General features: G+C 64.0%; 56 protein-coding genes, 1 tRNA gene, 2 pseudogenes and 1 other annotated feature (1 of these 60 only partly in view). Of the genes and pseudogenes, 46 read left to right on the top strand and 13 right to left on the bottom strand.

The genetic code is table 11. From position 1 onward, the window contains the following. The 5 genes in view from J2W49_RS23755 to J2W49_RS23735 are tightly spaced (at most 53 nt apart) and all read left to right on the top strand, a layout consistent with a single transcriptional unit that may run on beyond the window. A protein-coding gene (locus J2W49_RS23755; RefSeq protein ID WP_310321911.1) for an Ig-like domain-containing protein crosses the window boundary here: on the top strand, nt 1-3269 show its 3' portion. Its footprint begins 3877 nt before the window's first position; only the last 3269 of its 7146 coding nucleotides appear in the window; its start codon lies beyond the left edge, outside the window; its stop codon occupies nt 3267-3269. 53 nt (nt 3270-3322) lie between these two features. Further along, nucleotides 3323-4825: a TolC family protein gene (locus J2W49_RS23750; RefSeq protein WP_310321909.1), complete on the top strand. Its 1503-nt coding sequence runs from the start codon at nt 3323-3325 to the stop codon at nt 4823-4825. After that, nucleotides 4825-5598, top strand: a complete 774-nt coding sequence (locus J2W49_RS23745; RefSeq protein WP_310321907.1) for an efflux RND transporter periplasmic adaptor subunit — start codon at nt 4825-4827, stop codon at nt 5596-5598. The genes J2W49_RS23750 and J2W49_RS23745 overlap by 1 nt, the downstream gene beginning before the upstream one ends. A 23-nt stretch (nt 5599-5621) precedes the next feature. After that, the gene (locus J2W49_RS23740) at nt 5622-6968 is read left to right on the top strand and encodes an efflux RND transporter periplasmic adaptor subunit (RefSeq protein ID WP_310321906.1); all 1347 of its coding nucleotides are present in this window, start codon (nt 5622-5624) and stop codon (nt 6966-6968) included. Between the two features lie 3 nt (nt 6969-6971). Continuing rightward, nucleotides 6972-9095: a site-2 protease family protein gene (locus tag J2W49_RS23735; RefSeq protein ID WP_310321904.1), complete on the top strand. Its 2124-nt coding sequence runs from the start codon at nt 6972-6974 to the stop codon at nt 9093-9095. 65 nt (nt 9096-9160) lie between these two features. On the opposite strand, the gene J2W49_RS23730 is transcribed toward J2W49_RS23735, so the two are convergent. Further along, nucleotides 9161-9313, bottom strand: a complete 153-nt coding sequence (locus J2W49_RS23730; protein WP_310321903.1) for a hypothetical protein — start codon at nt 9311-9313, stop codon at nt 9161-9163. A 139-nt stretch (nt 9314-9452) separates the two neighbouring features. Next, nucleotides 9453-10397, bottom strand: coding sequence for a LysR family transcriptional regulator (locus J2W49_RS23725; protein WP_310321902.1), 945 nt, complete (start codon nt 10395-10397; stop codon nt 9453-9455). A 107-nt stretch (nt 10398-10504) separates the two neighbouring features. Here J2W49_RS23725 and J2W49_RS23720 point away from each other — a divergent pair, with 107 nt between their 5' ends. From J2W49_RS23720 to J2W49_RS23710, 3 genes are read left to right on the top strand one after another with little or no spacing between them, the layout of a single operon-like run. Then, nucleotides 10505-11818 (top strand): aromatic ring-hydroxylating dioxygenase subunit alpha, encoded by a 1314-nt coding sequence (locus J2W49_RS23720; protein WP_310321901.1) that lies wholly within the window; start codon nt 10505-10507, stop codon nt 11816-11818. After that, nucleotides 11815-12309 (top strand): aromatic-ring-hydroxylating dioxygenase subunit beta, encoded by a 495-nt coding sequence (locus J2W49_RS23715; RefSeq protein ID WP_310321900.1) that lies wholly within the window; start codon nt 11815-11817, stop codon nt 12307-12309. Before J2W49_RS23720 ends, J2W49_RS23715 begins: the two co-directional genes overlap by 4 nt. Nucleotides 12310-12323: 14 nt before the next feature. Continuing rightward, nucleotides 12324-12635 carry a non-heme iron oxygenase ferredoxin subunit gene (locus tag J2W49_RS23710; protein WP_405001077.1) on the top strand — a complete coding sequence of 104 codons (312 nt, stop codon included), beginning with the start codon at nt 12324-12326 and terminating at the stop codon, nt 12633-12635. Here the strand turns inward: J2W49_RS23710 and queA are convergent. Beyond that, complete coding sequence (queA, locus tag J2W49_RS23705) at nt 12621-13733, bottom strand: tRNA preQ1(34) S-adenosylmethionine ribosyltransferase-isomerase QueA (RefSeq protein WP_310321898.1); 1113 nt, start codon at nt 13731-13733, stop codon at nt 12621-12623. The two genes, J2W49_RS23710 and queA, sit on opposite strands and share 15 nt — an antisense overlap. A 76-nt stretch (nt 13734-13809) precedes the next feature. After that, on the bottom strand, nt 13810-14427 hold the full coding sequence (locus tag J2W49_RS23700) for a flavin reductase family protein (protein ID WP_310321897.1): 618 nt from the start codon (nt 14425-14427) through the stop codon (nt 13810-13812). Nucleotides 14428-14540: 113 nt separating this feature from the next. Here J2W49_RS23700 and J2W49_RS23695 point away from each other — a divergent pair, with 113 nt between their 5' ends. Next, nucleotides 14541-16886, top strand: a complete 2346-nt coding sequence (locus J2W49_RS23695; protein WP_310321896.1) for an ATP-dependent DNA helicase RecG — start codon at nt 14541-14543, stop codon at nt 16884-16886. Nucleotides 16887-16984: 98 nt separating this feature from the next. On the opposite strand, the gene J2W49_RS23690 is transcribed toward J2W49_RS23695, so the two are convergent. Then, on the bottom strand, nt 16985-17521 hold the full coding sequence (locus tag J2W49_RS23690) for a hypothetical protein (protein ID WP_310321895.1): 537 nt from the start codon (nt 17519-17521) through the stop codon (nt 16985-16987). Nucleotides 17522-17658: 137 nt separating this feature from the next. On the opposite strand from J2W49_RS23690, the gene J2W49_RS23685 reads away from it, so the two are divergent. The 3 genes from J2W49_RS23685 to J2W49_RS23675 all read left to right on the top strand — a co-directional run bounded on the left by J2W49_RS23685 (nt 17659) and on the right by J2W49_RS23675 (nt 20280). Next, complete coding sequence (locus J2W49_RS23685; RefSeq protein ID WP_310321894.1) at nt 17659-18618, top strand: hydrogen peroxide-inducible genes activator; 960 nt, start codon at nt 17659-17661, stop codon at nt 18616-18618. 32 nt (nt 18619-18650) lie between these two features. Next, the gene (locus J2W49_RS23680) at nt 18651-19154 is read left to right on the top strand and encodes a Dps family protein (protein WP_310321893.1); all 504 of its coding nucleotides are present in this window, start codon (nt 18651-18653) and stop codon (nt 19152-19154) included. A 181-nt stretch (nt 19155-19335) separates the two neighbouring features. Continuing rightward, entirely contained in the window at nt 19336-20280 is a 945-nt protein-coding gene (locus J2W49_RS23675) for a UbiA family prenyltransferase (protein ID WP_310321891.1), read from the top strand. A gap of 40 nt (nt 20281-20320) precedes the next feature. On the opposite strand, the gene J2W49_RS23670 is transcribed toward J2W49_RS23675, so the two are convergent. From J2W49_RS23670 to J2W49_RS23655, 4 genes are all read right to left on the bottom strand, one after another. Beyond that, on the bottom strand, nt 20321-20863 hold the full coding sequence (locus tag J2W49_RS23670; protein ID WP_310321889.1) for a L,D-transpeptidase: 543 nt from the start codon (nt 20861-20863) through the stop codon (nt 20321-20323). Nucleotides 20864-21570: 707 nt separating this feature from the next. After that, nucleotides 21571-22398, bottom strand: a complete 828-nt coding sequence (gene proC / locus J2W49_RS23665; RefSeq protein WP_310321888.1) for a pyrroline-5-carboxylate reductase — start codon at nt 22396-22398, stop codon at nt 21571-21573. Nucleotides 22399-22654: 256 nt separating this feature from the next. Beyond that, entirely contained in the window at nt 22655-24148 is a 1494-nt protein-coding gene (glpK, locus tag J2W49_RS23660) for a glycerol kinase GlpK (protein ID WP_310321886.1), read from the bottom strand. Nucleotides 24149-24169: 21 nt separating this feature from the next. Continuing rightward, complete coding sequence (locus J2W49_RS23655) at nt 24170-24952, bottom strand: DeoR/GlpR family DNA-binding transcription regulator (RefSeq protein WP_310321884.1); 783 nt, start codon at nt 24950-24952, stop codon at nt 24170-24172. A gap of 160 nt (nt 24953-25112) precedes the next feature. Here J2W49_RS23655 and J2W49_RS23650 point away from each other — a divergent pair, with 160 nt between their 5' ends. From J2W49_RS23650 to J2W49_RS23525, 26 genes are all read left to right on the top strand, one after another. Continuing rightward, the gene (locus tag J2W49_RS23650) at nt 25113-26189 is read left to right on the top strand and encodes an ABC transporter ATP-binding protein (RefSeq protein ID WP_310321882.1); all 1077 of its coding nucleotides are present in this window, start codon (nt 25113-25115) and stop codon (nt 26187-26189) included. Beyond that, complete coding sequence (locus J2W49_RS23645) at nt 26189-27265, top strand: ABC transporter ATP-binding protein (protein ID WP_310321881.1); 1077 nt, start codon at nt 26189-26191, stop codon at nt 27263-27265. Before J2W49_RS23650 ends, J2W49_RS23645 begins: the two co-directional genes overlap by 1 nt. Nucleotides 27266-27326: 61 nt before the next feature. Further along, nucleotides 27327-28220, top strand: coding sequence for a carbohydrate ABC transporter permease (locus J2W49_RS23640; RefSeq protein ID WP_310321880.1), 894 nt, complete (start codon nt 27327-27329; stop codon nt 28218-28220). A gap of 29 nt (nt 28221-28249) precedes the next feature. Next, nucleotides 28250-29062: a carbohydrate ABC transporter permease gene (locus tag J2W49_RS23635; protein WP_310321878.1), complete on the top strand. Its 813-nt coding sequence runs from the start codon at nt 28250-28252 to the stop codon at nt 29060-29062. 266 nt (nt 29063-29328) lie between these two features. Further along, a complete protein-coding gene (locus tag J2W49_RS23630; RefSeq protein ID WP_310321876.1) occupies nt 29329-29637 on the top strand; it encodes a DUF2160 domain-containing protein in 309 nt (102 codons plus the stop codon). Nucleotides 29638-29745: 108 nt separating this feature from the next. Next, the gene (locus J2W49_RS23625) at nt 29746-31479 is read left to right on the top strand and encodes an ABC transporter substrate-binding protein (RefSeq protein WP_310321874.1); all 1734 of its coding nucleotides are present in this window, start codon (nt 29746-29748) and stop codon (nt 31477-31479) included. A gap of 71 nt (nt 31480-31550) precedes the next feature. Beyond that, nucleotides 31551-33137 (top strand): glycerol-3-phosphate dehydrogenase/oxidase, encoded by a 1587-nt coding sequence (locus J2W49_RS23620; RefSeq protein ID WP_310321873.1) that lies wholly within the window; start codon nt 31551-31553, stop codon nt 33135-33137. Nucleotides 33138-33334: 197 nt separating this feature from the next. Next, complete coding sequence (gene rplN, locus J2W49_RS23615; RefSeq protein WP_310321872.1) at nt 33335-33703, top strand: 50S ribosomal protein L14; 369 nt, start codon at nt 33335-33337, stop codon at nt 33701-33703. A gap of 9 nt (nt 33704-33712) precedes the next feature. Then, nucleotides 33713-34033 (top strand): 50S ribosomal protein L24, encoded by a 321-nt coding sequence (gene rplX, locus J2W49_RS23610; RefSeq protein WP_310321871.1) that lies wholly within the window; start codon nt 33713-33715, stop codon nt 34031-34033. A 2-nt stretch (nt 34034-34035) separates the two neighbouring features. Further along, a complete protein-coding gene (gene rplE / locus J2W49_RS23605; RefSeq protein ID WP_310321870.1) occupies nt 34036-34575 on the top strand; it encodes a 50S ribosomal protein L5 in 540 nt (179 codons plus the stop codon). Nucleotides 34576-34583: 8 nt separating this feature from the next. Further along, nucleotides 34584-34889 (top strand): 30S ribosomal protein S14, encoded by a 306-nt coding sequence (gene rpsN / locus J2W49_RS23600; RefSeq protein ID WP_304914143.1) that lies wholly within the window; start codon nt 34584-34586, stop codon nt 34887-34889. 18 nt (nt 34890-34907) lie between these two features. Further along, nucleotides 34908-35303 carry a 30S ribosomal protein S8 gene (gene rpsH, locus J2W49_RS23595; protein ID WP_204735158.1) on the top strand — a complete coding sequence of 132 codons (396 nt, stop codon included), beginning with the start codon at nt 34908-34910 and terminating at the stop codon, nt 35301-35303. A gap of 23 nt (nt 35304-35326) precedes the next feature. Continuing rightward, the gene (gene rplF, locus J2W49_RS23590) at nt 35327-35860 is read left to right on the top strand and encodes a 50S ribosomal protein L6 (RefSeq protein WP_310321869.1); all 534 of its coding nucleotides are present in this window, start codon (nt 35327-35329) and stop codon (nt 35858-35860) included. 11 nt (nt 35861-35871) lie between these two features. Then, the gene (rplR, locus tag J2W49_RS23585; protein WP_310321868.1) at nt 35872-36237 is read left to right on the top strand and encodes a 50S ribosomal protein L18; all 366 of its coding nucleotides are present in this window, start codon (nt 35872-35874) and stop codon (nt 36235-36237) included. An 18-nt stretch (nt 36238-36255) separates the two neighbouring features. Then, the gene (gene rpsE, locus J2W49_RS23580) at nt 36256-36774 is read left to right on the top strand and encodes a 30S ribosomal protein S5 (RefSeq protein WP_068174947.1); all 519 of its coding nucleotides are present in this window, start codon (nt 36256-36258) and stop codon (nt 36772-36774) included. A gap of 11 nt (nt 36775-36785) precedes the next feature. Further along, nucleotides 36786-36968 (top strand): 50S ribosomal protein L30, encoded by a 183-nt coding sequence (rpmD, locus tag J2W49_RS23575; RefSeq protein WP_304914139.1) that lies wholly within the window; start codon nt 36786-36788, stop codon nt 36966-36968. 16 nt (nt 36969-36984) lie between these two features. After that, nucleotides 36985-37416 carry a 50S ribosomal protein L15 gene (gene rplO, locus J2W49_RS23570; RefSeq protein ID WP_310321866.1) on the top strand — a complete coding sequence of 144 codons (432 nt, stop codon included), beginning with the start codon at nt 36985-36987 and terminating at the stop codon, nt 37414-37416. 22 nt (nt 37417-37438) lie between these two features. Further along, nucleotides 37439-38752 (top strand): preprotein translocase subunit SecY, encoded by a 1314-nt coding sequence (gene secY / locus J2W49_RS23565; RefSeq protein ID WP_310321864.1) that lies wholly within the window; start codon nt 37439-37441, stop codon nt 38750-38752. Between the two features lie 5 nt (nt 38753-38757). Beyond that, on the top strand, nt 38758-38976 hold the full coding sequence (gene infA, locus J2W49_RS23560) for a translation initiation factor IF-1 (protein WP_310321863.1): 219 nt from the start codon (nt 38758-38760) through the stop codon (nt 38974-38976). Between the two features lie 43 nt (nt 38977-39019). Beyond that, on the top strand, nt 39020-39133 hold the full coding sequence (gene rpmJ, locus J2W49_RS23555) for a 50S ribosomal protein L36 (RefSeq protein WP_084236402.1): 114 nt from the start codon (nt 39020-39022) through the stop codon (nt 39131-39133). 22 nt (nt 39134-39155) lie between these two features. Then, the gene (rpsM, locus tag J2W49_RS23550; protein ID WP_310321860.1) at nt 39156-39521 is read left to right on the top strand and encodes a 30S ribosomal protein S13; all 366 of its coding nucleotides are present in this window, start codon (nt 39156-39158) and stop codon (nt 39519-39521) included. An 18-nt stretch (nt 39522-39539) separates the two neighbouring features. After that, nucleotides 39540-39944: a 30S ribosomal protein S11 gene (rpsK, locus tag J2W49_RS23545; RefSeq protein ID WP_310321859.1), complete on the top strand. Its 405-nt coding sequence runs from the start codon at nt 39540-39542 to the stop codon at nt 39942-39944. Nucleotides 39945-40108: 164 nt separating this feature from the next. Next, nucleotides 40109-40732, top strand: coding sequence for a 30S ribosomal protein S4 (rpsD, locus tag J2W49_RS23540; protein WP_310321857.1), 624 nt, complete (start codon nt 40109-40111; stop codon nt 40730-40732). Nucleotides 40733-40822: 90 nt separating this feature from the next. Then, nucleotides 40823-41809 carry a DNA-directed RNA polymerase subunit alpha gene (locus J2W49_RS23535; RefSeq protein ID WP_310321856.1) on the top strand — a complete coding sequence of 329 codons (987 nt, stop codon included), beginning with the start codon at nt 40823-40825 and terminating at the stop codon, nt 41807-41809. A 72-nt stretch (nt 41810-41881) separates the two neighbouring features. Beyond that, nucleotides 41882-42277, top strand: a complete 396-nt coding sequence (rplQ, locus tag J2W49_RS23530; RefSeq protein ID WP_310321855.1) for a 50S ribosomal protein L17 — start codon at nt 41882-41884, stop codon at nt 42275-42277. 17 nt (nt 42278-42294) lie between these two features. After that, nucleotides 42295-42371, top strand: a tRNA-Met gene (locus J2W49_RS23525). Nucleotides 42372-42518: 147 nt separating this feature from the next. Here J2W49_RS23525 and J2W49_RS23520 read toward each other — a convergent pair. From J2W49_RS23520 to J2W49_RS25785, 3 genes and pseudogenes are all read right to left on the bottom strand, one after another. After that, a pseudogene (locus J2W49_RS23520) lies at nt 42519-43279 on the bottom strand (IS3 family transposase); the annotation flags it as partial. Further along, nucleotides 42882-42998: a sequence feature (AL1L pseudoknot), on the bottom strand. It overlaps the preceding pseudogene by 117 nt. Nucleotides 43280-43309: 30 nt before the next feature. Next, nucleotides 43310-44578: a DUF5996 family protein gene (locus J2W49_RS23515; RefSeq protein WP_310321854.1), complete on the bottom strand. Its 1269-nt coding sequence runs from the start codon at nt 44576-44578 to the stop codon at nt 43310-43312. A gap of 76 nt (nt 44579-44654) precedes the next feature. Then, a complete protein-coding gene (locus J2W49_RS25785; protein ID WP_405001076.1) occupies nt 44655-44849 on the bottom strand; it encodes a helix-turn-helix domain-containing protein in 195 nt (64 codons plus the stop codon). 463 nt (nt 44850-45312) lie between these two features. On the opposite strand from J2W49_RS25785, the gene J2W49_RS23510 reads away from it, so the two are divergent. Genes J2W49_RS23510 through qhpG form a run of 3 tightly spaced genes read left to right on the top strand, consistent with a single transcriptional unit; the run spans nt 45313 to nt 49053 of the window. Continuing rightward, nucleotides 45313-47052, top strand: a complete 1740-nt coding sequence (locus tag J2W49_RS23510; RefSeq protein WP_310321852.1) for an ABC transporter ATP-binding protein — start codon at nt 45313-45315, stop codon at nt 47050-47052. Continuing rightward, a complete protein-coding gene (gene qhpE, locus J2W49_RS23505) occupies nt 47045-47710 on the top strand; it encodes a subtilisin-like serine protease QhpE (protein ID WP_310321849.1) in 666 nt (221 codons plus the stop codon). Before J2W49_RS23510 ends, qhpE begins: the two co-directional genes overlap by 8 nt. Beyond that, nucleotides 47707-49053 (top strand): flavin-dependent monooxygenase QhpG, encoded by a 1347-nt coding sequence (gene qhpG / locus J2W49_RS23500; RefSeq protein ID WP_310321848.1) that lies wholly within the window; start codon nt 47707-47709, stop codon nt 49051-49053. The genes qhpE and qhpG overlap by 4 nt, the downstream gene beginning before the upstream one ends. Before the next feature lie 67 nt (nt 49054-49120). Here qhpG and J2W49_RS23495 read toward each other — a convergent pair whose 3' ends face one another. Continuing rightward, nucleotides 49121-50116, bottom strand: coding sequence for a helix-turn-helix domain-containing protein (locus J2W49_RS23495; protein ID WP_310321846.1), 996 nt, complete (start codon nt 50114-50116; stop codon nt 49121-49123). Nucleotides 50117-50303: 187 nt separating this feature from the next. Here J2W49_RS23495 and peaA point away from each other — a divergent pair, with 187 nt between their 5' ends. From peaA to J2W49_RS23470, 5 genes and pseudogenes are all read left to right on the top strand, one after another. Further along, complete coding sequence (gene peaA, locus J2W49_RS23490; protein ID WP_310321844.1) at nt 50304-51896, top strand: quinohemoprotein amine dehydrogenase subunit alpha; 1593 nt, start codon at nt 50304-50306, stop codon at nt 51894-51896. Between the two features lie 28 nt (nt 51897-51924). Next, on the top strand, nt 51925-53355 hold the full coding sequence (peaB, locus tag J2W49_RS23485) for a quinohemoprotein amine dehydrogenase maturation protein (protein WP_310321843.1): 1431 nt from the start codon (nt 51925-51927) through the stop codon (nt 53353-53355). A gap of 1 nt (nt 53356) precedes the next feature. After that, nucleotides 53357-53677 carry a quinohemoprotein amine dehydrogenase subunit gamma gene (gene qhpC / locus J2W49_RS23480; protein ID WP_310321841.1) on the top strand — a complete coding sequence of 107 codons (321 nt, stop codon included), beginning with the start codon at nt 53357-53359 and terminating at the stop codon, nt 53675-53677. Nucleotides 53678-53700: 23 nt separating this feature from the next. After that, complete coding sequence (gene peaD / locus J2W49_RS23475) at nt 53701-54828, top strand: quinohemoprotein amine dehydrogenase subunit beta (protein ID WP_310321839.1); 1128 nt, start codon at nt 53701-53703, stop codon at nt 54826-54828. A 22-nt stretch (nt 54829-54850) separates the two neighbouring features. Beyond that, nucleotides 54851-55093 (top strand): annotated as a pseudogene (locus J2W49_RS23470) (IS30 family transposase); the annotation flags it as partial. Nucleotides 55094-55185 lie beyond the last annotated feature (92 nt).

Below are 55185 nucleotides of genomic sequence, written 5' to 3'. Positions count from 1 at the left end.
CGGTGTCATCCGGCGCCACACTGGGCGGCAGCGGCAGCATCTCCAGCAATGTCACGGTCAACAACGGCGGCACGCTTTCCCCCGGCAACGGTGGGGCTGGCACCCTGACGGTCAACGGCAACCTCACCCTGGCCTCAGGCAGCACGCTGGCCGTGGAGATCAACGGCACGACCGCCGGCACCCAGTACGACCAGGTGATCGTCAACGGCACGGTCGATGCCAGCGGTGCCACCTTGTCCGCAACGCACGGCTACTCGGCGGGCAGCGGCGACAGCCACACCATCATCGTCAACGACGCGGCCGATGCCGTGACCGGCAGCTTCAGCGGTCTCGCCGAGGGCGCCACCGTCGCTGCCGGTGGCAATGGCACGGTGCTCACCGCCAGCTACATCGGCGGCACCGGCAACGACGTCACCCTGACCGCCCCGGTGAACCCGACGGTCACCTCGGTGTCCTCGATTTCGGGCGACAGCACCTACAGGGTTGGCGACACCGTCGTCATGGTGGTGAACTTCAGTGAGGCCGTGTTCCTGAGCACCGGCACCATTCAACTGATGCTGGAAACCGGCACGACCGACCGCGCAGCCACCTACCTTGCAGGCAGCGGCAGCTCCTCGCTGTACTTCAGCTACACGGTGCAGGAGGGCGACATCTCGTCCGACCTCGACTTCACCGGCACCACCGCGCTGGTGGCCAATGGCGACACCATCCAGGGCGGCAGCTTCATCGATGCGAACCTCACCCTGCCCACTCCTGGCACAGCCGGTTCCATCGCTGCAAGCCGTGACATCGTGATTGATGGTGTGCGCCCCACGGCCAGCATCGTCGTGGCCGACACCGCCCTGGCCGCCGGCGAAACCAGCACGGTGACGATCACCTTCAACGAAGCCGTCAGCGGCCTCGCCATCGGCGACTTCACGGTGGCCAATGGTGTGCTGAGCGGTCTTTCCAGCGGCGACGGCGGCATCACTTGGACGGCGATCCTGACGCCGACGGCCAGCATCACCGACACGACCAACCTGATCACGCTGGACAACACCGGGGTGGCCGATGCCGCAGGCAACACCGGCACCGGTACCACCAACTCCAACAACTACGCCATCGACACCTTGCGCCCCACGGCCAGCATCGTGGTGGCCGACACGGCACTCGCAGCCGGTGAAACCAGCACGGTGACGATCACCTTCAACGAAGCCGTCAGCGGCCTCGCCATTGGCGACTTCACGGTGGCCAACGGTGCCCTGAGCGGGCTTTCCAGCGGCGACGGCGGCATCACCTGGACGGCGACCCTGACGCCGACGGCCAGCATCACCGACACGACCAACCTGATCACGCTGGACAACACCGGGGTGGCCGATGCCGCAGGCAACACCGGCACGGGAACGACGGACTCCAACAACTACGCCATCGATACCCTGCGCCCCACGGCCAGCATCGTGGTGGCCGATACCGCGCTGGCCGCTGGCGAAACCAGCACGGTGACGATCACCTTCAACGAAGCCGTCAGCGGCCTCGCCATTGGCGACTTCACGGTGGCCAACGGCGCCCTCAGCAGCCTCAGCAGCGGTGACGGCGGCATCACCTGGACGGCGATCCTGACACCGACTGCGGGCGTCGAAGACACCAGCAACCTGATCACCCTGGACAACACCGGGGTGGCCGATGCAGCAGGCAACACCGGCACGGGCACCACCGACTCCAACAACTACGCCATCGACAGCCTGGTGCCGTCGGTCGCATCGGTCAGCGTGCCGGCCAACGGCACCTACGTGGCCGGGCAGAACCTTGATTTCACCGTCAACTTCAGCGGGGCGGTGACGGTCGACATCACCGGAGGCACCCCACACATCGCCGTCACGCTGGACACGGGTGGCACGGTGTACGCCGAATATGTTTCGGGTTCTGGCAGCACCGCCCTGGTGTTCCGCCTCACCGTTGGCAGCGGGCAACAGGATGGCAACGGCATCACCATCGGAAGCCACATCGAGCCCAACGGCGGCACATTGCTCGACACAGCGGGCAACACGGCACAAACCACACTCAATGGCATCGGTGCCACCACCGGCGTGTTGGTGGATTCGTTGGCACCTGCGGCCATCAGCTTCTCGCTGCAGGGCAACCCGGCCACAGACGCATCGACTGTGACCTTCGTGTTGCGACTGAGCGAGCCGGTGACCGGTCTGGACCTGGCCGACTTCCATCTCAGCGCCACAGGCAGTGCCACAGGCACGCTGACAGGTCTCCAGGTGCAGGATGCGCAGACCTACCTCATCACGGTGTCCGGCATTCGCGGGCAGGGCAGTCTGGGCGTGGTGCTCACGGCCTCCGGCAGCGGCGTGCAGGACACGGTGGGCAATGCCCTGGTGGCCGATGTCGCCTCGGCATCCCACGCCGTCGCCCCCGTGATGGAGTCATCCGCCCCTGCTCCGGCTCCTGCCCCCGCTCCTGCGCCGCCGCAGCCCGTTCCAGAGGCGCCGGTGCCCCCGCGCCCGACCACCGGCTCCGTGCCGCTGCCGCCGCCCATGACCCCCTTGCCGGAGGGCGGGGGCACCCCCCTGCCAGGTTTCACGCCGACCCCGATGATCGTGTCCGAGGCCCTCAACCCCTGGACCGGCGGTGGCAGTGGCAACGGAGTCGGCAGCCCCACGGGATCGGCCCTGGCAAGCCTGATGCCTGCCGGCATCTCAGGCGTGCTGGGCCCCATGAACCTTGACGGCATCTCGGGCACAGGCTGGGAGCGTGATGACCAACGCTGGTCGGTGCCGTTCCAGGCTTCTGAGCCTGCCGGTACCGCTGCCATGGGCATGCCATCGATGGGCGGGCAGGAGGCGGTGCTGCTGCGCCCTGGGCAGCCCGTCGAATACACGGTGCCGCTGGGTGCGCTGATGGGGGATGACCTGATGCGCCGATCCTCGATGCTGATCGAGGTCCGGCAGATGGATGGCCGCCCGCTGCCGTCGTGGCTTCGCTTTGACCCGGTGACCGGAAAGTTTTCCGGTGTGCCTCCAGCCGGCTTCAGTGGCACCTTGCGGCTGGAACTGAGTGTTCAGGACGGGCAAGGCGAGCGCAAGACCATGATGCTGGAGTTTGCGGTCCAGGGCGGTCGCGCGGATGAACGCGGCGATGTCGGGAACGATGCAGGCCAGCCAGCGACTTCCGTGCAGTGGCTGTCGTTGCAAGCGCAGTGGTCTGCCCATGGCAGGGGCGCCCTGGAATCACAGGCCCATGCGTTGGTGAATGCCCTTCAGACGCCTGTTTCAGCATCCTGAGCCTGGATGCCGAGACGCAGTCCATTTTGAATTTCACACACAAGGATCGATCCATGAGCGACAGGCGTTTTCTTTTGCGACCACTCGCAGCAGCGTGTTCACTGGTCGTGCTGGCCGGTTGTGCGACCAGCACAAGACCCATCTCCATGGAGGAGCGCCAGCAATCGCTGGTGGAACAGCGCTCGACGCTGGTACAGCATCAGGAGCCCCTGAGCGGGCCGGTCTCGCTGGAGGAGGCCCAGGCCCGGGCGCTGAAATACAACCTGGACTCCCGCGTCAAGCTGATGGAGGAGGCCTTGGCCATGCGCCAGTTTGACTTGTCGCGGGTCGATCTGCTGCCCAGGCTGACCCTGGCCGCCGGATACACCTCGCGCAACAACGACCTGGCGTCATCTTCGCAAGACTTCATCACGGGAGAGCAGTCGCTGGTGCCGTCGATCTCCTCGGAGCGCCAGCGCACCGTGGTCGATCTGGGTCTGTCGTGGAACGTGCTCGACTTCGGCGTGAGTTACTACCAGTCCCAGCAGAATGCAGACCGCCTGCTGGTGGCCCAGGAGCGGCGGCGAAAGACCGTGCACCAGGTGATGCAGCAGGTTCGGGAGGCCTACTGGCAGATGGCGGGCGCGCAGATGATGGAGCAGCGCCTGCAGGGCATCATCACGGATGCGCGCAAGGCGCTGGCCGATTCTCGCAAGATCCAGGCCGAGCGGCTGGTCTCGCCCATGGAGACATTGGGTTACCAGCGCCAACTGCTGGAAATCATTCGCCAGCTGGAGTCGGTCAACGACGAGCTGTCCCAGGCCCGGCCCAGGCTGGCCTCGCTGATGAACATGGAGCCCGGCGTGGATTTCGAGGTGGTGGTGCCGCAGGACAGGCCGATCCAGCCGCTGGCCATGACGGTGGAACAGGTGGAAGAGGCCGCGCTGCTGAACCGCCCTGAGCTGATGGAGGCGCGCTACAACGAACGCATCGGTGTGCTGGAGACGCGCAAGGCCATGGCCCGCCTGCTGCCAGGCATCGAGTTTTCGGTGGGTGCTCACCACGACAGCAACGACTTCCTGGTGAACAAGAGCTGGCGTGACGCGGGCCTGCGGGTGAGCTGGAATCTGCTGAACGTGCTCAACGCGCCAGCCATCAAAGGGGCCGCCAAGGCGCAGGAAGCGCTGTCGCGCCACCAGCACATGGCGCTGTCCATGGCCGTGCTCACCCAGAGCCATGTCGCCTACCGCAACTACCGCGGCCTGCTGGGCCAGCACGAACTGGCGCAGGAACTCAACCAGGTGGAGCGGCAGATCCTGCAGCAGACCCGCAACGCCACCCGCTCCGACATGCAGGGCCGTCTCCAGGAAGTTCGGGTGGCGGCCAGCGCGCTGGTGGCTGAACTGCGGGACCACCACAGCTATGCGTCGTTGCAAGGGGCCTATGGCCAGTTGCTGGCCACGATCGGCTGGGACCCCCTGCCTGCTGAGGTTGCCAGCCACGACCTCGCCGGCCTGAGGCAGAGCCTGCATGAAACCGATGCCAGCTGGGCCCGGCGCCTGGGAGGCGGATCCTGATGTTCGAAGCGGTTGTTCGTCTGCGCTTTGTCGCCGGTGTTCTGGGGGCTTGCTGCCTGTTGATCCAGGCACCGTCTGTGTGGGCGCAGTCTGCGGCCGGAACCGATCAGGACGGTCGCATCCGGGTGCAGCTGACGGCGCTGAATGAACTGGTGGTCTCCAGCGAGGTGGCGGCTCGAATCGAGCGCGTCACCGTGCGCGATGGCGACGCCTTTCGTTCAGGGGCGCTCCTGGTTTCCTTTGACTGCCGCACACTTCAGGCACAGCTTGAAAAATCCATGGCCACCCGAGACGGCGCCCGGCATCACCTGGAGACTGTCCAGCGCCTGGCGGAACTGGACTCGGTGGGCAAGCTGGAGGCCGACCAAGCCCGGGCCAAGGCACGGGAAACGGCGGCCGATGTCAGCATGGTCCAGAGCACCCTGGGCAAGTGCCGGATATTCGCGCCGTTTGCCGGGCGCGTGGTTCAGCGCATGGCGTCGGACCATCAGTTTGTCAACGCCGGGACGCCATTGCTGTCTCTGGTGGACACCCGGGCCATCGAGGTGCGCCTGATTGTCCCGTCCCGCTGGTTGGCCTGGCTCAAGGTCGACTCACCTTTTCAGGTTCGGCTGGATGACCTGGAGAAGACGGTCGACGCGAAGGTGAAACGCATCGGTGCTCGCGTCGATCCCATCAGCCAGTCGGTTGAACTGGTGGCGGTGGTCACAGGCTCGACCGCAGGACTGCTGCCCGGCATGAGTGGCTGGGCCACGTTTCCCGGCGTGCGGTGAGCGGCGCGCCGGATGCCAGCCGCGTGCTGGCAGAAGTTCTTCAACTGGTTCGCCGTGCCGCAGGCGCATCGAACCTGGAAACGCTTGGCTTTGTCATGGCCAACGAGAGCCGGCAGGTGCTGACGTATCAGCTGTCGATCGTCTGGCGCCAGACGGGCGTGTTCACCGACGCAGCGAGGCTTTCTGCTGTCTCTGGCCAGCCCAGACCCGATGCCAATGCGCCGTTCTCCCACTGGGTGTCCGGTCTGTGCCGCCGCTTGAGTGAACAGACCACACCAGCCACACAGGCTGCTCAGGCATCGACACAGCCCAGGCTGGTGGTGGCGCAGGATCACCCCGATCTGCTGGCGGACTGGGCGCAGTGGCTGCCGCCGCATGTGCTGTGGATGCCCTTGCTGGCCGGTGATGGGGAGCAGCTTGGTGGGTGGCTGCTGGCACGCGCCGACCCATGGCAACCCCATGAGCTGGCCGTGGTGCAGGAGCTTGGGACCCACTATGGCCTGGCGATGGCCAACAAGCTGCAGAGTCGCCGCGTGAAGACAGAAGGCCCGAGGCGTTGGTGGCAGCACTACCGGCGGTGGGTCTGGGGCGCTGTTCTGGTGCTCATGTTCATCCCGATCCGCCAGAGCGTGATCATTCCGGCCGAGGTTCTGCCAGACGATCCATTTTTCGTGCGGGCGCCGATGGATGGCGTGATTGACCGGCTGCTCGTCAGACCCAACCAGACCGTGGAGGCCGGCGCAGCCCTGTTGACGCTGGACGAATCCGCCCTGAGGGCGCGCCATGAGGTGGCACGCAAGGTGCTGGACGCCGCGCGAGAAGAGTTCCGGCAGTCGGCCCAGATCGCGGTCACCGATGACCGAGGGCGCCTGGAGATGGCACTTCGGCGGGGCGTGCTGGAAGAGAAGTCCATTGAACTGGACTACCTCACTGAACAGCTCGGTCGTGTTCAGATCCGTGCACCGCGTGCGGGTGTGGTGGTGTTTTCAGACGCCGATCAGTGGCTGGGGCGCGCCGTGGTGCAGGGTGAGCGCATCCTGTTGCTGGCCGATCCAGCCAAGGTGGAACTGGTCGTGCGCCTTCCGGTGGGCGAGCGATTCGACGTGGCCGAAGGCACGGGGGTCACGCTGTACCCGAATGCCAGCCCTTTGTCGTCCTATGACGCCAAGGTCAAGCAGGTCGCCTACAGCGCGGAACTGGACCGGGAAGGGTTGTGGACCTACCGCATACAAGCCGAGTTCGATCCGGACCAACCGGTCCCGCGCATTGGCACGACCGGTTCCGCACGCATTCGTGGCAACTGGGTGCCCTTGTCTTTCTTCGCATTGAGGCGCCCGCTGACGGTGTTGCGCCAGACGCTGGGCATCTGACCCATGGCGCCGAACGCGACCGAAAGCTTGCCGCCCCTGAGGCAGGACCTGCAGCTTCACGCAGGACCGACAGATGCCGGTGGCGCGCCCTCGTGGGTGCTGCACGATCCGGTCGTCCACCGCTTCTATGAGATCAGCTGGCCTGCCTTTGAAATACTCTCCCGCTGGGCCATGCGCGAGCCGGACGCGGTGGTGACGGACGTCTGCGCGCGAACCACCCTGCACATCGGCAGGGAGGACATTGAAGAACTCCGGGCCTTCCTGGAACAGAACTTTCTCCTTGACCAGCATGGCCCTGGGCACACCGCACGGCTGCAGCGGGCAGGCGCCATGCAACGCACGGGCAAGCTGCAATGGTTGCTCAAGCACTACCTCTTTTTCAGGGTGCCACTGTTTCGGCCGACTGCCTTGCTGGCCTGGTTGTCACCCAAGATGACATGGTGCTTCCACCCCGTGTTCTGGAAGCTGCTGGTCTTTCTGGCCCTGGCGGCCCTCGTGGGCGTGTCGTTCCAATGGGATGCCTTTGTGGGCACCTTCGTTGGATACGCGGGCTGGACCTCCGCGCTGGGCATCCTGGTTTCGCTGGGCGTGGCAAAGATCGCTCACGAACTGGGTCATGCGCTCGCTGCCCATCGACATGGCTGCCGGGTGCCGCAGATGGGCGTGGCCTTCATGATCATGATGCCGGTGCTCTATACCGACACCACCGATGCCTGGAAGCTGCCGTCTCGAAAGGCGCGGATGCAAATCGCCGCCGCCGGCGTGGCGACCGAGCTGATGCTCGCTGTGGTGGCCACATGGGCATGGATGTGGCTGCCGGATGGGCCTGTGCGTGCGGGTGCGTTCATGCTGGCGACCACGACGTGGGTGCTGACGCTCGCGGTCAATCTGAGCCCCTTCATGAGGTTTGACGGCTACTACCTGCTGTCTGACGCGGTTGGCATCGCCAACCTCCACGAACGTGCCTTTGCCCTGGGACGCTGGAAGCTGCGGCGGGTGTTGCTGGGATGGTGCGATCCAGCGCCAGAGGATCTGGGCCGGCGGACGACAGGGTTCCTCATCGGGTTCGCCTACCTGACCTGGATCTATCGGTTGGTGCTGTTCCTGGGTATTGCCTTTCTGGTCTATCACCTGTTCTTCAAGGCCCTGGGCCTGGTGCTGCTGGCCGTGGAGCTGGGCTGGTTTGTGTGGCGGCCCATCAGCCAGGAGCTCAAGCAATGGTGGCAAGGACGATCAGGCCATCGCTGGACGCGTTCTTCGATGCTCAGCACTGCAGGCCTGCTGTTGGCCCTGCTGGCACTGTGCGTGCCCTGGCCAGGGGGCGTTCGTGCCCCGGCCGTTCTGGGCGCCGACCAGTCCCAGTGGCTGTATGCGCCGATGGCGGCCCAGATCAAGTCGCTGGACACGGGGTATGGCCAGTCCGTGAGCCAGGGGCAGACCGTGGTGGCCCTGACGTCTGCGGATCTTGACCAGCGCCTGGCCGCTGCCAGCGTACGGGAGCAGTCCATGCAATGGAAGCTGGCTCAGCAGCCGTTGAACGCCGATTTGCGCGGACTGGGGCCTGCACTGCGCGAGCAGTGGGCGGCGGCCAAGGCCGAACTGTCGGGCCAGTTGGCACTGCGAGACCAGCTGGAGGTCAGGGCCGGCATCAGCGGGCGCGTGATGAAGGTGTCCCCGGGCCTTCAGCCCGGGGTGTGGGTGCGTCGCGGCGAGCCGTTGGTGCAGGTGGTGGCAGACGGCGCCGCCAGGATCGACGCCTACGTCGTCAATGAAGACATGCCTCGGATCCAGCTGGGGGACGCGGCGCGCTTCGTGCCTGAAGATTGGCGCCTGCCCGCAGTGAACTGTCAGGTGGCTTCCCTGGATCGCGTGGCACTGTCGCATCTGGAGCACGCGTTTCTTGGCAGCCCGCATGGCGGTTCTTTGCCAGCCAGCGTGGACGCACAAGGCCTGACCGTGCCATTGCATGCCGTGTTCCGGGTCCGCCTGGACCGCTGCGATGGCGAGGCCACCCCTGCCTTGCAGGAAAAACTCGGCGTTGTTGCCATTGGAGCCACCGGCCGCGGTGTGGTGGGGGGCTGGTTCAGGAAGGCCGTTGAGCTGTGGAACCGGGAGTCCGGACTCTGAGTGACCGCGCAGGTGCCGATCCAGTCCCCCAGGTGGGGAATGTGCTTCGGTCGTCGTGGAGAGGCTTACTGCGCCGGCGTTTGCGCTGCGGGCGCTTCGACGATGCGGTCGCTGTCGATGGGCAGCGGATCGGAACTGTCCCAGCCCCAGGCCAGCAGCACGGCGAGGGTCACGGACAGGACGAGGGCGAGGCCGAGGCGGGTGCAGATTTCAATCACGGTGCGGTCAAGTGGGGTGCGTCTTCAAAAAAGGCTGCCCGCGATTCTCGCTGCAACAGGGCGCGATTCCGGAATGAGGGGACAGGAAGTTGTTACCAACTGACATACGGCGCTCACTCGGCTGCCTTCCCTGCTGCGCTCATGGGGGCGATGCTGCCTCTACGGCCGGGAAGTCCGCCTCGCTGCCGAAATGCCGCGCCACCAGCGCCCGCAGCCACTGGTGCCCGGGGTCGCGGTGCAGGTGGGCGTGCCAGAGCTGGGCGATGGTGCTGGTGGGCAAGGGCAGTGCGAGCGGGCGGGTGAGCAGCTGGAACGGGCCGGTGACGCGTTGCGCAAAGCGTTCGGGCACGGTGGCCAGCAGGTTGGTGCTGCCCAGCACGTGGCCGAGCGCCGCATAGTGCGACACGGTCAGTTGCACCTGGCGCGTCACGCCCAACTGGTCCAGCGCACGGTCCACCCGGCCATGGCCGGTGCCGGCGGCGATCACCCGCACATGGCCCGCTTGTCGGTACTGCGCAGCAGAGATCTGTTTGCGCCTGGCCAGCGGATGGCCCTGGCGCATCAGCGCCAGGTAGGGTTGACGAAACAGCGCCTGCTGGAAGAAGCCTGCCTGCAACTGGGGCAGTGAACCCAGCGCCAGGTCCACCCGACCCTGGGCCATGTCCTCGCGCAAGGCCGGGTCGGCCACCGACACGCAGCGCAAGGTCACACCCGGCGAATGCCGTGCCAGTGCGTCCATCAGCACCGGCAGGAAGTAGGTTTCGCCCACGTCGCTCATGGCCACCGTGAAGCAGCGGGTGCTGGTGGGCGGGTCGAACGAGGCGCGCACGTTGAGTGCGTCGCGCAAGGTGTCCAGCGCCTGAGAGAGCGGAGCGGCGAGTTGCTGTGCGTACGGCGTGGGCTCCATGCCGCCCGGGGTGCGCAGGAACAGTTCGTCGCCCAGCAGGGCGCGCAGGCGGCGCAGCGCGTTGCTCACGGCAGGCTGGCTCAGGCCCAGCGTCTGGGCCACGCGCGACACGCGCCGTTCGCGCAGCAGGTGGTGAAACACCACCAGCAGGTTGAGATCCATGTCGGCCAGGTTCATGCATCCATTATTTCACCGGTGAATAGGGCGTATCACCAAAATTCTCTTGTCTGATGTTGATGGGCTTGCCATCATCACCAGCGACCCCGCGAAAACAGGAGACAGCCATGAGCCCCCCCGCCCCGCAGCCCGGCCCGGACACCTTGTCCTGGGAACTGGGCGGCACCAGTCGCATTCCCTTTGCCGTCTACACCGACGAGCAGCGCCACCAGCGCGAGCTGGAACGTTTCTTCTACAAGGGCCACTGGTGCTACGTGGGTCTGGAAGCGGAGATTCCGAACACCGGCGACTTCAAGCGCACGGCCATCGGCGAGCGCTCGGTCATCATGACCCGCGCCGAAGACGGTGCGGTGCACGTGGTGGAAAACGTCTGTGCCCACCGCGGCATGCGCTTCTGCCGCGAACGCCACGGCAACAAAAAAGAGTTTGTCTGCCCCTACCACCAGTGGAGCTACGCCACCAACGGTGACCTGCAGGGCGTGCCGTTCCGGCGCGGCGTGCGGCAAGACGGCAAGGTCAACGGTGGCATGCCGGCCGACTTCAACCCCAAGGAGCATTCGCTGACCAAGCTGAAGGTGGCCGTGCGCGGCGGCGTGGTGTTCGCCAGCTTCGACCATGAGGTCGAGTCGCTCGAAGACTTCATGGGGCCGGCCATCCTTCGCTATTTCGACCGCCTGTTCAACGGCCGCAAGCTCAGCATCCTGGGCTACAACCGCCAGCGCATCCCGGGCAACTGGAAGCTCATGCAGGAAAACATCAAGGACCCCTACCACCCGGGCCTGCTGCATACATGGTTCGTTACCTTCGGCCTCTGGCGCGCCGACAACAAGAGCCAGTTGCTGATGGACGAGCACCACCGCCACGCGGCCATGATCTCCACCCGCGGCAGCGCGGGCCAAGCAGCACAGGTCACCCAGGTGTCCAGCTTCAAGGAAAGCATGCAGCTGGAAGACCCGCGCTTCCTGGACATCGTGCCGGAAGCCTGGTGGCGCATGGGCGAGGAAATGCCCACGGCGGTGATGATGACGCTGTTCCCCAGCGTGATCTTCCAGCAGCAGGTCAACAGCGTGTCCACCCGCCACATCCAGCCCGATGGCACCGGCGCCTTTGAGTTTGTCTGGACCCACTTCGGTTTTGAAGACGACAGCGAAGAGATGACCCAGCGCCGCTTGCGGCAGGCCAACTTGTTTGGCCCTGCCGGTTTCGTGAGCGCCGACGATGGCGAAGTGATCGAGTTCTCGCAGGAAGCCTTCAAGAGCAAGCCGCAGCACCGCACGCTGGCCGAACTGGGCGGGCGCGAGGTGAGCGACACCGACCACATGGTGACCGAGACGCTGATCCGTGGCATGTACGAATACTGGCGCAAGGTGATGGAGGCAGACGTCGATCCGGTACCGTCACCAGCGGAGGCCGCATCATGAGCCAGGCCGTACCCACCGTGGACTTCGCCACCTTCCAGGCGCTGCACACCTTGTACGCAGACTACGCGAGTGCGGTGGACAGCGGCCAGTGGGACCTGTGGCCCGGCTTCTTCACCACCGACTGCATCTACAAGCTGCAACCGCGCGAAAACCACGAGCGCGGCTTCCCGCTGGCCACCCTGGCCTTCGACAGCCAGGCCATGCTGCGCGACCGCGTCTACGGCATCAAGGAAACCCTGTTCCACGATCCCTACTACCAGCGCCACGTGGTGGGCGCGCCGGTGGTGCGCAAGATCGACACCGAGGGCCGGCTGCATTGCGAGGCGAACTACGCTGTGTTCCGCACCAAGCTGGATGGGCCCAGCACGGTGTTCAATGTCGGGCGTTACCTTGACATCGTTGTCAGCACCCCTCAGGGCTTCAGGTTCGCTCAACGCCTCTGCATCTACGACAGCGAAATGATCCCCAACTCCATCATTTACCCCATCTGAACAGGATGAGCCTCATGAACAACTGGACCGACGTGGCCGCCGAGGCCGATCTGTTTGAAGGCGCAGGCATTCCGGTGGCACCGGGTGGACGCAACATCGCCTTGTTTTCGGTGGATGGCGAGGTGTTTGCCACCGACAACCTTTGCACCCACGGCAATGCGAGCCTGTGCGATGGATTCATTGAGGGGCATGAGATCGAATGCCCTTTCCACCAGGGCAGATTTGATCTGCGTACCGGTGCCCCCACTTGCGCGCCGGTCACCGAAGCCATCAAGGTGTGGCCGGTGAAGGTGGAGGGTGGCCGGGTGTTTCTAGATTTGGCTTGAGGGCAATCGCTCCAGCAACATCGCATCGCCGTAGCTGAAGAACCGGTAGCGCTGCGCAATCGCATGCTGGTACAGCGCCATCACGGGATCAAAGCCGGCAAAGGCACTCACCAGCATCATCAGCGTGCTCTTGGGCAGGTGGAAGTTGGTCACCAACAGGTCCACCACGCGGAAGTCAAAACCCGGGGTGATGAAGATGTTGGTGTCGCCCGTGGTATCGCCGCTGCGGGCCCAGCTCTCCAGCGTGCGCACGGTGGTGGTGCCCACCGCCACCACGCGACCGCCACGCGCGCGGCAGTCGGCAATGGCTTGAACGGTCTCGGCAGGTATGGCGTAGCGCTCGTGGTGCATCACGTGTTCTTCGATGCGCTCGGTCTTCATGGGCGCAAAAGTGCCGGCCCCCACGTGCAGCGTCACGTTTGCCCGTTGCACGCCGCGCGCATCCAGTGCGGCCAGCACGCCTTCGTCGAAGTGCAGGGCGGCGGTGGGGGCGGCCACGGCACCGGGCACACGGGCAAACACGGTCTGATAGCGGCGCTCGTCTTCGGCGTCGTCCGTGTGGGTGATGTAGGGCGGCAATGGCACATGGCCGTGGCGGGTCATCAGCTCATACGGCGTTTCACCGGTCGGACCTTGCAGGCGCAGCCGGAACAGCTGGCCTTGCTCGTCAGGCCAGCGGCCCAGGAACTCCGCGTCAAAACCCCCACCCTGCAGCCCGCCGGCCATGAGCAGCCGGCCGCCGGGCTGGGGCTTCTTGCTCACGCGCAGGTGGCCCACCACTTCCTGTGCCGACCCGTCCAGCGCTTCGTGAGGCAGCAGCACGCGCTCGATCAGCAGCTCCAGTTTGCCGCCCGAATGTTTCTCACCAAACAATCGCGCCTTGACCACCTGGGTGTCGTTGAACACCAGCAGGTCGCCGGCGTTGAGCAGATCCGGCAGTTCGCGAAAGATGCGGTCCTCGGGCGGGAGCGCGCGGCCGTCGAGCAGCCGGGACGCACTGCGCTCGGCAGCCGGGTGCTGCGCAATCAGATCGTCGGGCAGGGAAAAATCGAAATCGGCGACCGTGAAGGTGCGCGCAGCGGAAGCGGGGGAAGACATGCGGCTTGAGGGCCGGACAGGCCCGTTCCAAGTGAAGAGATGAAGGCGTCGATTGTCGCAGTTCGGCGGATCGGATTCAGCGCGGCCGGTACATGCGGAACAGCTGTTCGGGGCCGATGCTGAAGTAGTCGGCCGGGCCGCCGCCGCGCAGGATGTGTCCGGCATTCGCCGTGTCGTAGACGCCGTCCTTCAGCAGGTGCTGCGCGATGTGTACGCCCACCACCTCACCCAGCACCAGCCAGCTGTCAATGGGCGTGCCCGCGGCCGATGTCAGGCGCACGAGTTGTGACAACCGGCACTCAAAGCTCACCGGGCTTTCCAGCACGCGCGGAGCAGCCACGACGCGTGAGGCCACCGGCGTGAGCCCGGCCAGCGCAAATTCATCCACATCGGGTGGCACCTGTGCGCAGGTCTGGTTCATCTGCTCGGCCAGCGGGCGCGTCACCAGGTTCCACACGAACTCGCCCGTTGCCTCCACATTGCTCACCGAATCTTTGTGGCCAATGCTGCAGAAGCCCACGATGGGCGGCACGTAGTTGAAGGCGTTGAAAAAACTGTAGGGGGCCAGGTTGAGCACGCCGTCGGCGCCGCGTGTGGAAATCCAGCCGATGGGGCGCGGACCGACAATGGCATTGAACGGGTCGTGCGGCAGGCCGTGGCCCTGGGCGGGTTCGTAGAAGTGGGTGGGTTCCATTGGGGGGTGCCGGGCTCTTTGAATGTGCAATGCTAGGCCATGGTTGCAAGGCCTGCACATGTTGGAGCATTGGCTGAGGCGGGCGCTCGTCCCCGGCCGGGCACAATGCGCCCATGCCCGCCCCAGCCGAAGGCAAAGCCGCTCCACCCACGCTCTCCGCGCCCCAGAAAGCCCTGCGCAAGCTGGGTCTGGAGCGCGCCATCGACCTTGCGCTGCACCTGCCGCTGCGTTATGAGGACGAAACCCGCGTGGTGCGCCTGGCCGATGCGCGTGAAGGCGACGTCGTGCAGGTGGAGGGCACGGTCACCCACAACGAAATCACACTGCGCCCGCGCCGCCAATTGCTGGTGACACTGGACGACGGGTCCGACACTTGCACGCTGCGCTTCTTCACCTTTTACCCTTCGCACCAGAAAGCGCTGGCGGTGGGTACCCGGGTGCGGGTGCGCGGCGAGATCCGCGGCGGCTTCATGGGCCGCAGCATGATGCATCCCGCGTTTCACGCCGCAGGCGGTGCCTTGCCCGACGCCTTGACGCCGGTCTACCCCACCAGTGCCCAACTGCCCCAGGCCTACCTGCGCAAGGCGGTGGCCGGCGGCTTGCAGCGTGCCGATTTGAGCGAAACGCTGCCGCCTGAGCTGCTGCAGAGCCTGCAACAGAGCTTGAGCGGACTGCGCGCACCCTTGACCTCGCTGCGCGAGGCGCTGTTCTATCTGCACCACCCCAGGCCCGACGTTTCGATGGCCGCGCTGGAAGACCGCAGCCACCCCGCCTGGCAGCGCCTCAAAGCCGAAGAGCTGCTGGCGCAACAGCTGTCGCAGCTCATGGCCAAGCGCGAACGCGATGCCTTTCGCGCGCCGGCATTGACCACCCGGCCCGGCGGCCTGCACGAACAGCTGCTGGGTGCGCTGCCGTTCGCCTTGACCCCCGCCCAGCGCCGGGTGTGCAAAGAAATCGCCACCGACCTGGCCCGCCCCGTGCCCATGCACCGCCTGCTGCAGGGTGACGTGGGTTCCGGCAAGACCGTGGTGGCCGCTTTGTCTGCCGCGGTGGCCATCGATGGCGGTTGGCAGTGTGCGCTGATGGCCCCCACCGAAATCCTGGCCGAACAGCATTTCGCCAAGCTCATCGGCTGGCTGGAGCCGCTGCTGGCGCCCCTGGGCAAGCGCGTGGCATGGCTCACCGGCAGCCAGAAGAAGAAGCAGCGCACGGAAATGCTGGCGCTGATTGCCAGCGGCGAGGCCGCGCTGGTGGTGGGCACCCACGCGGTCATTCAGGAGCAGGTGCAGTTCCGCAACCTGGCATTGGCCATCATCGACGAACAGCATCGGTTTGGCGTGGCGCAGCGCTTGGCGCTGCGCGCGAAGACGACGCCGGACGCCGTCCAGGGCCACGGCGGAACCGGCTTCGCCGGGCCGCAGGGTGGCGCCCCCTTGAGGGGGGATGCGGCCACACGCAGTGAGCAAGCGACGGGGGTGGAGCCACACCTCCTCATGATGACCGCCACGCCCATCCCGCGTACCCTGGCCATGAGCTATTACGCCGACCTCGACGTGTCCACCATCGACGAATTGCCGCCGGGGCGCACGCCCATCGTCACCAAAGTCGTGTCCGATAGCCGCCGAGCTGAGGTCATTGAACGCATCCGCGCCCAGGTGGCGCAGGGGCGGCAGGTGTACTGGGTGTGCCCACTGATCGAAGAGAGCGAGTCGATCGATCTCACCAACGCCACCGCCACGCACGCCGAACTCAGTGCGGCGCTCAACAGCCCTGCAGTGCTTTTCCGAGGAGAGGAACGCGTGTCCAAGGCTCCCGAGGGTCCGGCTTTGCCGGCCCAAGGGCGCGTCCCCCCTCCCAGCGCCGAGGGCGCGCCAGAGAGGGGGGAAGCCGCGTCAGCGGCGCAGGGGGGGGCTACTGTTACCGTGGGCCTGCTGCATTCGCGCATGCCGGTGGCAGAGAAAAAGGCCGTGATGTCGCTCTTCACCAGCGGGCGCATGGGCGTGCTGGTGTCCACCACCGTGATCGAAGTGGGCGTGGACGTGCCCAATGCCTCGCTGATGGTGATCGAGCATGCCGAACGCTTCGGCTTGAGCCAACTGCACCAGTTGCGCGGCCGGGTGGGGCGCGGTGCCGCGGCGTCGGCCTGCGTGTTGATGTACACGCCACCCGATGGCGGGCGATTGGGCGAAACCGCGCGCGAGCGCTTGCGTGCCATGGCAGAAACCCACGATGGTTTCGAAATCGCCCGGCGTGATCTTGAAATCCGTGGACCCGGGGAATTCCTGGGCGCTCGTCAGTCGGGTGCGGCGCTGCTGCGCTTTGCAGACCTGGCCACCGACACCCACTTGCTCGCCTGGGCGCGCTCGGCCGCGCCCGTGATGCTGGCCGAGCACCCGGATGCAGCGCAGAAGCACGTGGCCCGCTGGCTCGGCGCTCGCAGCGAGTACCTCAAGGCCTGAGCAACTGCGCCAGCTTTGGTGCGGTCCGGGCAGGGGGCAGGGCGAAAAAAGCCCGCCTTGTCGGGCGGGCTGTCTGTCGGTCCGGGCGTGGCCAGCGATCAGATCGGCGACCAGGGGTCGTTCGTTTCCATCTGATTGGGGTAGCCCTGAGCGTCACGTGGCGCTTGTGTGCCCTTGTAGAGCAGGCCGTTGTTGACCCAGAGCAAGACCTTGCCGATCACGACGGGACCCGATGTGGTGGTGAAGGTGGCTTTGTCCACTTCCACATTGCCAATCCGCTTGCTGCCGTCAAGGCTCACCGTGCCCCGACTGGTGAACAGCGCAGTGCGTGGACCGCTGCAGTTCGGGGTTTCGTATTCGGCGGTGTTCTGGGTGAAGTTCAGGGCAGTTGCACCCGTTTTCGCCAGCACCAGGCCCGTGAACTGGGACTTTCCGCCCGGATAGGCGGGGTTTTCGCCCGCAGCATAGTCTTCCTTGCACTCGGTGCGCCAACTGCCCACGTAGGTGTCGGCCTTCTCGCCCGGGGTTGAGCCCGAACCGTTGTCGTCACTGGAACTGCTGCTTGAGCCGCCGCCACAGGCGACCAGAAGCATGGCAGCGCTGGCACAGGCCAGCAGGGACATCCGGGTGTTCATGGGCGGGGAATCCTTGTGAATGTGGAGGTGGCACCGGGTTCGGGCCAAGGCATGCGCCGAAGTATAGAAGAGTCGACAAGGAAGACTGCCGGGGTGCGGCTTTTGTCAGCCATTCACTCATGGCGCAAAATGCGCCCATGACGCTGACCGAACTCAAGTACATCGTGGCCGTGGCTCGTGAGCGCCATTTCGGAAAAGCGGCCGAGGCCTGCTTCGTGTCGCAGCCCACGTTGTCGGTGGCCATCAAGAAGCTGGAAGAAGAGCTTGAACTCAAGGTGTTCGAGCGCAACGCCAATGAAATCGCGGTCACGCCGCTGGGTGAAGAAATTGTGCGGCAGGCACAGACGGTGCTGGAGCAGGCCGCCGCCATCAAGGAAATTGCCAAGCGCGGCAAGGACCCGCTGGCCGGGCCGCTGCGACTGGGCGTGATCTACACCATCGGCCCCTACCTGCTGCCCGACCTGGTGCGTCAGGTGATCGACCGCACGCCGCAGATGCCACTGATGCTGCAGGAGAATTTCACCGTCAAGCTGCTGGAGCAGCTTCGCCTGGGCGAGATCGACTGCGCCATCCTGGCCGAGCCTTTTCCAGACACCAACCTGGCCATCGCGCCGCTGTACGACGAACCCTTTCTGGCCGCCGTGCCGCACACCCATCCACTGACCAAGCAGAGCTTCATCACCACCGAAGAGCTGAAGAAGGAGACCATGCTGCTGCTGGGCACCGGCCATTGTTTCCGCGATCACGTGCTGGAGGTGTGCCCGGAATTTGCCCGCTTCAGCAACGACACCGAGGGCATTCGCAAAAGCTTTGAAGGCTCTTCGCTGGAAACCATCAAGCACATGGTGGCTGCCGGCATGGGCATCACCCTGGTGCCGCGCTTGTCCGTGCCGGGCTCGGCGCTGGAAGGTGCGAGCAATGCCGGGCAGGATTTTGGCGATTCCTCCTATGTGCGCTACCTGCCCTTCAAGGGTGAAGCGCCCACCCGCCGCGTGGTGCTGGCCTGGCGGCGCAGCTTCACCCGCTACGAGGCCATCGCCGAATTGAGAAACGCCATCTACGCCTGCGAGTTGCCAGGCGTCAAACGCCTTTCCTGAATTTTTTCTTCAACCTTTCCCAGGAGTTTTCCATGGCCAAAGCCACCGGCAAAGTCGCAGCGCCCACCATCAACATCGGCATCGGTGAAAAAGACCGCGCCGCCATCGCCAAGGGCTTGTCCAAGCTGCTGGCCGACACCTACACCCTGTACCTGACCACGCACAACTTCCACTGGAACGTGACCGGCCCGATGTTCAATTCGCTGCACGCGATGTTCATGGCGCAGTACACCGAACTGTGGAACGCGGTGGACCCGGTCGCCGAACGCATTCGCTCACTGGGCCACCCTGCGCCCGGCAGTTATGCGCAGTTCGGCAAGCTCAGCTCGGTGCCCGACGCACCGGCTACGCCCCCCAAGGCCATGGAAATGGTGCGCATTCTGGTGCAGGGCCATGAAGCGGTTGCCCGCACCGCGCGCGAGCTGTTCACTGTGGTCGACAAGGCCGGTGACGAGCCCACGGCCGATCTGCTGACCCAGCGGCTGACGGTACACGAGCAGACGGCTTGGATGTTGCGTTCGATCCTGGAGGATTGACCCACCACCCCCGCGCAGGGATTACGCCCACCCCCGCGCCGCGCCGAAGGCGCGTCACCCCCTCAAGGGGGCGATGCCTGCGGCCTGGCAGAGCCAGTTCCGCGGCATCTCTGGATGGGGCACTTCGCTCCGGAGATGCTGCCGGTTGTATGTGGTTGATTGCTCGACTGTTTGTTCTTTCATGGTTGCATCCACGGCCCCCGCGCCTTCGCGGCTTGCTCTTTATCTCGACCTGATCCGCTGGAACCGGCCGGCGGGGTGGTTGCTTTTGTTGTGGCCGTCTTTGTCTGCCCTGTGGGTGGCGGCAGACGGGTTTCCTGGGTTGCATCTGCTGCTGGTGTTCGTGCTGGGCACCATCCTCATGCGCAGCGCGGGCTGCTGCGTCAACGACGTGGCAGACCGTGAATTCGACAAGCATGTGAAGCGCACCGCCCAGCGGCCAGTGACCAGCGGGCGCATCGGGGTGAAGGAGGCGCTGGCGGTGGGTGCGGTGCTGGCGTTCGCGGCGTTTGTGCTGGTGCTCACCACCAACCTGGCCACCATCGCGTGGTCTGGCCTGGGGTTGGTGCTGGCCATCGTCTACCCGTACGCCAAGCGGCTGGTCTCCATGCCGCAGGCGGTGCTGGGCGTGGCGTTCAGCTTTGGCATTCCCATGGCGTTTGCGGCGGTCAACGGTGGGCCGTTGTGGGAGCTTTCTTCGTTCGCCACCGCGTGGCAGGCACCCGGGTTCTGGCAAGGCGTGTGGCACAGCGTGCCACCCATGGCCTGGGTGCTGATGCTTGGCAACCTGTTCTGGGTGATCGCCTACGACACCGAATACGCCATGGTGGACCGCGACGACGATCTCAAGATCGGCATGAAAACCTCGGCCATCACCCTGGGCGACTTGGACGTTCCCGTCGCGATTGCCTGCTACCTGGTGTACCTGGGCATCTGGAGCGCGGTGCTCTGGGGCGCCGTGAATCCCTGGGTTTGGAGCGCCACGCTACTGGTGGCACTGGGGCACGTGGTCTGGCATTTCACATTGATCAAAGACCGCACCCGAGAGGGTTGCTTCAAGGCCTTCCGCATCAACCACTGGCTGGGGTTTACGGTGTTTGTGGGCGTGGTGCTCGGGTTGGTTTGAGCCAACTCGAATGGTGGTTCAAGGCTCACCGCCGGCACGCTCAGGCGTTGCTGGGGGCCAATGGTTCGTCCGCCGCCGCGCCGGCTTCAGGCATCACGTAAACGACAGCGCGGCTGCGACCAAGCACAGGCGATACGACAGCTTCATAGAACGCCACCGGCACCACCACACAGCCGGCCGATACGCGGCGCGCTTGCGGGTCAGCCGAGGCCAGGCGCGTCGCGCGGTGCTGCTGCGACGGTCCTGGGCGCAATCGGTGGATAGCCAGCGCGCTGTCGTAGTCGATCCAGACCACGGATTCGCCCCCGAGGTTGCGGCCAGGCTGGGAGACGAATCGGCCTGCTGTGGTCACCCGGTCGCCCTTTCGCAGTTGTCCGCTCTGGGTACGTTCCCCTACGCCCGGCACGGCCCGGTCGCCATAGTCCGCCCCCAGCAGCACCGGCGTGGAGCCGACGAGTTGGCCGTTGCCCAGGAAGACCGTGAGCACGGCCGCCTTTTTGTCGACGACAGCGAAAGGCAGGCCTCCGTGGTCTGCAGAGGCAATCACCTGTCGGGCCAGCGCCAACGCATCGACAGCTGGCATGTTGGGTGATGGCGCGGCCCCTGCCGACAGGGCCGGCCCGCCAAGCAGGGCGACGAATAGCGCGACTGTGAGCCCAGAGATCGAGAACCGCATGTTGCAAAGCCACCGCATATAAACGCGGAAGGGCTTGCACCTCCCGCGACTGCCACGAATGACGACCCCGAAAGACCGCCGTGTGGACAAATGCTATTGGCCCTGCAGGATGGCAAGGCGAGCAAAAGCAGGCGAAAGGCAGCGCAAATGCGTCTTCAGTCCAGGGGGGCATTCATCGTAGGGCGCCACAGCAACTGCTCTGGGACATTCAAAAAAAATCAAGGGCTTCCAAAACCTCGTGCCGTAGGGTCGGCCCGGTCTGGGTCAAAGTTGATGCGACTGGCTTACTTCGCCGCCAAAGTTCTTACGACTGGACCTCCGGCCCTTATTCATCGAGCCAAACCTTCTCGTTATCGAGTCAGTAACGGAAGTTGCTATGCGCAAAGCGGTCGACTACGCCGTTGCTGCTGGCCTCGTCAGGAACCTAGTAGCCGAGTAGGTGCCTTCGTCCGCTTCGGGCCGAGGCTGTGTGAAAACGCGCGTGAGGTTCTTGACTTGCAGGCATGCTCAAAAATCGACCGCTCAGATCGGCCATAAAGGAGGAGCCAAGGGCAAGGCCCTTGGCGGGGGACAGCCGCAGAGCAGAGCACACTGCGTCCGCGAGCCGCGCGAGGTCAATTGCCGAATTCGCGGCCGAGTTCTTCGGCTCGTTTCTGAGCGGCGAACAGCGCCTCTTCGAATTTGGCTTTCACACCTGCCGCTTCCATCGAGGTGAGCGCCGCGTAGGTCGTGCCGCCCTTGGAGGTCACGCGCTCGCGCAAGGTTTGCGGCGGGTCTTCCGAGCGCTGGGCCAGCGTGGAGGCGCCCACGAAAGTGCCCACCGCCAGTTGCAACGCCACTTCAGGCGGCAGCCCCATGCGCGCACCCGCGTCGCGCATGGCCTCCAGGAAATAGAAGACATAGGCCGGGCCTGATCCCGAGATCGCGGTCACGGCGTCCAACTGTTCCTCCGACGCCACCCACACCAGCTCGCCCGTGGTTTTCACCACGGTCTCGACCAGCGCCCGGTCGGCCTCGCTGGCACCTGCGCGGGCAAACAGCCCTGTCATGCCCAGGCCCACGAGGGCAGGGGTGTTCGGCATGGCGCGCACAATGCGCTGCGTCTGTAACCAGTTGGCCATGCTCTCGCTGGTGATGCCGGCGGCCACGCTCAGGTGCAGCGCGCCCGACAAATGCGGCTGGCTGCTGGTGGCTGCCTCCTTGAACGTCTGCGGCTTCACCGCCCAGACCACGAGGTCTGATGGCCGCAATTCCGGGCCAGCGGCAGCCAGCACCGCAACGCCAGGAAACTGCTGACCCAGCTTGACGCGCTGCTCGTCCCAGGGCTCAACGATCTGCAGTGCGTTGACGAGATGCCCTTGACGCAACAGACCGCCAACAATGGCACTCGCCATGTTGCCGCCGCCGATGAAAGTGATGGTGGGATGGGTAGAAGTGTTCATCTCGCGATTGTCGCTGGAGGAAGACAACACAAGGCGAGCACCGAACGGAACTCGACGAGGCGTCCGGAGCGAAGTGCACCAGTCCAGGGGCACCAAGGAACCGGCTTTGCTGGGCCAAGGTGCCGCCCCCCTCCCAGGGGGGCTGAGGGCCGCGGCTCCAAGTCTGCCTGCGCAGACTTGGACAGCCCGAAGTGACACCGGCTCTGACGGTGTCGCGGCCTGCAAGGCACGCGAAGCGGCGCGGGGGGTGTGGCGGCTAGGCAGCCACCGTCTGACGTACAGCATGCTCCCACTGCGCCATCTTCTCCGCCGCCCGTTCGCGCGACAGCGTGGGGTGAAACGTGCGTTCGGCCTTCCACTGGTTCGACAACTCTTCCAGCCCGGCATACAGCCCGGTGTGCAGACCCGCCAGGTAGGCCGCCCCCAGTGCCGTGGTCTCGATCACGGCCGGGCGCACCACCGGAATGCCCAGCAGATCCGCCTGGAACTGCATCAACAAGTCGTTCACGCAGGCACCACCGTCCACCCGCAACTCGCTCACGGGTACGCCACCAGCGGCCACGGCGTCGCGGCTCATGGCGTCCAGCAGGGCGGCGCTCTGGAAGGCGATACTCTCCAGTGCCGCTCGCGCAATGTGGGCCATGGTGGTGCCGCGCGTGAGGCCTGTGATGGTGCCGCGCGTGTCGGGCTGCCAGTAGGGTGCACCCAGCCCGGTGAAGGCCGGCACCAGCACCACGCCGCCGGCGTCCGGCACGCTCTCGGCCAGTGCCTGTACCTCGCTGCTGGACTCGATGGCCCGCAGGCCGTCGCGCAGCCACTGCACCACCGCGCCGCCGATGAACACACTGCCTTCCAACGCGTACTGCGGCTTGCCCGGTGGCTGGGCGGTTGCGGTGGTGATCAGGCCGTTCTGGCTCACCTGGAACCGCTCGCCGGTGTGCATCAACATGAAGCAGCCGGTGCCGTAGGTGTTCTTGGCCATGCCGGCGTGAAAGCAGGCCTGGCCAAACAGCGCACTTTGCTGGTCGCCGCCCACGCCGGCAATCTCCAGTGGCGCACCCAGCCACTCGGCACCCATCTGACCAAAATGCGCACTGGATGGCAGGGCTTCAGGCATCAGACTGGCGGGCACGCCCAGCAGCGTCAGCATCTCGTCGTCCCATCGGCGCGTGTGCACATTGAACAACATCGTGCGCGAAGCATTGGTGATGTCGGTCACGTGGCGCGCCCCACCGGTGAGCTGCCAGATCAGCCAGCTGTCCACGGTGCCGAAGGCCAGTTCGCCGCGCTCGGCCTGGGCTCGAACACCGGGCACGTGGTCAAGGATCCACTTCAGCTTGGTGCCTGAAAAATAGGCGTCGATGCGCAGGCCGGTTTTTTGTAGCACCGTGTCAGACAGCCCCTGTTCGCGCAGGGCCGCACAGGTGTTTTCGGCACGACGGTCCTGCCAGACGATGGCGTTGTAGACCGGTTCTCCGGTTTTGCGGTTCCACACCAACGTGGTCTCTCGCTGGTTGGTGATGCCCACGGCGTGGATCTGATCGGCGCGCAGACCGGCCTGTTTCAGGGCTTCACGGGCCGTGGCCAGCTGCGTCTGCCACAGGTCCATCGGGTTGTGCTCCACCCAGCCGGGCTGGGGGTAGATCTGCGGAAATTCACGCTGCGCCATGGTCACGACGCGGCCTTCGCGGTCGAACACGATGCTGCGGGAGCTGGAGGTGCCCTGGTCCAGGGCCAACAAGTAGGTCATTGCGGTTCTCGGAAAAAAATGTCAAGGGGCTTCGGGGTCTGCGCCGCAGAGCACGCATTCCACGTTGCCCAGTGCCATGAGTTCATCGAATGGGGCCGGGGGCGGCTGGTCGGTGAACAACACATCGATGTCGTCCAGTCGCGCGAGTTCCACCATGGCCGGGCGGTTGAATTTGCTGTGATCCGCCGCCAGCCAGACCTCGCGCGATTGTTCGACGATGGTGCGTGCCACCTTCACTTCGCGGTAGTCGAAGTCGCGCAAGGTGCCATCGGCCTCGATGCCGCTGATCCCGATCAGCCCGATGTCGACCTTGAACTGGCGCATGAAATCCACCGTGGCTTCGCCCACGATGCCCTGGTCGGCGCTGCGCACCTGACCGCCGGCCACGATCACCTCGCAATCCGGGTGCGTACTCATCAACGAGGCAATGTGCAGGTTGTTGGTGATGACGCGCAAGCCCCGGTGGTGCTGCAGCTCGTGCGCCACCGCCTCAATGGTGGTGCCGATGTTCATGATCAGCGAACAGCCGTTGGGCACGCGCTGCGCCACCGCCCGGGCGATGCGGGTCTTGGCGGCGGACGACATGCGCTGGCGCTGCCGGTAGGCGATGTTCTCGGTGGTGGAGCCGGGCAGGCGCACGCCGCCGTGAAAGCGCGAGAGCAGGCCGGCTTCGGCCAGGCGCTGCACGTCGCGCCGCACGGTTTGCAGGGTCACGCCAAAGCGATCGGCCAGGGCCTCGATGGTTTGCGGCCCACGGGCGCGCACGTCATCAAGCAGCTGCGTGTGACGCGGATTGAGGTTCATTCGATGAAGTCAAAAAGAAGACAGCCCGAACATAACGGAAAACAAAAATCACCGGCTCAGGGTAAATACCGAATAAAAAAGAACATAAACGAACAATAGAATCGCTCAAACGAAACGGCACACCGCGTTTGGGCGTGCGTTTTTTCACACTGGGACTCGAATGCAGCTTTCTCTGGAGCAAGTGGGCAAGACCGTGGGGCCTTCTGTCCACCTCTATCCCCAAAGCCTCACCCTGGTGCCGGGCGCCGTCACGGTGCTGCTGGGCGCCACGCAGGCCGGCAAGACCAGCCTGATGCGCATCATGGCTGGGCTGGACGTGGCCAGCACCGGGCGGGTGGTGGCTGATGGCTTGGACGTGACCAGGGTGCCGGTGCGCCAACGCAACGTGGCCATGGTCTACCAGCAGTTCGTCAACTACCCCTCGATGACGGTGGCGCAGAACATCGCCTCGCCCATGAAGCTGCGCGGCGAGCGCGACACCGACCGCAAGGTGCGCGAACTGGCCGCGCGCCTGCACATCGAAATGTTCCTGGACCGCCTGCCGGCCGAACTCTCTGGCGGCCAGCAGCAGCGCGTGGCCCTGGCGCGTGCCCTGGCCAAGGGTGCACCGTTGATGCTGTTCGACGAACCCCTGGTGAACCTGGACTACAAGCTGCGCGAAGAACTGCGCGAGGAACTCACGCAGCTGTTCGCCACCGGTGACTCCACTGTGGTCTACGCCACCACCGAACCCGGTGAGGCCTTGCTGCTGGGCGGATACACCGCGGTGATGGACGCTGGCGAACTGCTGCAGTACGGCCCCACCGCCGAGGTGTTCCATTCACCCCAGAGCATCCGCGTGGCGCGCGCCTTCAGCGATCCTCCCATGAACCTGATGGCGGGTGAAGTGGTGGAGGGCGGTGTTCGCGTGGGCGGTGATGTGGTGTGGCCGCTGGCGTTGCCGTCCGACGCGCCGCGCCTGCTCACCCTGGGTGTGCGTGCCGGCGGCCTGCGGATTCAAGCGAGGGCAGGGGACGTACCGTTGCCAGGGCGCGTGGAACTGGCCGAAATCGCCGGCTCCGACACCTTCGTGCACGTGCACACGGCCGTGGGCGAACTCGTGGCCCAGCTCACCGGCGTGCACGACTGCCCGCTGGGCGACCCCATCACGCTCTACCTGAATCCCGAGAGCCTGTTTGTTTTTGACGCCGCCGGCCCGCTGGTGCGGGCCCCGGCACGACCCGGAAAGGCCGTCTGATGGCCCGCATCGAACTCGACCTCGCACACGCCTACAAGGCCAACCCCCAACGGGATGAAGACTATGCCCTGCTGCCTCTGAAGATGACCTTCGAGGACGGCGGCGCCTACGCGCTGCTCGGCCCCTCGGGCTGCGGTAAGACCACCATGCTCAACATCATGTCGGGGCTGTTGCAGCCGTCGCAGGGCTCGGTGATGTTCGACGGCCGCGACGTGACCCGCCTGAGCCCGCAGCAGCGCAACATCGCCCAGGTGTTCCAGTTCCCGGTGATCTACGACACCATGACCGTGGCGCAGAACCTGGCTTTTCCACTGAAGAACCGAAAGGTGCCGGCGGCTGAAATCCAGAAGCGTGTGGGTCGCATCGCCGAGATGCTGGAGATGAGCCACCAGCTCGACATGCGTGCGGCCGGTCTGTCCGCTGACCAGAAGCAGAAGATCTCGCTCGGGCGTGGGCTGGTGCGCTCGGACGTGTCGGCCGTGCTGTTCGACGAGCCGCTGACCGTGATCGACCCGCACCTGAAGTGGCAGCTGCGCCGCAAGCTCAAGCAGATCCACCACGAACTCAAGCTCACGCTCATCTACGTCACGCACGACCAGGTGGAGGCCCTCACCTTTGCCGACGAAGTGGTGGTGATGACGCGCGGGCGCGCGGTGCAGGTGGGCCCGGCCGAAGCGCTGTTCGAGCGCCCGGCGCACACCTTCGTCGGCCATTTCATTGGTTCCCCCGGCATGAACTTCCTGCCTGCACAACACGAGGCGGGAAAGCTACAGGTGCTGAACCAGACCCTGGACGTGTCCGCCGGGCGCGCGCTGCCCGCCGGGCCGCTCACCCTGGGCATTCGCCCGGAGTACCTCGCGCTGTCTGCGGCCGGAGAGGCTGGCACCTTGCCTGCACAGGTCCAGAGAGTGCAGGACATCGGCACCTATCTGATGGTCACCAGCCAGATCGGTGAACACAGCCTGAAATCCCGTCTCTCGCCCGAAGCCGCTGCGCCGTCACCGGGTGACACCGTCCACCTCCAGGTGCTGGGCAGCCACACCTGCTTCTATCAAAACGAGGCATTGGTTTCATGAGCGCTTTGATGGATCGCATCACCCAATCTCGCGCTGCCGTGTGCAGCACGGAGGCACATCCATGAGTACGACCACCAAACCCGTGAACCAGAAAGCCTGGTTCTTGGTGTTGCCCGTCATCATCTGCGTGGCGTTCTCCGCCATCCTGCCGCTGATGACAGTCGTCAACTACTCGGTGCAAGACATCCTGTCGCCCGACCGCCGCATCTTCGTGGGCACCGAATGGTTCACCGCCGTGATGCGCGACCAGGACCTGCACCAGGCTTTGTGGCGCCAGATCCAGTTTTCGCTTGCGGTGCTGCTGGTGGAAATTCCGCTGGGCATTGCGTTGGCGCTTTCGATGCCCGCGCAGGGTTGGAAATCTTCAGCGGTGCTGGTGATCGTGGCGCTGTCGCTGTTGATTCCCTGGAACGTGGTCGGCACCATCTGGCAGATTTTCGGCCGCGCCGACATCGGCCTGCTGGGCTATTACCTGCAGCAGGCCGGCTTCAACTACAGCTACACCGGCAATGCTTCGCACGCCTGGTGGACGGTGCTGGCCATGGACGTGTGGCACTGGACGCCGCTGGTGGCGCTGCTGGCCTTTGCCGGGTTGCGCAGCATCCCCGATGCCTACTACCAGGCCGCCAGCATCGACGGCGCCAGCAAGTGGGCGGTGTTCCGCTACATCCAGCTGCCCAAGATGCGTGGCGTGCTCATGATCGCTGTGCTGCTGCGCTTCATGGACAGCTTCATGATCTACACCGAGCCTTTCGTGCTCACTGGCGGTGGGCCGGGCAACGCCACTACCTTCCTCTCGCAGTACCTCACCACCAAGGCCGTCGGCCAGTTCGACGTGGGCCCGGCCGCCGCCTTCTCCCTCATCTACTTCCTGATCATCCTGCTGTTCTGCTTCGTGCTCTACAACTGGATGCAGAGCCTGGGCACGAACCCCAAGGAGCACGGCCATGACTGAATTTCGTTCAACACAGAAGGAGGTTCTCCATGGTTGAGCGCCGGTTCAGGAAACGCACCCTCTTTCTGTTCGCCTACCTGATCTTCGCCTTGTTGCCCATCTACTGGATGGTCAACATGAGCTTCAAGACCAACCAGGAGATCCTCTCGGCCTTCACGCTCTGGCCGGCCGAGTTCACCTGGGCCAACTACAAAACCATCTTCACCGATCCGTCCTGGTACTCGGGCTACATCAACAGCCTGATCTACGTGGGCATCAACACGGTGATCTCGCTGACCGTGGCACTGCCGGCTGCGTATGCGTTCTCGCGCTACCGCTTCCTGGGCGACAAGCACGTGTTCTTCTGGCTGCTGACCAACCGCATGACGCCACCGGCCGTGTTCCTGCTGCCGTTCTTTCAGCTCTATACCACCATGGGCCTGATGGACACGCACATCGCGGTGGCCATGGCCCACCTGCTGTTCAACGTGCCGCTGGCGGTGTGGATTCTGGAAGGTTTCATGAGCGGCATCCCGCGCGAGATCGACGAAACCGCCTACGTGGACGGCTACAGCTTCCCGCGCTTCTTCTTCACCATCTTCCTGCCCCTGATCAAGGCTGGCGTGGGCGTGGCCGCGTTCTTCTGCTTCATGTTCAGCTGGGTGGAACTGCTGTTGGCACGCACGCTGACCAGCGTCAATGCCAAACCGATTGTGGCCACGATGACCCGGACGGTGAGCGCCAGCGGCATGGACTGGGCCACGCTGGCCGCCGCCGGCGTGCTCACCATCGTGCCCGGCGCCATCGTGATCTGGTTCGTGCGCCACTACATCGCCAAAGGTTTTGCAATGGGGCGGGTGTGATGGCCCACCCCCGATGCGCCTTCGGCGCCTCCCCCTCAAGGGGGCGTCACCCGTGGCCCGGCGAAGCCGGTTCCACAGTGGCCCTGGATTGGAGGCACGGCGATCGCCTGCTCGTGCTTTCGGAACTGTTCACGGAGCTCAAATGATCGAAGTCTGTACACACGCCGCGCCAGAGATTCAAGGGACGCCGCGGAACCGGCTCCGCCGGGCCGCGAGTGTCGTCCCCCCTCTGGGGGGAAGCGCCGAGGGCGCGCAGGGGGGATGCCATGTTTGACTGGATGGTGTGGACCACCCCTGTTGCTGTTTTTTTTACCTGCATCGTGCTCATGCTGATCGGCATGACGGTGTGGGAAATCAAATCGCCCACGATAGAGCGCAAGGGTTTTTTGCCCATGGTCACCACGCGTGGTGATCGATTGTTCATCGGTCTACTGGGCTCGGCCTACATCCACCTGGCATTCGTTGGCCTGTCCGGTTGGGTCGCGCAGTGGTTGTCGCTGGAGCAGGATCCCAGCATCTGGATCGCCCTGGGTATTGCGGCGGTGTGGATGGTGATCGTCATGCGCAAGGGCTGATGCCCGCCAACGCCATTGCCTGATTTCGTGAATTCGGCCCATTGCTTCCCCGGGGCCGAGCCATTCCGTGTCAAACCACCGGGGAAGCGCATCGAAAGAGGAGACGACATGAAATTACGACACACCGCCCTTGCACTGGCAGCCTTGCTGGCCATGGGCTCCCAGGTGACATGGGCCGACGAGGCCGCCGCCAAACGCTGGATCGACAGCGAGTTCCAGCCCTCCACGCTGAGCAAGGATCAGCAGGCTGCCGAGATGAAGTGGTTCATCGACACTGCGGCCAAGCTCAAGGCCAAAGGCGTTCGGGAGATTTCGGTGGTCTCCGAGACCATCACCACGCACGAGTACGAGAGCAAGACGCTGGCCAAGGCGTTCGAAGAAATCACAGGCATCAAGGTCAAGCACGACCTGATCCAGGAAGGCGACGTGGTTGAAAAACTGCAGACCTCCATGCAGTCTGGCAAGTCGATCTACGACGGCTGGATCAGCGACTCCGACCTGATCGGTACGCACTACCGCTACGGCAAGATCATGAACCTGACCGACTACATGGCCGGCAAGGGCAAGGAATACACCAACCCGGGTCTGGACATCAAGGACTTCATCGGCACCAGCTTCACCACCGGCCCGGACGGCAAGCTCTACCAACTGCCCACCCAGCAGTTCGCCAACCTCTACTGGTTCCGCGCCGACCTGTTCGCCCGCCAGGACCTCAAAGACAAGTTCAAGGCCAAGTACGGTTACGACTTGGGCGTGCCCCTGAATTGGAGTGCCTACGAAGACATCGCCGCCTTCTTCAGCGAAGACGTCAAGACCATCGACGGCAAGCCGATTTACGGCCATATGGACTACGGCAAGAAGGATCCCTCGTTGGGCTGGCGCTTCACCGACGCCTGGCTCTCCATGGCCGGCACCGCCGATGTGGGCATCCCCAACGGCAAGCCGGTCGACGAATGGGGCATCCGCGCCTCGGCCGACGGTTGCCACCCGCAGGGCGCTTCGGTGTCGCGCGGAGGGGCCACGAACTCGCCGGCTGCCGTGTACGCGTTGACCAAGTACATCGACTGGATGAAGAAGTACGCGCCCAAGGAAGCCACCGGCATGACCTTCGGCGAAGCCGGCCCCGTGCCAGCCCAAGGCCAGATCGCCCAGCAGATCTTCTGGTACACCGCCTTCACGGCCGACATGACCAAGCCCGGCCTGCCGGTGGTCAATGCCGACGGCACGCCCAAGTGGCGCATGGCGCCCGGCCCCAACGGCCCGTACTGGAAGCAGGGCATGCAGAACGGCTACCAGGACGTGGGCTCGTGGACCTTCTTCGAGAAGCACGACGAGAACAAGACCGCGGCTGCCTGGCTCTACGCCCAGTTCGTGACCGCCAAGACCACCTCGCTGAAGAAGACCATCGTCGGCCTGACCCCCATCCGTGAGTCCGACATCCAGTCCAAGGCCATGACCGACATGGCCCCCAAGCTGGGTGGTCTGGTGGAGTTCTACCGCAGCCCCGCGCGCGTGGCCTGGACGCCTACCGGCACCAACGTGCCTGACTACCCACGCCTGGCCCAGCTCTGGTGGCAGAACGTGGCCGAGGCGGTCACTGGCGAGAAAACGCCTCAGGCGGCCATGGACAACCTGGCCGAGCAAATGGATCAGGTGATGGCCCGCCTGGAGCGCGCCGGCATGGAGCGTTGCGCGCCCAAGCTCAACCCCAAGGGCGACCCCAACAAGTACCTCAGCGACAAGGCTGCGCCCTGGAAGAAGCTGGCCAACGAGAAGCCCAAGGGCGAAACCATCGCCTACGACCAGCTGCTCAACGCTTGGAAGAATGGCAAGGTGCGCTGATCGACAGCGCCTGAGTTTGTAGCAACCAGCCCCTCATGCCGGAACGGCGTGGGGGGCCATCTCCTCATTTCATGAAACGCGCAGAACTGCTTGAATCGCTGTCCCGACAAACCGTGTACGACCTTGTGGTCGTGGGTGGCGGCGCCACCGGGCTCGGGGTGGCATTGGACGCAGCGCTGCGCGGTTTTTCCGTGGTCTTGCTGGAGTCGCACGACTTCGCGGGCGGCACCTCGTCCCGCTCCACCAAACTGCTGCATGGCGGGGTGCGCTATCTCGCCCAGGGCAATCTTTCATTGGTGCGCGAGGCGCTGGCTGAACGCGCCACCGTGCTGCGCATGGCGCCTCACCTGGCGCAACCCCTGCCTTTTGTCATGCCGTCCTACCAGTGGTGGCAGACCCCTTTCTACGGTATCGGCCTCAAGCTTTACGACCTGCTCGCCGGAGCTGCCGGCCTGGGACGGACCGAATTCCTGGACGCCAACAGCACGCGGGCAGCGCTGCCGGGTGTGAATACCCAGCGCCTGCGTGGCGGCGTGAAGTACTGGGATGGCCAGTTCGACGATGCCCGCTTTGCGCTTGGCCTGGCACGGACCGCAGAAGCTGCGGGGGCGGTGGTACTGAACTACGCCAAAGTCACTGCCATTCGCCGTCAGGGCGAGTCCGTTAGCGCCCGGTTTGAAGTGGATGCGTGCGACCACTTCGGAGAAGGCGCTTTCACAGTGGCTGCTCGGTGTGTGGTGAACGCCACTGGTGTGTGGGTCGACGAGGTGCGGGCTGCCACGCAGGGTCAGATCCCGCAGGCGCCGCCCCAGCGCATGGTCAGCCCCAGCCAGGGCGTTCATGTGGTGGTTGACCGCGAATTCCTGGGTGGCGAAGCGGCCTTGTTGGTGCCCAAGACCCCCGATGGCCGGGTGCTGTTTGCCGTGCCCTGGTTGGGCAAGATCGTGCTCGGCACCACCGACACGCCCCGCCAGGACCTGCCCCGTGAGCCGGAGGCCTTCGCCGAAGAACTCGACTTCATTCTGTCTGAAGCCAGCCGCGCGCTCAGTCGCCCGGTGCGCAGGGAAGACGTACGAAGCGTCTGGGTCGGGCTGCGCCCTCTGGTGGCGCCGCCCAAGAACGCGGACGGCACCACCAAGACCCTGTCAAGGGAACACACGATCATCGCCGACCCCAATGGGCTGATCACCGTGACGGGTGGCAAATGGACCACTTACCGCGCCATGGCCGAAGACGTGCTGGAACGTTGTTTCGACGAAGGCTTCCTGCCGGAGAGGCCAGGCGGATTGACCGAACGTCACGCGGTCCTGGGAGCGCCCGGTCCGGGCGCCGCTGCCTCCCCCATCTTTGCTGCGCCTGGCCTGCATCTGTATGGAACCGAGGCTGCCCGGGTCATGGCATGCCCCGGTGCTGACCGCCAGTTGGGCATGGGTCTGACCGAAGCCATGGTGCGATTCGCCACCCGTCATGAATATGCGCAAACCGTAGAAGACGTGCTGTCCCGCCGGTGGCGGGTGTTGTATCTGGACGCCGCCGCAGCTGCTGCCATGGCGCCAGGCGTGGCGGCCATCCTTCGGGAAGAGGGTTGTCCATCCACCGAACTCGAGGCATTCCTGGCGCTCTGCCGCCATCACACGCTGTGTGCCGAGTCAATTTGACACCGGCTTGTTGACGACGGGATAAACCCATGCCATAATTGGCGGCTTCGCTTGAAAAGGCGAGGCTTTCTGCCCACCGAAGCGGGCCACAACAGATTCCTGTGCAATGCAGGATGTTGGGGTTGGCGACGACGGGCCCAAGACTGATCACTCCCGGCCGTGGTGGCGGGGAGGATTCAAGTTGGGACTTAAATCAAATGATCCAAACGCAATCTCGACTCGATGTTGCCGACAACACGGGTGCCAAGTCCGTGATGTGCATCAAGGTGCTCGGCGGCTCCAAGCGTCGCTACGCCAGCGTCGGCGACGTCATCAAGGTCTCCATCAAAGAAGCCGCTCCGCGTGGCCGCGTCAAAAAAGGCGAGGTTTACAGCGCTGTGGTGGTTCGCACCGCCAAGGGCATTCGTCGTCCTGACGGCGCCTTGATCAAATTCGACGGCAACGCAGCAGTGTTGCTCAATGCCAAGCTGGAGCCCATCGGCACCCGCATCTTCGGACCGGTCACGCGCGAACTGCGCACCGAAAAGTTCATGAAGATCGTTTCGCTGGCTCCCGAGGTTCTCTGAGGAATCATCATGAACAAGATTCGTAGTGGCGATGAGGTCATCGTGATTGCCGGCCGTGACAAAGGCAAGCGCGGCAAGGTGGTGCTTCGTGCCGACGACAGCAAGCTGGTCGTCGAAGGTGTGAACATCGTGAAGAAGCATGCCAAGCCGAACCCCATGAAGGGCATCACCGGCGGCATCATCGAGAAGACCATGCCGATCCATCAGTCCAATGTGGCCATCTTCAATGGCGCCACGGGCAAGGCGGATCGCGTGGGCATCAAGCTCCTGGCCGACGGCAAAAAAGTGCGCGTCTTCAAGTCCAGCGGCGAAGAAATCAAGGTGGCATGAGCATGACACGTTTGCAAGACATCTACCGCGACACCGTTGCGCCGAGCCTGGTCGAGAAGTTCGGCTACAAGTCGATCATGGAAGTGCCGCGTATCACCAAGATCACGCTCAACATGGGTGTGAGCGAGGCGGTTGCCGACAAGAAGGTCATGGACAGCGCCGTGGGCGACCTGACCAAGATCGCTGGCCAGAAGCCGGTGGTGACCAAGGCGCGCAAGGCCATTGCGGGTTTCAAGATCCGTGAGCAGCAGCCCATTGGTTGCATGGTGACCCTGCGTGGCGCCCGCATGTACGAATTCCTGGACCGTTTCGTCACCGTGGCGCTGCCCCGGGTGCGCGACTTCCGTGGTATTTCGGGCAAGGCATTTGACGGCCGTGGCAACTACAACATCGGCGTCAAAGAGCAGATCATTTTCCCTGAGATCGAGTACGACAAGGTGGATGCCTTGCGCGGCCTCAACATCAGCATCACGACAACCGCCAAGAGTGACGCAGAGTGCAAAGCGCTGCTGGCCGGTTTCCGTTTCCCGTTCAAGAACTGAGGTGGCGCGTGGCTAAACAAGCACTTCTCCAACGTGAACTCAAGCGCGAAAAGCTCGCCGCCAAGTTTGCCAAGAAATACACCGAGTTGAAAGCAACCGCCAACGACGCCAAAAAGAGCGATGAAGAGCGCGATGCGGCCCGTCTGGGTCTGCAGAAGCTGCCCCGCAACGCCAACCCGACGCGTCAGCGCAACCGCTGCGAGATCACGGGTCGTCCGCGTGGCACTTTCGCCCAATTCGGCCTGGCACGTGCCAAGGTTCGCGAAATGGCCTTTGCCGGTGAAATCCCCGGTATCACCAAAGCCAGCTGGTAAGCCCTAGGAGAACCACAAATGAGCATGAGTGATCCTATCGCCGACATGTTGACCCGCATCCGCAACGCACAGATGGTCGAAAAGGCCGTTGTGACGATGCCGGCTTCCAAGGTCAAGGCCGCTATTGCCCAGGTCCTGAAGGACGAGGGCTATATCGACGGCTTCCAGGTCAAGAGCGCCGACGGCAAGAACGAGCTTGAGATCGCCCTCAAGTACTACGCCGGCCGTCCGGTCATCGAACGCATCGAGCGCGTCAGCCGTCCCGGCCTGCGTGTCTACCGCGGTCGCAACGCCATTCCCCAGGTCCAGAACGGTCTGGGTGTGGCCATCGTCACCACGCCCCAGGGTGTGATGACCGATCGCAAGGCGCGCGCTACCGGTGTCGGTGGTGAAGTCCTGTGTTACGTCGCCTGATGCGGGCATTGAGGAGCAACTGAATGTCACGTATTGGAAAATTGCCGGTCACCGTCCCTGCTGGGGTGGAAGTGGCTGTCAAGGACGGTCTCGTCAATGTCAAGGGCGCCCTGGGTGCCCTGGCTCTGGCAGAAAACGCCCTGGTCAAGATTGAAAACAAGGCTGGCTCGCTGTCGTTCACCCCGGTGAACGACTCTCGCGAAGCCAATGCCATGTCGGGCACCATGCGTCAGCTGGTGAACAACATGGTCAATGGTGTGAGCAAGGGCTTCGAAAAGAAGTTGTCGCTGCTGGGTGTGGGCTACAAGGCCCAGGCTCAAGGCGCCAAGCTCAACCTGACGGTCGGCTACTCCCACCCCGTGGTGATGGACATGCCTGCCGGAATCAAGGTGGAAACCCCGACGCCGACCGAAATCCTGATTAAGGGTGCCGATCGTCAGCGCGTGGGCCAGATCGCTTCCGAGGTGCGCGCCGTGCGCCCCCCCGAGCCTTACAAGGGCAAGGGCATCCGCTATGCGGATGAGAAGGTCACGATCAAAGAAACCAAGAAGAAGTAAGGATCAGGATCATGTTGACCAAAAAAGAGCAACGTCTCCGCCGCGCCCGTCAGACGCGCATCCGCATTGCGCAGCAAAGCGCCGTTCGCCTGACCGTGAACCGCACCAACCTGCACATCTACGCGAGCGTGATTTCCGACGATGGCAGCAAAGTGCTGGCCACCGCCTCCACGGCAGAAGCCGAAGTGCGCGCTCAAATCGGTGGTGCGGGCAAGGGCGGCAACGCCTCGGCCGCGGCCCTGATCGGCAAGCGCATCGCAGAAAAAGCGAAGGCTGCAGGTATTGAGAAGGTGGCGTTCGACCGTTCCGGTTTTGCCTACCATGGCCGGGTGAAAGCCCTTGCAGACGCGGCTCGTGAAGCTGGCCTGCAGTTCTGATCAAACGGAATACACACAATGGCTAAATTTACGGCAAACATCAAGAACGAAGCGAACGACGACGGTTTGCGCGAGAAGATGATCGCGATCAACCGCGTGACCAAGGTGGTCAAGGGCGGTCGCATTCTCGGTTTCGCAGCGCTGACCGTGGTTGGTGATGGCGATGGCCGCGTGGGCATGGGCAAGGGCAAGGCGCGTGAAGTGCCGGTGGCCGTGCAAAAGGCCATGGAACAGGCCCGTCGCAACATGATCAAGGTGTCGCTCAAGAACGGTTCGCTGCACCACAGCGTACACGGCGAGCACGGTGCCTCCAACGTCATGATGCTGCCCGCCTCCAAGGGTACCGGCATCATTGCCGGCGGCCCCATGCGCGCAGTGTTCGAAGTGCTGGGCATCACCGATGTCGTCGCCAAGAGCCACGGCTCGAGCAACCCCTACAACCTGGTGCGCGCCACGCTGGACGCACTGAAGAACTCGACCACGCCCTCCGATGTGGCTGCCAAGCGCGGCAAGTCGGTCGAAGACATCCTGGGCTGATTGGAACGATCATGACCACACAAACCACCGTTAAGGTCCAACTGGTGCGCAGCCCCATTGGTACCAAGCAATCCCACCGTGACACCGTGCGGGGCCTGGGCCTGCGCAAAGTCAACAGCATCAGCGAGCTGCAGGACACGCCCGCCGTGCGCGGCATGATCAACAAGATCGCTTACCTGGTCAAGGTACTCTGAACCGGAGTCGCAAGACATGGAACTCAACACTATCAAGCCTTCTGAAGGCGCCAAGCATGCCAAGCGCCGTGTCGGTCGTGGTATCGGCTCGGGTCTGGGTAAAACCGCCGGTCGCGGTCACAAGGGTCAGAAGTCCCGTGCGGGTGGCTACCACAAGGTCGGCTTTGAAGGCGGTCAGATGCCGCTGCAGCGCCGTTTGCCCAAGCGTGGCTTCAAATCTGCACAGCTGCAGTTCAACGCCGAAGTGACGCTGACGGACCTCAATGCTCTGGAAGCCGCCGAAGTGGACATGCTCGTGCTCAAGCAGGCGGGCCTGGTCCCTCACATGGCCAAGCGCGTCAAAGTCATCAAGACCGGCGAAATCGCACGTGCGGTCACGCTGAAGAACATCGCAGCCACCGCCGCGGCCAAGCTGGCCATTGAAGCGGCTGGCGGCTCGCTGGCTTAAACAGAAACGCTGAAGGCATTCTGTGGCAACTGGACCCACCTCTCTGGCCAAAACAGGCAAGTTCGGCGACCTTCGTCGCCGACTTGTGTTCCTGTTGCTGGCTTTGGTTGTCTATCGCATCGGCTCGCACATTCCCGTGCCGGGGATCGACCCTGACCAGCTCCAGCAGCTGTTCCAGGGGCAGCAGGGCGGCATCCTGAACCTGTTCAACATGTTCTCGGGTGGTGCCTTGTCGCGCTTTGCGGTCTTTGCACTGGGGATCATGCCGTACATCTCGGCGTCGATCATCATGCAACTGATGACCTACGTGGTGCCCACGTTTGAGCAGTTGAAAAAAGAAGGTGAAGCGGGTCGTCGCAAGATTACCCAGTACACCCGCTACGGCACCCTGGCCCTGGCCATTTTCCAGTCCATGGGCATCGCCCTGGCGCTCGAAGGTCAGCAAGGTCTGGTGATCGATCCCGGCATGGGTTTCCGCCTGACGGCGGTGGTCAGCCTGGTGGCAGGCACGATGTTCCTTATGTGGCTGGGTGAGCAGATCACCGAGCGGGGTCTGGGCAATGGGATTTCATTGCTGATCTTCGCCAGCATCGTCTCGGGGTTGCCCAGTGCCATCGGTGGGTTGCTGGAGTTGGTGCGTACCGGCGCCATGAACATCCTGATCGCCTTGTTCATCATTGCCCTGGTGATCCTGGTGACCTACTTTGTGGTGTTCGTTGAGCGTGGTCAGCGCAAGATTCTGGTGAACTACGCGCGGCGCCAAGTGGGCAACAAGGTCTATGGCGGTCAGTCTTCGCATCTGCCTTTGAAGCTGAACATGGCCGGTGTCATCCCGCCTATCTTTGCTTCGAGCATCATCCTGCTGCCCACCACGCTGGTGAGCTGGATCAGTACCGGTGATTCGACCCGCTGGTTGCGCGACATTGCTTCCGCTCTGTCGCCAGGGCAACCTATCTATGTTGCGCTGTACGCCGCTGCCATCGTTTTCTTCTGCTTTTTCTACACAGCGTTGCAGTTCAACAGCCGCGAAACGGCCGACAACCTGAAGAAGAGCGGTGCCTTCATTCCGGGCATTCGTCCAGGTGATCAGACCGCCCGCTACATCGACAAGATTTTGCTCAGGCTGACCTTGGCAGGTGCCATTTACATCACTGCCGTCTGCCTGCTTCCCGAATTCCTGATCCTGAAATACAACGTGCCGTTCTACTTTGGTGGAACCTCACTGCTGATCATTGTGGTGGTCACGATGGATTTCATGGCTCAGGTTCAGAACTACATGATGTCGCAGCAATACGAATCGCTGCTCAAGAAAGCAAATTTCAAGACTTCTGGCTGAGGTAAATGTCCCGGGACGACGTGATCGAGATGCAGGGGGAGGTGGTTGAAAACCTGCCCAACGCAACGTTCAGAGTCAAACTCGAAAACGGACACGTGGTGCTTGGGCACATTTCTGGAAAGATGCGGATGCACTACATCCGGATTCTTCCCGGAGACAAGGTCAAAGTGGAGCTCACGCCCTACGACCTGACCCGGGCAAGAATCGTTTTCAGGACAAAGTAGTCAGTCGGTGGTTGGGTGTATTTGGAATATTTAGGAGAAAACTATGAGAGTTTCAGCTTCGGTCAAAAAAATGTGCCGCAACTGTAAAATCATCAAGCGTCACGGCATCGTGCGGGTCATCTGCACCGATCCGCGTCACAAGCAGCGTCAAGGCTGATTGGTAAGTTCAGAGGTAAATCATGGCTCGTATTGCAGGCATCAACATTCCGCCGCACAAGCACGCCGAAATCGGCTTGACGGCAATTTTTGGCATTGGTCGCACCCGCGCTCGGAAGATTTGCGAGGCCTGCGGTATCGACTACACCAAGAAGATCAAAGATCTGAGCGACGCAGAACTGGAAAAAGTTCGCGATCAGGTCGGTGTATTCACGATCGAGGGTGACCTGCGCCGTGAAACCACGATGAACATCAAGCGTTTGATGGACATCGGTTGCTACCGTGGCTTCCGTCACCGTCGTGGTCTGCCCCTGCGTGGCCAGCGCACGAAGACCAATGCCCGTACGCGCAAGGGTCCCCGCAAGGCCGCCCAGTCGCTGAAGAAATAATTGGTTTGAAGGATTCCTATGGCTAAGTCACCCTCCAGCAACGCATCGGCCCGCGTTCGCAAGAAAGTCCGCAAGAACATTGCTGATGGTATTGCACACGTGCATGCATCGTTCAACAACACCATCATCACCATCACCGACCGTCAAGGCAACGCGCTTTCATGGGCTTCGTCTGGTGGTCAGGGCTTCAAAGGCTCGCGCAAGTCCACGCCTTTTGCCGCCCAGGTGGCTTCAGAGGTGGCTGGCCGCGCTGCCATCGAGCAGGGCATTAAGAACCTGGACGTCGAGATCAAGGGCCCCGGCCCAGGTCGCGAATCATCGGTTCGTGCGCTCGGCGCTCTGGGCATTCGCATCAACTCCATCGCTGATGTGACCCCTGTGCCCCACAACGGCTGCCGCCCCCAAAAGCGTCGCCGCATCTGAGGTTCGCCCGTTCAGGGTAGAATCAAAGGCTTTTCTTTTTGCGAGCCACCGCGGTTTCCTGCGGTGGCATTTTTACTAAGCCCACTGCCAGATCCCGCCTGGAACTGGCTCCCGCAATGACATCGATCTGATGTGGGTTGCGGCAGACAAACAAGGAACACAACGTGGCACGTTACCTCGGCCCCAAGGCCAAACTTTCCCGCCGTGAAGGCGCCGACCTGTTGCTCAAGAGTGCCCGCCGCTCCATCAGCGACAAGGCCAAATTTGATTCAAAACCCGGCCAGCATGGCCGCACTTCCGGTCAGCGCACCTCCGACTTCGGCGTTCAGCTGCGCGAAAAGCAGAAGGTCAAGCGCACCTATGGTGTTCTGGAGCGTCAGTTCCGCCGTTACTTCGCTGAGGCCGACCGCCGCCGTGGCAACACCGGCGCCAACCTGCTGTTCCTGCTGGAAGCCCGTCTTGACAACGTCGTGTTCCGCATGGGCTTTGCCTCCACCCGCGCAGAAGCCCGCCAGATCGTATCCCACAAGGCGATCACCGTGAACGGCAAGTCCGTGAACATCCCTTCCTACTCGGTGAAGGCTGGTGACGTGATCGCGGTGCGCGAAAAGTCGAAGAAGCAGGCTCGCGTGATCGAAGCGCTCGAACTGGCCAAGCAGATCGGCTTCCCTGCATGGGTTGACGTTGCCGTCGACAAAGCCGAAGGCGTGTTCAAGAAGTCGCCTGACCGCGACGAGTTCGCGGCTGACATCAACGAATCGTTGATCGTCGAACTGTATTCCCGTTAATTTCGTTCCCGGCTTGCACGCAAGTGCGGTCGGGCCATGCTCCGTCTGCCTTATCGGTGTAACGAGCCGAGGGTACTGAAGGAAGTTTGAATGCTGAACAATCTGCTGAAGCCCAAAACCATCAACGTCGAGCAACTCTCGACCAACCGTGCCAAAGTCACGCTCGAGCCTTTCGAGCGCGGCTACGGCCACACGCTGGGCAACGCCCTGCGCCGGGTGCTGCTTTCTTCCATGGTGGGCCACGCGCCGACCGAGGTCACCATTGCAGGTGTGGTGCACGAGTATTCCTCCATCGATGGCGTACAGGAAGACGTCGTCAACATGCTGCTCAACCTCAAGGGCGTGGTGTTCAAGCTCCACAACCGCGACGAAGTCACACTGAGCCTGCGCAAAGACGGCGAAGGCCTGGTCACGGCGGCCGACATCCAGACCCCGCACGATGTCGAGATTGTCAACCCCAACCACGTGATTGCCACGCTGTCTGCCGGCGCCAAGCTCGACATGCAGATCAAGGTGGAAAAGGGCCGTGGCTATGTGCCGGGCAGCCTGCGCCGCAACGATGAACAGTCGCGTTCGATTGGCCGTATCGTGCTCGACGCTTCGTTCTCACCCGTGAAGCGCGTGAGCTACACGGTGGAAAGCGCTCGCGTGGAGCAGCGCACCGATCTGGACAAGCTGGTGCTCGAAATCGAAACCAACGGCTCCATCGGCCCAGAAGAAGCCGTGCGTGCTTCCGCCAAGATCTTGGTGGAACAGTTGGCCGTGTTTGCGCAGCTCGAAGGTGTCGAACTCTCAGCGTTCGACCAGCCCGCACAGCGCAGCTCACAGCAGTTCGACCCGATCCTGCTGCGTCCGGTCGACGAGCTCGAACTCACGGTGCGTTCGGCCAACTGCCTCAAGGCAGAGAACATCTATTACATCGGTGACCTGATTCAGCGCACCGAAAACGAGCTGCTCAAGACCCCCAATCTGGGTCGCAAGTCGCTCAACGAAATCAAGGAAGTGCTCGCTTCGCGCGGTCTCACCTTGGGTATGAAGCTCGAAAACTGGCCGCCGGCTGGTCTCGACAAGCACTGAAGACATTCAACTGTCTGACGAACCTCCAGTACCTGATACGGCTGGGGGCAAAACATCGAAAGGAAATCTCACATGCGTCACGGACACGGACTTCGTAAACTCAACCGCACCAGCGAGCACCGCCTCGCCATGCTGCGCAACATGATGAATTCGCTGCTCACGCACGAAGCCATCAAAACCACAGTGCCGAAGGCCAAAGAGCTGCGCCGCGTGGTGGAACCCATGATCACCCTGGCCAAGGTTCCCACCGTCGCCAACCGTCGCCTGGCCTTTGACCGCCTGCGCGATCGCGACGTGGTCGTGAAACTGTTCAACGAACTGGGCCCACGCTTCAAGGCGCGCCCAGGTGGCTACACCCGCATTCTGAAAATGGGTTTCCGCGTCGGCGACAACGCGCCGATGGCACTCGTTGAACTGGTGGACCGTGCAGAAGACACCACCGCAGCGGAAGACATCGACAAAGCGTGATAGAATACAAGGCTTGACGCGGAGTGGAGCAGCCTGGTAGCTCGTTGGGCTCATAACCCAAAGGTCGCAAGTTCAAATCTTGCCTCCGCAACCAACAAAATCAAGCACTTGCTTGTCATCGAAGCCCTCGGAAACGAGGGCTTTTTTGTTTGTGACGAGGTCTGTGCCGTCACAAAAATGCCAAGCAGTGTTTGTGACCATTGGGCAGTTGTGACGAGTGATCGAAGGCCACGTACAGCTAGCCTTGCCAGGTTGAAACGTAGGTGAAGTCCGAGACCCAAAGCTGGTTGGGCCGCTCGGCTTTGAACTGTCGGTTGACCCGGTCCAGCGGGCACGGTGCCTTCATGTCACTGGTGGTGGTGCGCACCACCTTGCCTCGGCGCACACCCTGCAAGCCCAGGCGCTTCATCAACCGCTCGACCGTGCAGCGGGCAATGGCGACGCCCTCCCGGTTCATCTGTTTCCAAACTTTGTCGGCACCATAGACCTGCATATTGGCCTGCCAGACACGTTCAATGTGCGGCACCAAGGTGTCGTCACGTTGGGCGCGCGAACAGCGTAGCTGGGGGTTGCGTTGACGGGCGGCATGGCGCCAATAGCCTGACGGAGCGATCTGCAGGACTTTGCAGATCGACTCGACCCCGTAGGCCTGTCGATGCTGATCGACGAAGTCGTTCAGGACTTCAGACGGCGGTCGAGCTCCGCCTGGGCGAAAAACGCGCTGGCCAGCTTCAAGATCTCGTTGGCCTTGCGCAACTCTTTGACCTCGCGCTCCAGCGCCTTCATCTGTTCACGTTCGGATGTCGTGATGCCGTCGCGCACGCCGGCATCGATCTGGTCGCGCTTGACCCATTCGTTGAGGGTCTGGGGCACGCAGCCGATCTTAGGGGCGATGGATTCGATGGCAGCCCACAGCGAGGGGTACTCGCCACGATGCTCGCGCACCATGCGAACAGCGCGTTCGCGGACCTCAGGTGAAAACTGGTTCGACTTCTTGCTCATGGCTCTATCCTCTCAGGGAAAAGAGCCTCCTCAAAACCCGGGGCGGTTCAACCGGTGCAGCACGTCATTCAGATCGTGATGGCGGTCGAACTGCGCCTTCGCGAACGGGCAGAGCGCAATGATTGCGACCCCGTCCTTCCGGGCGTCGTCGACGGCTTGGCGGACCATTCGCTCGCCGACCCTGCGACCGCGCAAAGCGTCGGGCACATCGGTATGGTCGATGATGATGAGCGCTTCGCCGGCGCGGCTATAGGTCATCTCGGCTTCGTAGCCGTCGATCGTCATGTAATAACGCCCCTTGGAAACCTGGTCTTCGCGTCCGACCGGCTCGCTCGGCAGCGGCGCTTTTGTTGTCAGGGACGTCGAGTCCGAGGGCCGCACGGTCGCGGGGCGCCCTAGACCGCATTCCAGCGTGTCGCGATCCCAGCGCCCGAGGTCTGCGGCGGCCTCGTAGGTCGACCTGAGAAAGGCGAGGAGCGCGGCGTCGCCGTCCTCGGCCGATTGGACGGCGTCATATGGAAGGATGAACTCTGACAGCCCTTCGTGCCAGAACCCCGCGTCGGGTTCTACCGGCGCAGATCGGTATCCGCCTGGCGACGGATAGGCGTAGGCGTAGAAGGCCGGATAGTCGATCCCGCCGCCACCCGGCCAGAAACCCGCTGACGAGACTTCGCGGTCGTAGGCCTCCTGCGCCACATCGTTTGGCAATGCCGGGACGCCTCCGCCATGAAGCGGTGCGCGGCGTCCGGAGAACCTGGTGACGGCCATGTCGAAACTGCCCCAGAAGAGATGCACAGGGCTGCACTTGCCGAGAAAGGATGTGCGGAACGTCTTGAAGACCCGGTCGATCGCCATCAGTGCCTGGTGAAAGCGATGGACTGCGTCGCGGTCGTAGGGCCGGTCTCGTTCGTCGTCGGCGAACGGCACCGGGTTCGGGACTTCGTTGGGCTTCCCGTCGAAGCGCGGGGTTCCGCCCAGATCGGATACGAGGCGACGAAACTCGGCATGGAATTCGGCGACTGTAGTCGGTCGCAGCGCGAAGGACGCTTCGCGCCCATCACCACACGTCCCGACGACTTGATGGTCGTGAAAATCGAACAAAATCTCGATGCCCGGACCGTCAGGGATCAACGAGGAGGTCAATCCCCGCGGCGTGACATAGAAGGTCGCGTGCCAGGAGTGGTTGTTCCACGGCGTGTGCGCCAGTCGGTACTTCCCGGCCACCTGCAAATAGAGATGCAATGCGGAGCAGGTGTCGCGCCAGCCCAGATAGTCGAGCTTCGGCCATTGGTGTTTCATTTTTCTCTCCTTGGTTCGATGGTCTGATCAAGGCGCACCCTCAGACTGGACGCAGCAGATAGCGCACGATCGGCGGTTAATCGCCGAAAAAAAGCGCGAAGCACTGGCTTGTCTGCCTCATGGTCTCCATCGAGCGGAGACGACGACGGACCGTCGATGCGTCCAGACTCAGGCGCATGGCGGCCGCATGTATTCCGCGCTGGCGATGTATTGCCAAGAGCAGTTCTAAATCGTCCAAATAGGGAATTGCACTGGTGTCGGGCTGCTTCACGAGACTAAGTGTGAAGGTGCGGCGCTTGCAGGTCAACGCTGGGCAGCTTTTACGAATACCGCTCCCGCGTTAAATCTGTCGATTTCAGATTGGGATACGCACGTTCCGTTTGACGCCTTCGTAGACAAGCCTGCTCAAGAGGTCAAAGCTCGACTGCCTCAGCCCAGTCGCCTTGAGCAAGGCTTAATGGACTAAGCAAGCCGACCGGGAAACTGGGGGAACCTCAAACTTCATGTTGTCGTAGATGCCGCGCTGGAGGGCTGCCTTCCCGGTACCTAAGTCCGCATGACGCATGACGACCTCGTGCCCAAATTTCAAGGCATTCGCGCTTCTCACACTATTAGTGGGTCTATCACTGCTGAATGGATAGCCGACTTTGGTAACGCGTTTTGCGCGAGGTTGGTGCGCCACAAAGCCACTTCTGATGTACTTGATGACTGCGATCTTGTGCGACGATGTTTCCATGTTCAGCTTGCTTTCTCCGCTGCTGGCCCGGCAACGCACGGGAAGCGAACGCCACCAGTGGGCGTGGCTGTTCGCCTTCGTGCGACCCCGCGCGCGCGCCATGTCCGGGGTGCTGGCACTGTCGGTCTTTGCCTCGTCGCTGGTACTGCTGCAGCCGCTGCTGGTCAAACGCCTGATTGACGATGGGCTGGTCGCACGAAGCCACGAGGTGCTGTGGACCACCGCGCTGTTCATGCTGCTGACCGGTCTGGCGGCGACACTGCTTGCCGGTCTCAACCGTTACTTACACACCCGGCTCTCGGCGGCTGTGCTGTTCGATTTGCGGCAGGATCTGTTTGCGCACCTGCAGCGCCTGTCGCCGGCGTTCTGGGCTCGCTGGCGCACGGGGGATGTGATGTCACGGCTGGACGGCGACATGTCGGAGATACAGCGCTTCGCGGTCGACAGCCTGTTCGCCGTGCTGTCCAACCTGCTGGGCCTGGTTGGCGCGGTGGGCTGGATGCTGTGGCTGTCGTGGGAACTGACGCTGTTGGTGGCAATGCTGCTCCCCTTGGAGTGGTGGTGGTTGCGTCGCATGCGACCGCGCGTGGCCGATGGCACGCGCGCGCTGCGTGAGCGCTCGGGCGATGTGTCCAGCTTCTTCGTCGAGTTGCTGCCCGCGCTCAAGTTCGTGCAGGCCAGTCGGCAGGAAGGGCGCGAGGCGCAGCGCTTGGACAGGCTGCACGCGGGTTACCTATCGTCGCTGCTTCGGCTGCAGATCATCGAGTTCGTCACGCACGCGGTACCCGGGCAGCTGACAGCGTGGACGCGCGCGCTGGCCTTCCTGATCGGCGGCGCCTGGGTCATCGACGGCCAGTGGGCGCTGGGTTCGCTGATCGCTTTCTCGACCTACCTGGGCATGGCCACCGGGCCGGTCAACAGCCTGCTGGGCTGGTACGTGGGGCTGCAGAAGGTGCGCGTGAGTCTGGGGCGTGTGGCCGAGTTGCGCGACGAGCCGGTGACGGTGAGCGACCCGGATAACCCCTTGCCGCTGCCCGCGCCGCTGCGTGGTGAGCTTCGGCTGGATGGCGTGGTGTTCATCCACCCCGGTCGCAGCGAACCGGTGCTGGCCGGTGCGAGTCTGATGATCCCGGCGGGCGAGCGCGTGGCGCTGACCGGTGCTTCGGGTGCGGGCAAGAGCACGCTGATCGACCTGCTGCTGCGCCACCACGACCCGCAGGCCGGTGCGGTGACGCTGGACGGCATCGACCTGCGGCACCTCGCGCTGGCCGACCTGCGCCGTGCGGTTGCGGTGGTGAGCCAGGACATCGTGCTTTTCCGCGCGCCGCTGTTGGAGAACATCCGCTACGCCTGCCCCGGTGCCGACGAGGCAGCAGTCGCGCAGGCAGCCGAGCGCGCCGGTCTGGGCGAATGGATCGCTTCGCTGTCCGAGGGGCTGCACACGCCGGTGGGTGAACGCGGTCAGACGCTTTCGGGCGGGCAGCGCCAGCGCATCGCGATTGCGCGTGCGCTGCTGCAGGATCCGGCAGTGCTGATCCTCGACGAGGCGACATCGGCCGTGGACGAGGCGATGGAGGCGCAGATCCTGGTGCAGATCGACGCCTGCTTCGCCGGCCGCACGCGCATCGTGGTCAGCCACCGGCCCAGCGCCTGGGTGGGTTGCACGGTGCGACTGAACCTGGTGGCCGGGCGCATCGAGGTCTGCTCGCACGATGGCGTGGAGTTCGCGCATGGCTGATCCGGTGCGGGTTGGTGTGGTTGACAGCGGCTGGCCTGTGTCATTGAAGGACCAGGTCGAGGTGGCCCGCAGCTTCGCCACAGAGGTCGGGAACGCGCAGGACCGCATAGGCCACGGCTCGCGCGTGCTGCAAGCCATTGCGGCACAGGCGCCCGAGGCGCGGTTGTGCGTGGCCCAGGTGTTCGGCGAGACGCTGCGCACCGACGGCGCGACCGTGGCGCGCGCGCTGGACTGGCTGGTGGACCAGGGCGCGGAGGTGATCAACCTTAGCCTGGGCGTGCGGCAGGACCACCCGCCGCTGCGCGCCGCCTGCGAGCGCGCGCTGGCACAGGGACGCCTTGTGATTGCTTCAACCCCCGCGCGGGGCGAGCCGGTGTTTCCGGCGGGCTACCCGGGCGTGTTCCGCGTCATGGGCGATGCACGCTGCGCGCCCGGCCAGCACTCGGCCCTGCTGTTGCCCCACGCCGACTTTGGCGCCTGCGTGGTGCCGCCGGACGGCGACCGCGCGCACGCGGGAGCCAGCCTGGGTTGTGCGCATCTGAGCGGGCGCGTAGCGGCGCTGATGGCCGGTGGGGTGGTGTTGTGCGATCGGACTGCCGTCTGGAAGGCGCTGGTGAGCACAGCGAGTTTTCACGGCCCGGAACGGCGCAGCTCATGAATGACGCCCTCGAACGCGGCATCGTGGTGCTCGGCGCCGGTCCGGCCGGTGCCATCGTGGCACTGGGTCTGCGGCGGCTTGGCCACGACGTGACGGTGCTCGGCGTGCCGCGCGTCTTCGACGCCATCGAAGGTGTGTCCGAGCGCGTGGTGGCGGGGCTGCAGGGTGCAGGCATTGAAGCGGCGCTGACGGCCATCGCCTCGCCGTCACCTCGCCGCGCAACGTGGGCCGGCGTGAGTTCGGCGCTCAACACCGAGCGGCTGATGGACCGCGCCGCCTTCGATCGCCTGCTCTGGCAGGAGCTGCAGGATCATGGCGTCGAGTGCCTGGCCGCGCGGGTGCTGCGTTGGCAGCCCGGCGCGGGCGGGCAGGGGCATGTGCTGCAGATCCAGCGGGCGGAGGACAAACAACCGCAGAGCTTGCGTGCGCAATTCGTGGTCGAGGCACGGGGGCGGCTGGCGCCCCACCCGCCGCAGGGCGTGACGCGCGGGCCGGAGACCGTGACCTTGCTCTGGCGTGGTCAGGGTGCGCCCGGCGGCCAGGCTTGTTCGGCGGTGGAAAGCCTGCCCGAGGGCTGGGCCTGGATGGCGCACCTGCCCGGCGGTGCCTGCTGCCTGCAACTGACAGTTGATCCGTCGGCAATAAAGCTGCCCCCGCGTGCACAGCTTGGCGCTTTCATCCGCGAGCGGCTGGCCACGGTGGCCTCGGCCTTGCCGTTTCTGGCTGTTCCGGCGGCCGAGGTGCACGCCCTGGCGCGCACCAGCGCCGCGGTGCTGTCGCCTGAGGTGGGTGGCGGGACCTGGCTCAGGGTAGGCGATGCCGCCATGGCGGCCGACCCGCTCTCGGGTAACGGCATCTTCCAGTCGCTGTCGTCGGCACTGCAGGCTCCCATCGTCATCCACACCTTGCTGAACCACCCGACCGAAGCGCCGCACGCGCAGCGTTTCCATCGCGAGCGGGTGCACGGGTTGTTCCAGCGCTTCGCGCGCATCGGCCGCGACTTCTACGCTCAGGAGCTGCGCTGGGCCGACCAGGCGTTCTGGGCCGCGCGCCGGGCCTGGCCAGACGCGCTGCCGGCGCACGCACCGGCAGGGTCAGCTGCGCCGCGCGTCGAAGCGCGGCCGGTGGTGGACCACGACCGCATCCGCCTGGCCGAGGTGGTGGTCACCGCCGAGCAGCCGCTGGGCGTGTGGCACGTCGACGGCCAGCCGGTGGCGCCACTGTGGCGTGCGGCCAGGGCCGCGCCGGGGCGTGAGGTGGACGCGATGGCGCAGGTGCCAGGCTGTGCACCCGAGCGTGCGTTGGCCATGTGGCACTGGATGCGAGGGCAGGGCTGGGTATGAACTCGAGCCAGGTCGTCGCAGCGATGGCACGCCCGACAGAACACCTGCGGCGCAATACGTGTGGGCCTCAGTGCTGGGTGGCTGCCTTCAGCGTTTGTGAAGGCAGCTCGCCGAACAGCGACTTGTACTCTGCGGCAAACCGAGAGGGGTGCCAGAAGCCCCAGTGCGCCGCGATGTCGGCCATCGGCGCGCGCGCGTCGGTCTGACGCCGGATCTCGCGCCGTGCCCCATTGAGGCGCATGTTGCGCAAATAGCGGGCCGGGTTGGTGCCCAGCACGTCCTGGAACGAGTACTGCAGCGTGCGACGCGAGACGCGAATGTGCGCACACAGTTCGCTCACGGTGATAGCTTCTTCCACATGCTCGCGCATGTAGTCGCGCGCCTTGCCCACCACATATTGCCGGGTGCTGGCGGTCAGGTCCTTGCCTGCCATCTCGGTGGGGTTGCTCATGCCCAGCAGGGTGCTGTGCAGGCCTTCCTCCAGGCAGCGACGCAGGGTAGCGTGGCGCAGCATGTCGGGCGAGTGGCGCAGGCTCTGCATCAGGCTGCCCAGCAGGCCACCCAGGTCGTCCCGCGGGTTCCGCCGCACCAGACCACTGTCCAGGCAGGCGCCGGGGGGCGGCATCTCGCCCACACGCTGGCAGTAGGCGCCAAAGCGCTCCATGTCGACCGTGACGGCCGTCAGGCTCACGCGCTGCGGCGTTCGGAAATGGAACTCTTTGCCGCCGCGCAGAAAGAAGTGGTGGTCTGGGGTCAAGGGGGCGCCGCAGAAGCGGCCGCCCTCGTCTGCGTCGAGCAGCGCGCCAATGGTCAGGGTTCCGGGTCGGGGCCGGCCGTACTGTTGCACCACCTGATTGGCTTCTTCGCGGAACAGCTCCACGCCGTCGAAACAGTAGGACTCGAAATGCCCGTCGAAGGCGCCGCTGCTCATCTGTTCATAGCACTGGCCCCAGTCCAGCAGACAGGCGGCCTGTTCGTCGGCGTCGTGGGTGTCTCTGACGCGGACGCTCACGGCGTCGCTGGCCGGACGGTGGAGCACTGCGGGACCTTGGAATCGGTGCATGGGACGACTGGGTTTCGTGGGGAAAGCGCACTGCACCGGCGTGGTGAGCACCTTTGGTCCGATGCAAAAAACATGCCGCTGCGGCGGACTCGAAGCATTTGCCAAAACTGGATACGGCGCCATCGGGAATCTCCCTAGCATCCACCCCAGCCGTCACAAGGCGGCAAATTTGCCGAGGAGAGACCCCATGAACTGGAAGCACAAACTCAGGTCGCTGGCGCCGCTGGGCGCCGCGTTCGTCTGGCTGGCGGCAATGCCGACCGCGGGCGCCGCCACGCTGTCAGCGCAGGAAATCATCAACACCAAGTGCGTCGCCTGTCACACCAAGACGGGTGAGCAGGTCAACCGACTGCAACAGCGCAAGACGCCCGAGGGCTGGCTGATGACGATCACGCGCATGCGCACCTTGCACCATGCCGATCTCACTGCTGAAGAGGTGCGCACCGTGGTCAAACACCTGGCCGACACACAGGGGCTGGCGCCGTCGGAAACTCAGGGCGCGCGCTACGCGATGGAGCGGCGCCTGAACACCATCGAGCAGCACAAGAGCGAACTGTTCGGCCAGATGTGCGCCCGCTGCCATTCCGGCGCCCGGGTGGAGTTGCAACGACGCCCGATGGCGGAGTGGGAGCATCTGGTGCACTTCCACGTCGGCCAGTTCCCGACCATCGAGTACCAAGCCCTGGGCCGGGACCGCGACTGGGTGAACATCGCCTTCAAGGAGATGGTGCCTTACCTGACCAAGAACTACCCCTACGAATCCAAAGCCTGGACCGACTGGAAGGCCCGGGCGCCGGTGAACCCGGTGGGCCGTTGGACAGTGGCAGGCCGCTGGCCTGGCAAGGGGGAGTACGCCGGGGTGATGGCGGTGGCGGCCGGCGCCTCGGCCGACCGCTACACGGTGAGCCTCGATGGCACCTGGGCCGATGGCAGCGAGCTGAAGGGCAGTGGCCCGGCGCTGGTCTACACCGGCTACGAGTGGCGCGCTGACCTCGACGTGGACGGCGTGAAGATGCGCCAGGTGCTCGCGCTGGACGGCGACCGTGCCAGTGGCCGCATGTTCGAGCGTGAGCAGGAAGAGAGCGGCGGAGACCTGGTGGCCGCCAGGCACGACGCCGGGGCCCAAGTGCTGGCGCTACAACCCGCCCTCATCCGTGCTGGCGAAACGGCCACGCTGCGTATCGTCGGCACCGGGCTGGATGGCGAGGTGAAACTGCCCCAGGGTCTCCAGCTTGTGGAGACCGTCTCGCGCGATCCGCAGCAGGTGGTGCTCAAGGTGGCGGCCGCGAAGTCGGCCCCTCGGGGCCTGAAGAACCTCACCGTCGGCGCAGCGCCGGCCGTGAAATTGGCGGTGTTTGACCGCATCGACTACGTGAAGGTCACGCCCGACTACGCCATCGGCCGCGTCGGTGGGAGTGGCGGTTCGACGCCGGTGGTGCAGGGCCGCTTCGAGGCTGTGGCGTATTCAGCCGGCCCGGACCGCAAGCCCGGCACCAAGGACGACTGGGTCATCGGCGTGGTGCCCGCCAAATGGTCGGTCGAGCCGTTCGACGACACCGCCAAAAACGACCGAGACGTGGAGTTTGCCGGACTGATGAACGTTGACACGGGGGTGTTCATTCCCGGAGGTGCTGGCCCCAACCCGAAGCGACGCATGAGTACCAACAACGCCGGCAACCTCAACGCGGTGGCGACGGTGACGGAGGGCAAGAAGACACTGACCGGCAAGGCCCATTTCATCGTGACCGTGCAGCGCTGGAACAACCCGCCGCTGCCATGAACCGCCCACCCCACGCAAGGAACCTCACATGAACGACACCCTGAGCCTGCGCGAGCACAACCTGCACCGGGTGCACGTGGGCGAGCGCACCATGATGCTGCACATCCCCACCAACGCGCTGTATGGCATCGACGAGATGACCGACACTGTGCTGGAGCGGGTCCGCACGCAGTCCCTCACCACCGACCAGTTGGTGCAGCAGCTTTGCAACCGCTTTCCTGAACAGGACCTGCGCGAAACCGTCGGCGAGCTGCTCACCATGGATCTGCTGAGCGACGGTCGCCCCGCGCCCGCCGCCAAGCCGCTCACCACAGTGGGCAACCTGGCGATCAACACCGTGGTGCTGAACGTCAACACGGGATGCAACCTCAGTTGCACCTACTGCTACAAGGAAGACTTGGACACGCCCGACAAGGGGCGGCGCATGTCGCTGGAAACCGCGCAGCAGTCGATCGAGCTGATGCTGGCTGAGTCACCCAGCGAGAAACGCTTCAGCGTGGTGTTTTTTGGCGGCGAGCCGTTGTCCAACCTCAAGTTGATCCGCCAGGTGGTGGACTACTGCGAGGCCCGCTTTGCCCAACTGGGCAAGCAGGTGGACTTCGTGATGACCACCAACGCCACGATGCTCAACGACGAGACCGTCGACTGGCTGGACGAGCACAATTTCGGCATCGCGATCAGCATGGACGGGCCCGAGGCGATCCACGACCGCAACCGCCGCACCGTGGGCGGCAAGGGCACCTACCGCACCGTCAGTGACAAGGCGCGCAAGCTGCTGGCCCGCTACACGGCGAGGCCCATCGGCGCGCGCGTTACGCTCACCCACGGCACCACCGAGGTCGAGCGTATCTGGGACCACCTGTTCAACGAGATGGGCTTTGCAGAAGTCGGTTTTGCGCCCGTGACCTCGGGCGACATCGATACCTTCAACCTCACACCCGAAGAGCTGCACGAGGTTTTCGCCGGCTTCAAACGCCTGGGCGAACGCTACCTCAGCGAGGCTCTGGAAGGCCGCACCACCGGTTTCTCCAACCTGCATCAGCTCATCACCGACCTGCACGAAGGCCAGCGCAAGGCCTTGCCTTGCGGCGCGGGGTTGAAGATGCTGGCGGTGGACCACGAGGGCGGCCTCAACCTCTGCCACCGCTTCACGGGCTCCAGCCTGCCGAAGTTCGGCGACGTGAAGACCGGCATTCAGAAGCAGGCTCTTGGCGAGTTCCTTGACCAGCGTCTGGACCGCACGGGCACCGGTTGCGAGACCTGCCGCATCCGCAATTTCTGTGCCGGTGGTTGTTACCACGAGAGCTACGCGCGCTACCAGGACCCGATCCATCCCACCTACCACTACTGCAACCTCATGCGCGACTGGGTGGACTTCGGCATCGGCGTCTACAGCGAAATCATGGCCAAGAACCCTTCCTTCATTGACCGCTTCATCTCACCCCGAAAGGTGCACTGACATGAAACACCTCCAAGCCATCAACCAGAAGGCCCAGTTGCTGGAGCAGGCCGTGTCTCAAGACAAGGTCGATGACGTCGTCGCGATGTCCAGCGTCGTCGGCTGCGCCAGCACCTTCGACCCTGGTTGGGAAGTCGACGCCTTTGGCGGTGTGGCCTCGTTGTGCCAGCCCATGGAGGCCGACCTCTACGGCTGCGCCGACCCCTGCTGGTGGCCGGCCCAGGTGCCTGACACCATGAACACCTACCCGGACTGGAACAAGACCGCCCCGAGCACGCGCGACGACTGGCGCAACCTTGGCACCGTCTTTCCCACCGAATGAACCGTACACAAGGAGTGCTCCCCATGAAGCAGACATTTGCTCCCAGGTGGTGCGGCCTGTTGCTGGCTACCATGCTGCCGGCCGTGGCCTCGGCCGGCTCGCTCAACACCGACAAGGCACTGGTCCCGGGCGACGAGTACCTGGTGGTTGGCAATTACCCCGACAACCTGCATGTTGTTGATCTCAAGACCGACGCGCTCTACAAGACCTGCCCGGTGCCCGGCTCGGTCGGCCCGGCCACGCTGGTCATGTCGCCCGACGGATCGACCGCCTACCTCGTGACCAACCGCTTTGACGAAGTGCATGGCATCGAGCTGGACAGCTGCAAGGTCGTGTTCCAGGCCAAGATGTCTCAGAGGCCCGTGGAGCGCGCCAAGGCGCTGTTCGCGCTCTCCCTGAGCAATGACAGCAAGCAGCTCTACGTCATCCAGACGCCGACCACGCTGAACGCCGACCACTATCGCATCGGTGAGCCGCGGCTGGCGGTGTACGACGCGCGGGCGGGCGAGGACGCCAAACCGCTGCGCACCCTGCCGGCGCCGCGACAGGTGACCGTGATGGCCACCGGGCACGACGGCTCGCTCTACATGGTTGGGCCCGACATCTACAAGTTCGATCCACTAACAGGCAAACACACGGTCGCGATTCCCTCGCGCAACTGGAAGCGCCCGCGCTACGCGCCACCCGACGTGCTCAGCGTTTGGCCACTGAAAAACGCGGCCGAGGACTTCACCGTGCTCTACACCACCGCCAAGTTCAAGGGCAAGACCGACGACCCAGCCACCGCCGACTGGATCTATGGCTACTTCAACGTGAACCTGAAGACCGGCAAGGTCGAGACGCGCGACTTTGGTCCATTCACCGAGATCTACTTCACCGGCGCACGCTCGCCCAAGGATCCGAACCTCATGTTTGGTGTGCTCAACCGATTGGCCAAGTACGACGTAAAGCAGAAGAAGCTGCTCGCAGCGGCGGAAATCCCGCACTCGCATTACACGGTGTCGCTCAATCGCGAAGGCAGCAAGGTCTACCTGGGTGGGACCTGGAACATCCTGTCGGTGTACGACGCGGACGCCCTCAAGCCAGTGGCCTCGATTGCGCTGCCCGGCGGCGACATGGGGGCGGCCTCGCCGCAGATCTTCACGCGCTGAGTGCCTTGCGCCAATTCCATAGGCGGTGTACTGCTGTGACCCGCACAGCCCGTGGCAGAGTGGCTCCAACGAGAACACCGACGGACTGGTGCGCCAGTACCTGCCCAAGGGCACCGACCTCTCCATCCACAGCCAGGAGCAGCTCGACGGGATTGCCGATCAGATCAACAACCGGCCCAGAAAAGGCCTGGGGGTGCGATCACCCTTGGCGGTCTATCGGGAGCTCCTGCTCAACAGCCTGCAACATTCCACCCTCGTTCATTGAAACCCAGGGTGTTGCACTTACATGGTCCGCCCAAGGAGTGCAAGCGTTGGCGTCGAGAAAGCTTGAAAGGACTGCTGCCTTACATTCGGGCT

It is taken from the genome of Hydrogenophaga palleronii (assembly GCF_031457455.1).
Taxonomy (GTDB): Bacteria; Pseudomonadota; Gammaproteobacteria; order Burkholderiales; family Burkholderiaceae_C; genus Hydrogenophaga; species Hydrogenophaga palleronii_A.
This window is presented reverse-complemented; position numbering and strand designations above follow the sequence as displayed.

Excerpts from the sequence above, each read along its gene's own strand:
- J2W49_RS23720 (WP_310321901.1), top strand. The coding sequence starts at position 10,505 with ATGAGCCCCCCCGCCCCGCAGCCCGGCCCGGACACCTTGTCCTGGGAA.
- rpsE (WP_068174947.1), top strand. The coding sequence starts at position 36,256 with ATGGCTAAATTTACGGCAAACATCAAGAACGAAGCGAACGACGACGGT.
- J2W49_RS23675 (WP_310321891.1), top strand. The coding sequence starts at position 19,336 with ATGGTTGCATCCACGGCCCCCGCGCCTTCGCGGCTTGCTCTTTATCTC.
- J2W49_RS23650 (WP_310321882.1), top strand. The coding sequence starts at position 25,113 with ATGCAGCTTTCTCTGGAGCAAGTGGGCAAGACCGTGGGGCCTTCTGTC.
- J2W49_RS23685 (WP_310321894.1), top strand. The coding sequence starts at position 17,659 with ATGACGCTGACCGAACTCAAGTACATCGTGGCCGTGGCTCGTGAGCGC.
- J2W49_RS23630 (WP_310321876.1), top strand. The coding sequence starts at position 29,329 with ATGTTTGACTGGATGGTGTGGACCACCCCTGTTGCTGTTTTTTTTACC.
- J2W49_RS23495 (WP_310321846.1), bottom strand. The coding sequence starts at position 50,116 with ATGCACCGATTCCAAGGTCCCGCAGTGCTCCACCGTCCGGCCAGCGAC.
- peaD (WP_310321839.1), top strand. The coding sequence starts at position 53,701 with ATGAAGCAGACATTTGCTCCCAGGTGGTGCGGCCTGTTGCTGGCTACC.
- qhpE (WP_310321849.1), top strand. The coding sequence starts at position 47,045 with ATGGCTGATCCGGTGCGGGTTGGTGTGGTTGACAGCGGCTGGCCTGTG.
- peaB (WP_310321843.1), top strand. The coding sequence starts at position 51,925 with ATGAACGACACCCTGAGCCTGCGCGAGCACAACCTGCACCGGGTGCAC.
- J2W49_RS23535 (WP_310321856.1), top strand. The coding sequence starts at position 40,823 with ATGCTGAACAATCTGCTGAAGCCCAAAACCATCAACGTCGAGCAACTC.
- J2W49_RS23620 (WP_310321873.1), top strand. The coding sequence starts at position 31,551 with ATGAAACGCGCAGAACTGCTTGAATCGCTGTCCCGACAAACCGTGTAC.
- J2W49_RS23640 (WP_310321880.1), top strand. The coding sequence starts at position 27,327 with ATGAGTACGACCACCAAACCCGTGAACCAGAAAGCCTGGTTCTTGGTG.
- J2W49_RS23690 (WP_310321895.1), bottom strand. The coding sequence starts at position 17,521 with ATGAACACCCGGATGTCCCTGCTGGCCTGTGCCAGCGCTGCCATGCTT.
- rplR (WP_310321868.1), top strand. The coding sequence starts at position 35,872 with ATGTTGACCAAAAAAGAGCAACGTCTCCGCCGCGCCCGTCAGACGCGC.
- rpmJ (WP_084236402.1), top strand. The coding sequence starts at position 39,020 with ATGAGAGTTTCAGCTTCGGTCAAAAAAATGTGCCGCAACTGTAAAATC.
- J2W49_RS23625 (WP_310321874.1), top strand. The coding sequence starts at position 29,746 with ATGAAATTACGACACACCGCCCTTGCACTGGCAGCCTTGCTGGCCATG.
- rplO (WP_310321866.1), top strand. The coding sequence starts at position 36,985 with ATGGAACTCAACACTATCAAGCCTTCTGAAGGCGCCAAGCATGCCAAG.
- qhpG (WP_310321848.1), top strand. The coding sequence starts at position 47,707 with ATGAATGACGCCCTCGAACGCGGCATCGTGGTGCTCGGCGCCGGTCCG.
- rpmD (WP_304914139.1), top strand. The coding sequence starts at position 36,786 with ATGACCACACAAACCACCGTTAAGGTCCAACTGGTGCGCAGCCCCATT.
- J2W49_RS23645 (WP_310321881.1), top strand. The coding sequence starts at position 26,189 with ATGGCCCGCATCGAACTCGACCTCGCACACGCCTACAAGGCCAACCCC.
- J2W49_RS23655 (WP_310321884.1), bottom strand. The coding sequence starts at position 24,952 with ATGAACCTCAATCCGCGTCACACGCAGCTGCTTGATGACGTGCGCGCC.
- glpK (WP_310321886.1), bottom strand. The coding sequence starts at position 24,148 with ATGACCTACTTGTTGGCCCTGGACCAGGGCACCTCCAGCTCCCGCAGC.
- J2W49_RS23515 (WP_310321854.1), bottom strand. The coding sequence starts at position 44,578 with ATGAAACACCAATGGCCGAAGCTCGACTATCTGGGCTGGCGCGACACC.
- J2W49_RS23735 (WP_310321904.1), top strand. The coding sequence starts at position 6,972 with ATGGCGCCGAACGCGACCGAAAGCTTGCCGCCCCTGAGGCAGGACCTG.
- infA (WP_310321863.1), top strand. The coding sequence starts at position 38,758 with ATGTCCCGGGACGACGTGATCGAGATGCAGGGGGAGGTGGTTGAAAAC.
- J2W49_RS23715 (WP_310321900.1), top strand. The coding sequence starts at position 11,815 with ATGAGCCAGGCCGTACCCACCGTGGACTTCGCCACCTTCCAGGCGCTG.
- qhpC (WP_310321841.1), top strand. The coding sequence starts at position 53,357 with ATGAAACACCTCCAAGCCATCAACCAGAAGGCCCAGTTGCTGGAGCAG.
- J2W49_RS23750 (WP_310321909.1), top strand. The coding sequence starts at position 3,323 with ATGAGCGACAGGCGTTTTCTTTTGCGACCACTCGCAGCAGCGTGTTCA.
- queA (WP_310321898.1), bottom strand. The coding sequence starts at position 13,733 with ATGTCTTCCCCCGCTTCCGCTGCGCGCACCTTCACGGTCGCCGATTTC.
- proC (WP_310321888.1), bottom strand. The coding sequence starts at position 22,398 with ATGAACACTTCTACCCATCCCACCATCACTTTCATCGGCGGCGGCAAC.
- rpsM (WP_310321860.1), top strand. The coding sequence starts at position 39,156 with ATGGCTCGTATTGCAGGCATCAACATTCCGCCGCACAAGCACGCCGAA.
- rplF (WP_310321869.1), top strand. The coding sequence starts at position 35,327 with ATGTCACGTATTGGAAAATTGCCGGTCACCGTCCCTGCTGGGGTGGAA.
- rplQ (WP_310321855.1), top strand. The coding sequence starts at position 41,882 with ATGCGTCACGGACACGGACTTCGTAAACTCAACCGCACCAGCGAGCAC.
- J2W49_RS23635 (WP_310321878.1), top strand. The coding sequence starts at position 28,250 with ATGGTTGAGCGCCGGTTCAGGAAACGCACCCTCTTTCTGTTCGCCTAC.
- J2W49_RS23670 (WP_310321889.1), bottom strand. The coding sequence starts at position 20,863 with ATGCCAGCTGTCGATGCGTTGGCGCTGGCCCGACAGGTGATTGCCTCT.
- J2W49_RS23745 (WP_310321907.1), top strand. The coding sequence starts at position 4,825 with ATGTTCGAAGCGGTTGTTCGTCTGCGCTTTGTCGCCGGTGTTCTGGGG.
- J2W49_RS23710 (WP_405001077.1), top strand. The coding sequence starts at position 12,324 with ATGAACAACTGGACCGACGTGGCCGCCGAGGCCGATCTGTTTGAAGGC.
- rplN (WP_310321872.1), top strand. The coding sequence starts at position 33,335 with ATGATCCAAACGCAATCTCGACTCGATGTTGCCGACAACACGGGTGCC.
- J2W49_RS23695 (WP_310321896.1), top strand. The coding sequence starts at position 14,541 with ATGCCCGCCCCAGCCGAAGGCAAAGCCGCTCCACCCACGCTCTCCGCG.
- J2W49_RS23725 (WP_310321902.1), bottom strand. The coding sequence starts at position 10,397 with ATGAACCTGGCCGACATGGATCTCAACCTGCTGGTGGTGTTTCACCAC.
- peaA (WP_310321844.1), top strand. The coding sequence starts at position 50,304 with ATGAACTGGAAGCACAAACTCAGGTCGCTGGCGCCGCTGGGCGCCGCG.
- rplE (WP_310321870.1), top strand. The coding sequence starts at position 34,036 with ATGACACGTTTGCAAGACATCTACCGCGACACCGTTGCGCCGAGCCTG.
- rpsH (WP_204735158.1), top strand. The coding sequence starts at position 34,908 with ATGAGCATGAGTGATCCTATCGCCGACATGTTGACCCGCATCCGCAAC.
- rplX (WP_310321871.1), top strand. The coding sequence starts at position 33,713 with ATGAACAAGATTCGTAGTGGCGATGAGGTCATCGTGATTGCCGGCCGT.
- J2W49_RS23700 (WP_310321897.1), bottom strand. The coding sequence starts at position 14,427 with ATGGAACCCACCCACTTCTACGAACCCGCCCAGGGCCACGGCCTGCCG.
- J2W49_RS23510 (WP_310321852.1), top strand. The coding sequence starts at position 45,313 with ATGTTCAGCTTGCTTTCTCCGCTGCTGGCCCGGCAACGCACGGGAAGC.
- J2W49_RS23680 (WP_310321893.1), top strand. The coding sequence starts at position 18,651 with ATGGCCAAAGCCACCGGCAAAGTCGCAGCGCCCACCATCAACATCGGC.
- rpsK (WP_310321859.1), top strand. The coding sequence starts at position 39,540 with ATGGCTAAGTCACCCTCCAGCAACGCATCGGCCCGCGTTCGCAAGAAA.